The sequence below is a fragment of the Streptomyces sp. NBC_01454 genome, assembly GCF_036227565.1.
In the GTDB taxonomy this organism is placed as follows: Bacteria; Actinomycetota; Actinomycetes; order Streptomycetales; family Streptomycetaceae; genus Streptomyces.
The window spans coordinates 4326168-4383174 of record NZ_CP109460.1 but is presented as its reverse complement, the minus strand read 5'-3'; the positions used below and the strand labels follow the sequence as shown (position 1 = coordinate 4383174).

Genomic DNA, 57007 nt, shown 5'->3' with positions numbered 1-57007 from the left:
TCATAAGGGCGGGTGTGCCGCACCCGGCACCGGGTCCGTCAGCCAGGGATTCAGGGATCCAGGGATTCCGCCGCCGACCGAGGAGCTCCCATGACCGACCGCACCGCACCCACTGCACCCACTGCACCCACCGTGCATGTCGCCGCCTACGACACACTCGCCGACTGGGAGTGCGGCCACGCCCTCGCCCACCTCCGCGACGGTGGCTGCTTCCGCCCCTCGCAGCCGGCGTTCGCCGTGGCCACCGTCGCCCCCGTCACCGGCCGGCCGGTGACGACCATGGGCGGGCAGCGGATCGTCCCCGATCTCGCGCTCGACGCGCTGCACCCCGCCGACAGCGCGCTGCTGATCCTTCCCGGCGCCGCACTCTGGGATTCCGGCACGGAGTTGGCGCCCTTCGCCGACAAGGCGCGGGAGTTCCTCGCCGCCGGGGTGCCGGTCGCCGCGATCTGCGGCGCGACCGCGGGGCTCGCCCAGGCGGGCCTGCTGGACGACCGTGCGCACACCAGCGGGGCCGCCGGGTACCTCGCCGCACAGCCCGGCTACCGGGGTGCCAGCCACTACCGCGAGGCCGACGCGGTGCGCGAGGGCGGACTGATCACCGCGGGCCCCACCGAGCCGGTGGCCTTCGCCCGGGAGATCTTCGCCGCACTCGACGTCATGGAGCCGCCGGCCCTCGACGCCTGGTACCGCCTGTTCGCCCGCTCCGACGCCGCCGCCTTCCCCGTGCTCCAGGCGGCACGGGCGGCCCGCGCCGGCGGCGGTTCCGCATGACCGCGCCCCGGCCCCACGGCTCCCGCCCTCACGCGTCCCCGGGCGCCGGGCCGCAGGCCCCGACGGACCCGGAGCTCGGGGGCTCCGCACTCCTCAGCCGTACCGCCCTCGCCGTCTTCCGCCTCAACGGCCAGCTGCTCTCCGTCGCCGAAGGTCTCGCCCGGCCGTCCGGTCTGACCGCCGCCTGGTGGCAGGTCCTGGGCGCCGTCCTGCCCGAGCCGCTGCCCGTGGCCGGGATCGCCCGCGCGATGGGCATCACCCGGCAGAGCGTGCAGCGCATCGCCGACCTCCTGGTCGACCGCGAGCTGGCGCAGTACCGCCCCAACCCGGCACACCGCCGCGCCAAGCTCCTCGCCCCCACCGCAGCCGGCCGGGCCGCCGTCGCCCGTATCGCCCCCGGCCACGCCGAGTTCGCCGCCCGCCTGTCCGAACGACTCGGCGGCCCGGACGACTTCCGGCAGGTCATGGCGGCCCTGGAGGGACTGTCGACCGCACTGGACGCCCTCGCGGAGGACGGCGAGATCCCCCCGGCCACGCACGGGTGAGACCGCGCCGCGCCGCACCGGCCCGCGCTCGTTCTCTTGCTCTCCCGCTCTCCCGCTCTCCCGTCGTCACGCTCTCCCGGCCGGCTCGTGCTCCCGGACGACGAACAGCCGCGCACCCACTCCAAACGAAGTAGGTACGCGGCTGTGTCTGCCTGCGGTGTTCCGGCCGTGCTACGACAGGAACGAGTTGATCTCGATGGTCTCGTCGCGGCCGGGGCCGACGCCGATCGCGGAGATCCGGGCGCCGGACATCTCCTCCAGCGCCTTGACGTACGCCTGGGCGTTCTTCGGCAGGTCGGAGAAGGACTTCGCCTTGGTGATGTCCTCGGACCAGCCCGGCAGCGTCTCGTAGACCGGCTTCGCGTGGTGGAAGTCGGACTGGCTGTAGGGCAGTTCCTCGACGCGCTTGCCGTCGATCTCGTACGCGACGCAGACCGGGATCTGCTCCCAGCCGGTCAGCACGTCGAGCTTGGTGAGGAAGAAGTCCGTCAGGCCGTTGACGCGGGTCGCGTAGCGGGCGATGACGGCGTCGAACCAGCCGCAGCGGCGGTCGCGGCCGGTGGTGACACCGCGCTCGCCGCCGATGCGGCGCAGCGCCTCGCCGTCCTCGTCGAACAGCTCGGTCGGGAACGGACCGGCGCCGACGCGCGTCGTATAGGCCTTGAGGATGCCGATGACGCGGTTGATCTTCGTGGGGCCGACGCCGGCACCCGTGCAGGCGCCGCCCGCGGTCGGGTTCGAGGACGTGACGAAGGGGTACGTGCCGTGATCGATGTCCAGCAGCGTGCCCTGGCCGCCCTCGAAGAGGACCACCTTGTCGTCGTCCAGCGCCTTGTTGAGGATCAGGGTGGTGTCGGCGACATAGCCCTTGATCTTGTCGGCGTAGCCCAGCAGCTCCTCGACGACCTGGCCGGCCTCGATGGCGCGGCGGTTGTAGAGCTTGGTCAGCAGCTGGTTCTTGACCTCGAGGGCCGCCTCGACCTTCTGGATGAGGATCGACTCGTCGTAGAGGTCCTGCACCCGGATGCCGACGCGGTTGATCTTGTCGGCGTAGGTCGGGCCGATGCCGCGACCGGTGGTGCCGATCTTCCGCTTGCCGAGGAACCGTTCCGTCACCTTGTCGACGGTGATGTTGTACGGCGTGATCAGATGCGCGTTACCGCTGAGCAGCAGCTTGGACGTGTCGACGCCGCGCTCGTTGAGTCCGCTCAGCTCGGAGAGCAGGACCGCCGGGTCGACGACGACACCGTTGCCGATGACCGGGGTACACCCCGGCGAGAGGATTCCGGAAGGGAGCAGGTGCAGTGCGTACTTCTGGTCGCCGACGACGACCGTGTGGCCGGCATTGTTGCCGCCCTGGTAGCGCACCACATAGTCCACGGACCCACCGAGCAGATCGGTGGCCTTTCCCTTGCCCTCATCACCCCACTGAGCACCGAGCAGCACAAGTGCGGGCACAGGCGTACACCCCTTCCGGGCGGGGCATGTCCAACGTGCGTGGATGGCGACAACGTGCGTGTTCACGCGTACGTCATCGCCAGAGCCGTCGAACCGGTGCCCCGGAATAGACGAAGCCCCTGGCGCAATAGCGCAAGGGGCTCTTGCACCGAGATGCTACCTGAGGAAGGACCGAGGTGTCGGCGCAGCCTTCTGGGCACTTTCCCGTGGACTCCGTTCGGGGGTACCCCCTGCTCGTGGTCATCGACCCGGTCGCCCGCAGTACCGACGGCGAGGCCGTGCGGATCGCGAAGGATGTCCTGTGCGCGGGTGCGGGGGCGAAAATCTGCCTCCCGGAGGGCCCGGAGGAATTCGCGCGGATGCTTGCCCGGCGCGGGCAGCGACGGCCGGTGGTGATCGGCGACGACCGGGCGCTGCTGCGCGTGGTGGGCCTGCTGCACAAGGAGCGGGAGCTGGCCGGGGTGCCGCTGTCGATGGTCCCGGTCGGGCCCCCGGCCGCCGTGGCGCTGAGCCGCGCCCTGGGCATCCCCACGGACACGGTGGCCGCCGCCCGGGCCGTCCTGGACGGCGGGGAGCGCCCGATGGACCTGCTCACGGACGACAGCGACGGCATCGTGCTGGGGAGTCTGCGCATCCCGTGCGGCAGCGGGACGGTCCGGCCGGGGCGCGGGGCGTCCGTGCCGCGGCAGTCGTCCCCGGCGGATCCCGTGGCGGCGCGGGGCGGCCCGGTGGGCCCGGTGGAACCGGCCGGCGGGGACCGCCCCTGGTGGAAGCCGTATGCCCGCACCGCCCGTACGGCGCTGTCGCTGCTGGCCGCGCCGGCGGCCGGGCTCCGGCCCTCCCCCCGGTCCGGCGACGACGGCCGCTCGGGCGGGCGGCGGGCACGGGTGCCGGGGCAGCGGCTGCGGATCGAGGCGGACGGGGTGCTGCTGGCGGATCTGGACCGGCCGGTGCGCGGGGTGTCGGTGGTGCCCGGCGGACGGGCCGGGGCGGACGGGGCCGGGCCGGGCGCCGGCGGTGAGCTGGCCGAGGTCGTGGTGCACTGGCCGGGCGGCGCGCGGCCGGTACGCATCCGGGCGCGGGCGGTGACGGTCTCCGGCGCGGACTTCCACTACCGGGCGGACGCCCTGGTCGGCGGCCCGGTCAGGACCCGTACGTGGACCGTGCAGCCGGGGGCCTGGCGGCTCCAGCTGCCGCGGGACTGAGGAAAGCCCCGCACAACGCAGGAAGACGCAGGAGAACGCCGGAAAGCTCAGGGGAACGCAGGAGAACGCAGGGAAACGCAGGAAAAACGGTCCCTCAGCGGCCGGCGTCCTCGAGCTCGGCCCGCATCCGGTCGCGGTGTTCGCGCCAGCGCTGGAGCAGCCCGGTGAGCTCCGTCTGCAGGAACTCGAAGAACACCAGCGTCTCGCCGATCCTGCGGCCCGCCGGCGAGTCCTCGCCGAGGCTCACGACGCCCTCGCGCAGGGTGCCCTCCCAGCGGGTGAGGACGTTGTCGCGGCGGGCCAGCGCCTCGTACCACTGGTCGCTGTGCACGCGGTAGCGGTCGCGGCGGGAGCCCGGCTCACGCTCGCGGCTGACCATGTCGACCTGGGAGAGATAGCGGATCGCGCCGGAGACGGCGGCCGGGCTGACCTGGAGGCGCTCGCCGAGTTCGGCGGAGGTCAGCACACCGGAGTCGGAGGCGAGCAGACAGGCGAAGACCCGGGCGGACATCCGCTGCATCCCGGCGTCGACCAGCTGCGCGGCGAACCGCTCGACGAACTGCGACACCGCCTCGTCGTCGCGCGCGTGCCCGGCGAGGTCCGGACGGGCCTCGGCGGACCGGTCCGCACTCGGTTGCTGCTCGCTCATGTCCGCATCATCTCCCCTGATCAGCGCCGCCCCTCAACTTTATATGCATGGTTTCTTAACTTCACAAATTTGTGAATCTAGCGTATCTTCGAAATCATGACCACGGCAATCTCTCCCGCTCCCGCGATCCGGGTCGACGGCCTGCACAAGTCCTTCGGCCGCACCCACGCGCTGGACGGCCTCGATCTGCGGGTCGGCGCCGGTGAGGTACACGGCTTCCTCGGGCCCAACGGCGCCGGGAAGTCCACGACGATCCGCGTCCTGCTCGGCCTGCTGCGCGCCGACGGCGGCACCGCCCGACTGCTGGGCAGGGACCCCTGGCAGGACGCCGTCGAACTGCACCGCCGCATCGCCTACGTCCCCGGCGACGTCACCCTGTGGCGCAACCTCTCCGGCGGCGAGGTCATCGACCTCTACGGCCGGCTGCGCGGCGGGCTGGACACCGGGCGCCGGGCCGAGCTCCTGGAACGGTTCGAACTCGACCCCACCAAGAAGGGCCGGACGTACTCCAAGGGCAACCGGCAGAAGGTCGCCCTGGTCGCCGCCTTCGCCTCCGCCCCCGAGGTCGAGTTGCTCATCCTCGACGAGCCGACCTCCGGCCTCGACCCGCTGATGGAGGAGGTCTTCCAGAACTGCGTGGCCGAGGAGCGCGACCGCGGGCGCACCGTCCTGCTCTCCAGCCATGTGCTGTCCGAGGTCGAGGCGCTCTGCGACCGCGTCAGCATCATCCGCAACGGGCGCACCGTCGAATCCGGCACGCTGGCGGAGCTGCGGCATCTGGCCCGCACCTCGGTCGCCGCCGAACTCGCCGGCCCACCCAACGGCCTGGCCACCCTCCCCGGCGTCCACGGCCTGGAGCTGCGGGGGGACCGCGTCACGTTCCAGGTCGACACCGACAAGCTCGACGCCGTGCTCCGCTCGCTCGGCGCCTCCGGGGTCCGCAGCCTCACCAGCACCCCGCCCACCCTGGAAGAGCTCTTCCTCCGCCACTACCAGGACGACGCCCGCGGCGAGGCGATCGCGCGATGACCACCGTGGCCGCCCCCCTTTCCGTCCCCACCGCGCACGCACGCCAACTGGCGGGGACCGGGCCCCTGTTGCGGCTGGCGCTGCGCCGCGACCGTGTGCTGGTCCCGGCCTGGGTGCTGGGCCTCGGCGCGGTCGTCGCCGGCACCGGCTCGTCCTTCGAGGCGCTCTACGGCACCGCCGCCCGCCGCGCCGCACTGGCCGTCTCGATGAACGGCAACGGCTCGATGCGCGCGCTGTACGGACCGGTGTTCAGCGACTCCGTCGGCGGGCTCGTCGCCTGGCGGATGGCCGGCTTCGGCGCCGTCCTGGCCGCCGTGATGAGCCTGCTGATCGTGGTCCGGCACACTCGCGAGGAGGAGGAGACGGGCCGTCAGGAGCTGCTCTGTGCCGCCATGGTCGGCCGTCGCGCACCGCTGACCGCGGCCCTGCTGACGGCCCTGATCGCCGACGCCGCGCTCGCCGTGGTGATCGCGGGCTCGCTGGCCGGCTCCGGCCGGCCGGCCGCCGGCTCGCTCGCGCTCGGTTTCGGCATCGGTGCCACCGGCATGCTGTTCGCCGCGCTGGCCGCCATCGCCGCCCAGCTCACCGAGAGCGCACGGCTCGCCAAGGGCCTGACCGGTGCGGTGCTCGGCCTGGCCTTCGCGCTGCGCGCCGCGGGCGACGCCGGCACCGACGGCGCCACCTCCCCGCTCACCTGGATCTCACCGGTCGGCTGGTCGCAGAACCTGCGCGCCTACGCCGGCGAACGCTGGTGGCTGGTCCCGCTGTTCCTGGCGGCGACCGCCCTGGCCGGCTCCGTCGCCTACGCCCTGACCGCCCGCCGCGACCTCGGCATGAGCTTTCTGCCCGCGCGTCCCGGTCCGGCCCTGGCGCCGCGCTCCCTGGGCGGCCCCCTCGGCCTGGCCTGGCGGCTCCAGCGCACCACCCTGGCGGGCTGGACGCTCGGCTTCGTGTGCGCCGGCGGGATCTTCGGCGGTCTCGCCAAGGGCGCCTCGGACCTGGTCGGCGGCAATGAGCGGACCCGCGAGATCTTCGCGCGGATGGGGGGTCAGCAGAGCCTGACCGATGCGTTCCTGGCGACGATGGCCGGCATGCTCGGCATGGTCGCCGCGCTCTTCGCGGTGGGCGCCGTGCTGCGGCTGCACGGCGAGGAGACCGCCGGGCGGGCCGAGCCGGTGCTGGCCGGCGCGGTCGGCCGGCTCCGCTGGGCGGCCGGCCATCTGGCCCTGGCCTTCGGGGGCAGCGCCGTCATCCTGGCCTTCGGCGGTCTGGCCCTGGGCGTCTCCTACGGCGTCTCGGCCGGCGACCCGCTCGGCCGCACGGGCCCGGTCCTGGCCGCCGCCCTCGCCCAGGCCCCGGCCGTCTGGACGCTCACCGGCCTGGCGGTCCTCGTCCTCGGCCTGCTCCCCCGGGCCACCCCGGCCGTCTGGGCCCTGGTCGGCGGCTGTCTGACCCTCGGCTGGGTCGGCCCCTCCCTCGACTTCCCCCGCTGGGCGATGGATCTGTCGCCGTACAGCCACCTCCCCAAGCTGCCCGGCGCGGACGCCACCGCCGCCCCGTTCCTCTGGCTGCTGGCGCTCTCCGCCGTCTTCACCACCGCCGGCCTGGTGGGCCTGCGCCGACGCGACCTCGGCTGACCCCGGGCGGCGGGCCACCCGGCCGCCCCCGCATCCATGCGCCGCCGGAGCCGTCGCGGACTCCGGCGGCGCACTCGCGCGCGGTCCGGGCGGCGCGAGCGTGTCCACAGGGTGTGGATGCCGCGCGCCGTCTCGCCACGGCAGCACATCGGGGATCCGAAGGCCAGTCACCCTGCGCCATTTCACCTGACGGTGCGATAACCCACAGTAACTCTAGAGCGCAGGGTGATCGTCTTGTTACTTTCCGTATGCGTGGTCGTGACCACGGCGCGCGACATCGGAGGGGATCATGCGACGCATCAGCACCAAGATCGGCATGCTCGCGGCAGCGGCGCTGCTGGCCGTCACCGCGGCCGGACCCGCGCGGGGAGAGCAGGCGAGCGACACCGCCCGGCGCACCGGGGCCGACTCCGCGGCCTACTTCGTGATGACCGATGTCACGCGTGCCGAGTTCGTCATCAAGCTCACCGACCCCCGCAAGATCCAGCACGCCCGGGAGCTGCTGAGCGGGGCGACCAGGTCGGAGCCGCATGTCATCGGCCGGATCGAGAAGCGCCCCGCCCCGTACAACGGGCGCTGGAGCTTCCATCTCCGCCCGGAGACGATCGACTTCTTCGACTTCGCCATCGAGGTCTGTGACGCCACCACGCCCTATGTGGAAGACCATCTGGACGAGGCCGGCGGCCCGTTCCTGCCCGGCCTGATCTGGTGCCCCTGGAGCTCGACGCTGGTGCGGGAGGTACCCCAGCTGTAAGGCCCCCGGTCCGGGCCGCCGGCCTGCCCCGCCCACGGCTCCCGGGCGGGGCCCCCGCCGGGGCGGCGGCCCTCATCCTCCCGGAGTCACCAGCCGCGCCTCGTAGGCGAACACCGCCGCCTGGGTGCGGTCCCGCAGCCCCAGCTTCACCAGAATGCGGCTGACATGCGTCTTCACCGTGGACTCGGCGACGACCAGATGCTCGGCGATCTCGCCGTTCGACAGGCCCTGGGCGACCAGCACCAGGACCTCCGTCTCCCGCTCCGTCAGATCGGCGATGCGTTCCTGGGCCGGGGCGCGCGGGGTGCCCAGCCGGGAGAATTCGGAGATCAGCCGCTTGGTGACGGTGGGGGCGAGCAGCGCCTCGCCGGAGGCGACGATCCGTACGCCGTCGGCGAGCTGGCCGGCCGAGGCGTCCTTGAGGAGGAAGCCGCTCGCCCCGGAGCGCAGCGCCTGGTAGACGTATTCGTCCAGATCGAAGGTGGTCAGCACGAGCACCTTGGCGTCCGCGTCGGCGGCCACGATCTCCCGGGTCGCCTCCAGACCGTTCATCTCCGGCATCCGGATGTCCATCAGGACGACGTCGGGCCGCAGCACCCCGACCTTCTGCACCGCCTGGCGGCCGTCGACGGCCTCACCGACGACCTCGATGTCCGGCATCGCGTTGAGCAGGACGGAGAAGCCCTCACGGACCATCACCTGGTCGTCGACGATCAGTACGCGGATCATGCCTTCTTTCCCCCTGTCGCGGCCTCGCCGGCCGCACTCCCCACCGGAATGAACGCCGCGACCTCGAAGCCGCCGTCCTCGGTGTGGTCGGCGGTCATCTCACCGCCCAGCATTTGTACCCGCTCGCGCATGCCCAGCACACCGTGCCCCGCCCCCGGGGACGGCTTGGCCAGGCGGCTGGGCCGGCCGTTGACGATCCGCAGACCGATGCCGCCCAGGACGTAGGAGATCTCCACCCGGGCATCGGCGCCCGGCGAGTGCCGCAGCGCATTGCTCAGCCCCTCCTGCACGATCCGGTACGCGGACAGTTCCACGCCCTGCGGCAGCGGCCGCGGCGCACCGGTGACCACGGCCTCGACACTCAGCCCGGCACCGCGCACGCTGTCCAGCAGCGAGTCGAGGGTGGCGAGCGTGGGCTGCGGGGCCTCCGGGTCGCTCTCGGCGAAGGCATCCGGATCCGCGGAGCGGACCACGCCCAGGATGCGGCGCAGCTCGGTCAGCGCGGCGACGGCGTTCTCCCGGATCGTCGCGAAGGACGTGGCCAGCTCGGGCGGGGTGTTCTCCACCCGGTACGGGGCGGCCTCGGCCTGGATGGCGATCACGGACATGTGGTGGGCGACCACATCGTGCAGCTCCCGGGCGATCAGCGCCCGCTCCTCCAGGAGCGTGCGCCGGGAGCGCTCCTCGGCGGTGACGGTCCGGGTCTCGACGACCTGCCGGCGCTCCTCCCGCCAGGCGCGGACCGCGGCGGCGGAGACCAGCAGCACGCCGGAGAAGACCGCCACCGGCGCCAGATCGCCGGAGTCGCTCCCGCCGAGGAGCACCGAGAACGCCCCCGCGACGCCAAAGGTGACCAGCCACATCTCCAACGCGAACCGCGGACGGGTGCGCAGCACCACCAGGGTCATCACCACCAGGTGAGTGGGGTAGGCGCTGCTCACGATGGGGGTGGTGCCGTACATGGGGGCGAAGGCATGAAGGCCCATGGACAGGAGGAACGCGCACAGCGACAGCCAGAAGGCACCCACCGGGCGGAAGAGGGTGAGCACCGGCGGAATCGCGACCAGCAGGCTGAAGCCGCCGACGAGCACGCCACGCAGCGGGCCCACCGAATAGCTGTCGGTGTAGGTCAGCAGAAAGACACACACCGAGAAGAAGCCCACGGAGAAGTGCGGCAGCCAGCGCATCCAGTGCCGCAGCCGCTCCGGCAGCCACCGGGGTACCTTGCCGTCCTCCAGCGGCGGCATCGGGCGGAAGGCGAAGGCGTCGACGAACAGGTCCTGGCGCAGCCGGTGCAGCCCACCGCGGGCTATCCGGGCTTCCGAGCGCAGGGTGCCCTGCGTCTGGGTCGTGTCATTCACGCTGACAACGGTAAGCAACCGCGCGCCCCCGGGCGTCCTCACCAGTGGGGATCTGTGCGCGTCCGCCTCAGGTACTAGACGGCCGACACACGAGCCCGGTCAGCACGTCACAGCTGGGGCTGCCGGGAGTGACGGGGGCGTAGTGACCGACGCCGGGCAGTTCGCGCAGCACGGTCGTAGCGGGGCTCTGTGCGGCGTAGCGGCGGGAGAGCTCCAGTGGGACGTCCGGGTCGTCGGTGCCGTGCAGGATCGTGACCGGGACGCCGGCGGGCGGCCGCTGTGCCGGGTCGGCCGCGGCGAGCCGTGCCGGGAAACCGGGCCCGTCACCGAGCAGCTCGGCGACCGCGCCGCCGCTCAGCCCCAGCGCGTGGGCGCGGGCGAGGTCGGCGACCGGGGAGACGGCCAGCACCCGGGTCACGGGGGTGCGCGGGCGGGCGGCGGCGAGCAGCGCGAGATGGCCGCCCGCGGAGTGGCCGACCAGGACGAGGGACGGGCCGGGCGACGCCTGCGCCAGGGCCGCGTAAGCCCCGTAGGCCGCGTCGATGCCCGCCGTGACGTCCTCGAACGTCTGCGGCGCCCCGCCGCCCGCACCGACCCGGCGGTACTCCGCGAGCGCGACCGGCAGTCCCCGGCCGGCCAGCTCCGCGGCGAGCGGCGACAGATGGCGGCGGTCGTAGGCCGCGCGCCAGAATCCGCCGTGCAGCAGGACGACCACCGGGCCGCGAGCCGCCGCGGGCACGCCGTCGCCCGCCCGCGGCACATACAGATCGACGAGCTGGTCCGGATGCGGCCCGTAGGCCACCGTCCGGTCCGGCGCCACCGGGGCCAGCCCCAGCAGCGCCGCCTCCTCGTCCGCGACCGTCACCCGCCGTCCCCCGACGACACCTCGGGCAGCGCCCGCAGCACGTCGCCCAGCACCCGGGCCGCCCGCTCCGCGTCCGCGAAGGAGGTGTAGAGCGGGGTGAAGCCGAAGCGCAGCACGTCGGGCGGGCGGAAGTCGCCGACCACCCCGCGCCGGATCAGCTCGTCCATCACCTGGCCGGCCACGGGGGTGTCCCCCTGCCCGAACGACGAGCCGAGCGCGGGCGAGCAGGCCAGCGACACCTGGCTGCCGCGCCGCTCGTGCGCGTACGGCGTCAGGGAGCGGACCCGGTCCGGCGGCGCATAGGCCTGCACGCACTCCAGGAAGAAGTCGGTCAGGGCCAGGCTCTTGGTGCGGACCGCCTCGATGGACACCCCGTCCCAGGCCTCCAGCGCCGCCTCCAGCGCGAGCAGCGAGAGGATGTCGGGGGTGCCGACCCGGCCGCGCGCAATGCCGTCGGCGGGGGTGTGGTCCGGCTCCATCGCGAACGGATCGGTGTGGGAGTTCCAGCCCGGCAGCGGCGATTCGAACCGGTCCTGGAGGCTCTCGCGGATGTAGAGGTAGGCGGGCGAACCCGGCCCGCCGTTGAGGTACTTGTACGTACACCCGACGGCGAGGTCGACGTGGTGCGCGTCGAGGCCGACCGGCAGCGCACCGGCGCTGTGGCACAGGTCCCAGACGGCGAGCGCGCCCGCGGAGTGCAGCGCGTGGGTGATGCCGGGCAGGTCGTTGAGCCGGCCGGTGCGGTAGTCGACGTGGTTGACCAGCGCCAGCGCGGTCCGCTCGGTGACCTCGTCGGCGATCCGCGCGGGCTCGACCGGACGCACCGCGAGACCGGTCATCCGGGCCGCGGACCGGGCGATATAGCCGTCGGTCGGGAAGGTCGTGGCGTCGACGAGGATCTCCGTACAGCCCTTCCCGGCCATCCTGACCCCGCCGACCACGGCCTTGAAGATGTTGACGCTGGTGGAGTCGCCGACCACCACCCGGCCCGGTCCGGCCCCGATCAGCGGCGCGATCTTGTCACCGATCCGCTCCGGCGCGGTCCACCAGCCCGACTCGCTCCACGACCGGATGCGCAGCTCGCCCCACTCGCGGGCGATGACGTCCGCGAGGCGGTCGGGCACCGTGCGGGGCAGCGCCCCGAGGGAGTTGCCGTCGAGGTAGACGGCGGCGCCGCCCGAAGCCTCATCCGGCGCGGCGTCGAGGACGAAGCGGTCGCGGACCGCGGCGAGCGGGTCGGTGGCGTCCAACTCCCCGGCGCGGACGGCGTGTTCACCCTCCGCGGGGGAGCCGGGGCCGGCCGCGGAAGCGGGGAATCCTGGGGTCTCAGACATGACTGCGCGCCGTCCACAGCTCGGGGAAGACATTCTTGCGGGCCCGCTTCTCCAGCCAGGCGACCCCCGCGGAGCCGCCGGTGCCCATCTTGGCGCCCATGGCCCGCCGGGTCGCGACCAGATGATCGTTGCGCCATCGCCAGACCAGCTCGGCGACATCGGTCAGCGCCTCACCCAGCCGGACGAGGTCCGACTCCTGCGAGCCGGCGTAGATCTCGGCCCAGACGGCCTCGACGGCCGGATCCGGTTCGTAGCGCAGCGCCGGGTCCCGCCGCAGCACGGCCTCCGGGATCGCGTAGCCGCGGCGGGCGAGCAGCCGCAGCACCTCGTCCCACAGACTCGGCTCCTGGAGGGCCTTCTCCAGCTCGGCGCGCTCACGGGGCGCGCCGCGGTGCGGCACCAGCATGGAGGCGGACTTCTCGCCGAGCAGGAACTCCATCCGCCGGTACATCGCCGACTGGAACCCGGATCCCTCGCCGAGCGCGCTGCGGTAGGCGTTGAACTGCGCCGGGGTCAGCCGGGCCAGCGGCTTCCAGGCGGCGTTCAGCGCCTCCAGCTCGTAGGCGGAGCGGCGCAGCGCCTCCCGTACCACCGTCAGGTCGTCGCGGCGCAGCGCCTCGGCCGCGGTGCGCCACTCATGGACGATGACCGTGAACCACAGCTCCATGACCTGGGTGGTGACCAGGAAGACCATCTCGCCGGGGTCGTCGGAGAGCGGGTGCTGAAGATGGGTGAGGACGTCCGCCTGGACATAGTCCTCGTACGGGGTCGTGCTGCTGGAGCCGATGCGGAGATCGGGGGCGAACGGCGGGTCGGACTCGGCATCGGCCGGTACGAAACCGGCAGGACCGCCAGGACCGTCGGGACCGCCGGGACCGTCGGGACCGTCGGGACCGTCGGGACCGCCGGGACCGCCGGGACCGCCGGGACCGCCGGGAATGGTCACCGCGCTGTCCGCGGGATCTGTGGGAGACGGCTGCGACATGAGGGACTCCTCAGGTGCGAACTACCGGGTAGCGGTCCGCCCCTTCCTCGTCGGCTCGGGAGCCCCGGTCCCCTCGGGCTCGGGATGGCCCGGCCCACTGAAATCATCGGTGCTGGACAGCGACCGCGCAAGGGCCGGCCGCGATCATGCGGCCGGCCCCCGGTCGTGCCCGATGCCCGTCGGCGGGCCGCCCCCGGAAGGGCGCGGCGGCCGTCAGGTGAGGGTGTCGGCCGCGGTCGGCGAGGACTCCCGCAGGAAGGTCGAGCAGCGCGCGTACTCCTCCTGCTCGCCGATCGACTGGGCGGCGCGGGCGAGGGCGTGCAGCGCCCGCAGGAAGCCGCGGTTGGGCTCGTGCTCGAACGGCACCGGGCCGTGGCCCTTCCAGCCGGCCCGGCGCAGCGCGTCCAGGCCGCGGTGGTAGCCGGTGCGGGCGTAGGCGTACGACTCGACGACCCGGCCCCCCTCGAAGGCGTCGTCCGCCAGCTGCGCCCAGGCCAGGGAGGAGGCCGGGTACTTCGCTGCGACATCGGACGGCGCGGTGCCCGCGGCGAGCATCTCGCGGGGCTCGGGGTCATCGGGCAGATGGGTCGGGGGCGGTCCCCCGAGGAGGTTCTCGTGAATGGCCATGCCTCCCAGTCTGCCTGGTCGCGGGGGCCGGGTGGGACCGGCCGGGACCGCAGGGAAGGCTCCGCGGCGGCCACCGGCCCTCTCACCCGGTCCCCGGCGCCGCGCCGCCGCCCCCCGGTGGCCGCGCCGCCCGGGCCCGTACCTCGCCCGGATCCAGCGGCGGGGCACTCACCCCGCAGTGAAAGGTGCACTCGGGTCGGCACCGCTCCGCGGGAGCCTGCTCGGCGGCCCGCGGCGCCGGGGTGCGCACCGTCAGCCAGGCGATCAGCGCACCGGCCACCAGGATCCCGGCACACAGCGGCATCGCCCGCCGGAAGGCGACCCCGAACTCGTCCGCCGAGCGGTAGGCCTCCGGGCCGATGCCCGCCAGCAGCGGCAGCGCCGCGACCGCCACCAGGCTCGCGGCCCGGGCCGCCGCGTTGTTGATCCCACTGGCCAGGCCCGCCCGGTCCACGTCCACCGACGCCAGCACCGTCGAGGTGAGCGGCGCGACCAGCGTCACCATGCCCGCGCCCAGCACCACCAGCGCCGGCAGCACATCGGTGAGGTACGAGGAGCCCCGGTCCGCCCGCGTCATCAGCAGCATCCCCGCGGCGCACAGCAGCGGGCCGACGGTCAGCGGGATCCGGGGCCCGATGCGCTGGCCCAGCGCCCCGGAGCGGGCGGACAGCAGCAGCATCAGGACGGTGGTGGGCAGCAGCGCGGTGCCGGCCTGGAGCGCCGAATAGCCCACCACGACCTGGAGCTGGAGCACCGCCAGGAAGAAGAAGCCGCCGAACGCGGCGTAGACGCACACGGTCACCACATTGACGGCGGAGAACAGCCGGTTGGTGAAGATGGCCGGCGGCAGCATCGGGTCCGGGCGCCGCCGTTCGACATGGACGAAGACCACCCCGAGCAGCACCCCGAGGACCGCGGGCAGGATCACGCCGGCCGACACGCCCCCGGCCGGCGCCGCGATCAGCGCATAGGTCACCCCGGCCAGCGCCAGCGCCCCGAGCACCGCGCCCGGCACATCGAAACCGCGGCGCTCGCGGGCGTCCCGCTCCCGGGTCTCCGGTACGTGCCGCAGCGCCACCGGGACACACACCGCGGCCAGCGGCACGTTCAGGAAGAACACCCAGCGCCAGCCGGCGCCGTCCACCAGCCAGCCGCCGACGAACGGGCCGACGGCCGCGGCCACCCCGCCGAGCCCGGACCAGGCGCCGACCGCCCGCGCCCGGTCGTCCGGGTGGTAGACGGCCTGGATCAGCGCCAGCGAGCCGGGGGTGAGCAGCGCACCGCCGACGCCCTGCAGCGCCCGGGCCGTGATCAGCACCCCGGCATTCGGCGCGAGCCCGCACAGCAGCGAGGCCGCGGCGAACCACACCACACCGATCACGAACACCCGGCGCCGGCCGAACCGGTCGCCGAGCGCGCCGCCCAGCAGGATCAGCGAGGAGAGGGTGAGCATGTAGGCGGTGATCGTCCACTGGAGCACGGCCAGATCGGCGTTGAGGTCCTCGCCGATCCTTGGCAGGGCGACATTGACGACGGTGCTGTCGAGCATCGCCATCCCGGACCCCAGCACGGCGGTCGCCAGCACCCACCGGCCCCGTGCCGAGGTCAGCCGGACACCGCCGGGGGCCGCGGACTCCTGCCGTTCACTCATACCGCGAGCTTGCCCGGCGGCAGGGCGGTCTGCACGGCGAAGGCCCCGCATCTCACCAGGAGATGCGGGGCCTCGAAACCCGTAAGGGTCGGACCACCCGGACTACTTGATCTTGGTGCCGGCCGAGCGCAGGTGGGTGCAGGCCTCGGTGACACGCTTGGCCATGCCGGCCTCGGCCAGCTTGCCCCAGCTGCGCGGGTCGTAGGTCTTCTTGTTGCCGACCTCGCCGTCGACCTTCAGCACGCCGTCGTAGTTGCGGAACATGTGGTCCGCGACCGGGCGGGTAAAGGCGTACTGGGTGTCGGTGTCCAGGTTCATCTTGACCACGCCGTTCTCCAGCGCGGTGGCGATCTCCTGCTCGGTGGAGCCGGAGCCGCCGTGGAAGACGAAGTCGAACGGGGCCGACATGCCGTACTTGGCGCCCACGCCCTCCTGGAGGTCCTTCAGCAGCTCGGGGCGGAGCACGACGTTGCCCGGCTTGTACACGCCGTGGACGTTGCCGAAGGAGGCGGCGAGCAGGTAGCGGCCCTTCTCGCCCAGGCCCAGCGCCTCGGCGGTGCGCAACGCGTCGTCGACCGTGGTGTAGAGCTCGTCGTTGATCTCGTGGGTGACGCCGTCCTCCTCGCCGCCGGTCGGGGTGATCTCGACCTCAAGAATGATCTTGGCGGCGGCGGCCTTGGCGAGCAGCTCCTGGCCGATGGCCAGGTTGTCGGCCAGGTTCTCGGCCGAGCCGTCCCACATGTGCGACTGGAAGAGCGGGTTCTGGCCCTTGGCCACGCGCTCCGCGGAGATGTCCAGCAGCGGGCGTACGTAGCCGTCGAGCTTGTCCTTGGGGCAGTGGTCGGTGTGCAGCGCGACGGTGACGTCGTACTTCTCGGCCACGATGTGCGCGAACTCGGCGAGCGCGACCGCGCCGGTCACCATGTCCTTCTTGTACTGGCCGCCCAGGAACTCCGCACCACCGGTGGAGATCTGGATGATGCCGTCGCTCTCGGCCTCGGCGAAGCCACGCAGCGCGGCGTGCAGCGTCTGCGTCGACGTGACGTTGATGGCCGGGTAGGCGAACTTTCCTGCCTTCGCCCGGTCCAGCATCTCGTTGTAGACCTCGGGGGTTGCGATGGGCATCTGTCCGCTCCTTGTGTGTGCGGGGTGTGCGTTCTTGGCCCTGACCAGGGGGCGAGGACTTCGCCGAGCACATCTTCCCAGACAAGGCCGATCGGACCGCATTGCCCGCCCGGCCGTCTCGCACAGTGGGCGGCCGGTTTCACGTGAAACCAGCCGCCCCTCGACAAAGCCGCAGCTCAGAGCCGTCGCCCGCGCCGGAGCGGGGGGCTCGGCCGGACCTCAGCCCAGGCCGAGGTCACCGAGCTGGTAGCCGGTGAGGTACGGCAGACCGGCCTCGGCGATGGCCGACGCGGCCCCCCGGTCCACGATCGTCGCCACCGCGACGACCTCGGCGCCCGCCTCCCGCGCCGCCTCGACGGCGGTCAGCGGCGAGCCGCCGGTGGTGGAGGTGTCCTCGACGACCAGGACCCGGCGGCCCGTGATGTCCGGGCCCTCGATACGGCGCTGCATCCCGTGCGCCTTCTGCGCCTTGCGGACGACGAAGGAGTCCAGCCGCCGGCCGCGCGCGGCGGAGGCGTGCAGCATCGACGTCGCGACCGGGTCGGCACCGAGCGTGAGCCCGCCGACCGCGTCGTAGTCCAGCTCGGCGGTCAGGTCCAGCATCAGCTGCCCGACCAGCGGCGCGGCCTCGCCGTCCAGGGTGATCCGGCGCAGGTCGATGTAGTAGTCGGCCTCCTTGCCGGAGGAAAGCGTCACCTTGCCGTGCACCACGGCCTTGTCCTTGATCTGCTGCAGCAGCGCGCCGCGCACGTCGTCACTCATACGCATGAGCTTAGGCGCTGTCCCCGGACAGGCTCCGCCAGCTCCAGGTCATGGAGATCTCCAGCGGATCGATGGGTGTGACCAGGCGCGGCATGGTGTTGAGGCCGTTCGGCGGCCCGGACTGCGGCTCGACACAGACCGCGGCCTCCTGCTCGTCGTAGATCACCACCCACTCGGCGCGGCTGCTGACCGTCAGCTCCAGCCGGCCCGGCCAGGTGAGCGTGGCCTCCACGCCCTGCGGCATACCGAAGCAGTCGTCCCAGGGGCCCGGCACCGGCGGGATCCGCCGGCCGGTCGGGAGATGGTCCTCGCCCCGCTCCTCCTGCCACTCGGGCGCGAAGTCGAGGCGGACGTCCTCGCCGCCCTCCCCCAGGTTCCGCAGGAACCAGGGGTGCCAGCCGGCCTGGGCGGGGAAGGAGTCATCGATCGTCTCGACCCCCAGAGTGACGGTCAGCGAGCCGCCGTCCCCGGCCAGTTCGACGAGCTGGGTGACCCGGCCCGGGTACGGCCAGGGGGCCGCCGGGTCGGTGAGCTCATAGGTGAAGACCGCTTCCGTGGCGCTCGAACGCGCCGTCCGCCAGCGGAGGTTGCGGCCGGTGCCGTGGATGGCGTGCGGCGCGGCATTGAGCGGCATCTGGTGCAGTTCGGCGCCGACGTGCGCCCGCTTGCCCACGGCGACACCGCTGCGGAACTGCCCGTGATCGAGCCTGCCGCACCACGGAACCATCGGGAAGCAGCCGTAATGGTCGCCCTGCCGCAGCAGCTCCGTGCCGCCGACACGGAGGCCGGCGATCCGGCAGCCGTTGTCCGGCCGGACGATCACTTCGGCGTCTCCAGCGGCCAGCCGTACGCCCTCCGGCGCCTCGGTCCGCGCTGCGCTCTGCGTGGTGTTGTCGGTACTCACGCAGGCGACCCTAGCGGGGCCCGGGTACGGCGCGCGGGACCCCGGCCGCCCGGCAACCGGCCGTCGCGGCCCGCGAACGGCGAGGTCAGCGGCGCCGGCGCAGTACCCGGCCGACGACCACGGCGGACGCCAGCACGACCGCGGCGGCGGGCGCCGCCCAGCGCAGCGTCATCGAGGCGGTATGCGGTTCGGGCGCGGGCACCGGCGCATACCGCCCGCGCGGCGGGGCGTGGTCGACCTCCTCCGCGCTGCGCCCGATCATCGTCCGGCGGGCATGAGCGGCCTCGGCGGGGGCGAGCCCGTCCTCGTCATGGCCGTACGCGTGCTCCGGCCGCTCCTCGTGCGCGGCGTGGAAGGCGTCCGCCGCCTCGTCCGCGTCGAGGTCCTCGACGGCATCGAGGTCCTCGGCACCGGCCACCCCGCCGGTGTCCGCCGTCCCGAGGGTGTCCTCCTCGTCGAGCGGGTCCCGTGTCGGCGGCGGTACCTCGGTACCGGACGCCCCGGACTCCGCGCCGCCCCCGGGCTGCCCCGCCGGCCGCTGCCGCAGCTCCTCCGTCAGGTTCGCCGCGAAGCGGTCCAGCAGCCGGCGGCCGGCCACCGCCGCGGCGTGACCGGTGGCCTCGGCGAGCCGGCCGTCGCTGTGCACCGTGCCGGAGCAGACCAGTCGCGTACCGGGGCCGGGCTCGGTGGCCGGGAACAGCCGCAGGGTCAGGGACAGCACCGCCGCCCCGTCGCCGCGCGACTCGGCGCCCTTCGCCTCGAAGGTCACCACGGCGGCCGCACCGTCACCACCAGGGGTGTCGTCCGCGGCGGCGACCGTCAGCGAGCCGCGATAGGTGATGGTGGAGCTTCCGATGCGCAGCCGCAGCCGTCCCTCCGCGCGCCGGGGGGCCGCGTCGGCATCGAGCTGGACTCCTGGGACACAGCGCGCCACCCGCTCGGGCTCGGTGAGCGCCTGCCGCACGGTCCCGACGGGAAACGGAACGTACACCTCATGCTCCATGACATGGGAGCCTACCCAGCACGCCCGGACCCGTGCCCGCCCACGCACGCTTTTCCGCGCACCGGACCGCACCGGACCGCGCCCGCACGCTCCCCCTACGGGCCGCCGACCGCGCCGGCTCCGGTGCCGCCCCGCTCAGCCGCGATAGCGCGGATGTATCAGCGTCGACGCCGGCAGACCCGGGATGCGGTCACGGACCGCCCCCCGCCGGCCGGCCTCCAGTTCCTCCCGGCCGAGGCCCGCCAGCGGGGGCGCGTCGGGCGCCAGACCGAACCGCAGGCGGTGCCGCGAGGCCAGGAGGAAGCCCCAGTACCGCCCCCGCCCGGCCGAGGGCGCGGCGGCGGGCACCTCCGCGTCCACCAGCGGGAGAGGGTGCGACGTGCGGTCCGGGCCTCCGTAGAAGGACGCGAGCCGGCCGGGCACGCGGTACGGCACGGTCGCCAGGCCCACGGAGCGGATGGTCGCCTCCACCGTCCAGTACAGCCGCGCCCGTTCGACCGGCGGCCCGGCGTGCACCACCAGCCGCCCGTCACCGGCCAGCACCCGCGCGGCGAGACCGTAGAACTCCTGTGAGTAGAGCTTGGTGCTCGCGGCGATCCCGGGGTCGGGAAGATCGGAGACGATGACGTCATAGGGGGTCTGCCGCCGGCGTCTCATCCCCTGCTGCCGCAGCCAGTCGAAGGCGTCCTCGGTCACCACCCTCACCCGTGGATCGGCGAGCGAGTGCCGGTTGAGCCGGGACAGGCCCGGGTCGGTCCGCGCCAACCGCAGGACGCCCGGGTCGAGTTCGACGACGGTCACCGAGCGGACCGAGCGATAGCGCAGGATCTCGCGCACCGCGAGCCCGTCGCCGCCGCCGAGGACCAGCACCCGGCGGTGCGGACCGCCCGCCATCGCCGGATGCACCAGCGCTTCGTGGTAACGGAACTCGGTTTCCGCGCTGACCCGCAGCCGGCCGTCCAGATACAGCGCCAGCGGCCCGCCGGAACCTTTCCTCCCCCGCCCCGCACCGGCTCCGTCGCCCGTGCCGCCGGTCATCACCACCTCCTGGATGCCGGTCTGCACCGCGACCCGCGCCGAGGAGCCGTACACCGCCTGCCGGGCGGCCCGTTCGAACGGCGTGGCCAGCACCACGCCCATGGCCAGCAGCGCGAGGACCAGGGCGTTGACGCCGAGCAGCGCCCAGCGGGCGCGGACGGTCAGATCGCGGCGGAAGAGCCACAGCACCAGCACGCCCCCAGCCACCGCGTTGACGCCGCCGGTCAGCAGCGCGCCGGTCAGCTGGCCGAAGCTCGGCAGCAGGAGGAAGGGAAAGGCCAGGCCGCCGACGAGCGCACCGACATAGTCCGCGGCGAAGAGGTCGGCGACCGCACCGCTCGCGTCCTGCCGCCGCACCCGCTGGATCAGCGTCATCAGCAGCGGCACCTCGGCACCGATCAGGATGCCGATGGCCAGGGAGAAGCCGACGAGCGCGGAGCGGGACTGGCCGAACCATGCGAAGCAGGCGTAGAGCGCCATCGCGGAGGCGCCGCCGACCAGCGCGAGGCCCGCCTCGACCGCGCCGAAGCCGACCGCCGCCCGGCAGCGCAGCCGCTTGGCGAGCAGCGCGCCCACCCCCATCGCGAAGACCATGACGGACAGCACGACCGAGGCCTGGGTGACGGAGTCGCCCACCAAATACGTGGCCAGCGCGACGAGTTCGAGTTCATAGACCAGACCGCAGGCGGCGCAGACGAAGACGACGCCGAGGACGAGCAGTCGGCCGAGCCCGGCCGGCACGGGCAGCCGCGCCGGTGTCAGGTCCTCCGGCGGCCCGACGACTCCGGTGGGAGCGGGATCTGACGGGTCGATCATGCGTGAACGTTACGTGACGATTCCGTGGCTCTCCGTCACCCACACGAGTACAGTCTGCGGGCACCGCACGGCAGTTGGGACGGCGCGGGCACACAGGGCGCCGCGGGGGCATTCGCGCTGCACAGACCGCGCGCACCCCGCCCTTCGCGCCCCGCTGGACCTCCACACCCCCGGCGCATCACGCTCGCGCTCCTCGTCCCGCCCACGCCCCCGCATGCTCCCGCCGACCGGACCGGTCACTTTCGCCCGGTTCCCGCTGGACCGCCGCGACCGCCGTCCGTACGCCCACGCGGGTACGGGTGGCCACCAAGCGTCCCTCCTGCGGATACGCGTGCCAGGTCCGCCAGCGCACCTGCCCCTGCTGACACTGCGCCAGCATCGCGGTGAAGGCGTGCGGCGAACCGGGAAACGTCCCGGCCAGGCCGTGCGGATGCTCGGCCACCAGCGCGAGCAATTCCTGCGCCCGCCCGGCGAACGAGCCGCGCGAAAGGGTCTCCACATGGGCGGCGAATTCGTACTCCCACTCCCCCAGCCGCTTCGCCACACCGAGCGGCAGCGGAGTGCTGCTGCCCGGCATACAGGCGACCGTTTCGGAGCACGTACCGCGCTCCTCCTCCAGGAGCACCTGGTGAGAGGCGCCGAGCAGCCTCAACTGCAGCTGTGCGCCATGGAGTTGAAGATCGAGTACGGCGAGCGCCGGCAGGGGTTCCCTGCCCAGCGCCCAGGCCAGGTCGGATGCACGGGTATCGGTGTACGCCGCTGTCAAAGTGGTGAGCATGGGTCGGCTCCGCAAGCACGCAGTGGAATGGTGGGCCGGCCCGCCCGAGAAGGATCAGGAATGTACGACTGCCTGCCGGCTCGTGCCCACGTGGGATCGGAGAACGTGGGGGATTCTCTGATGAAGAGGGAATCATGAAAGCCCGGTCGCCCACAGCGCTTTTACCCATCTCCACCCGGGTTTACATCCGCGCGGGGGCCTTGCAGTTCAGTTGTTCAACAACCAAGCGTACGGCGGGTGTTGGGGTTTCCCCCCGCACCCGCCGTACGCATATGCGATGAGCAATGAGCCCCCCGCATCATGCCGTGAAAAGCGGTCCCCACGAATCAGGAACTGCCGCCTCCGCCACCGCAGCCACCGCCACCACCACAGCCACCGCCCCCGCAGGAGTGGCCGCCGCCGCACCCGTGGTGCCCACCGCCGTGGTGCCCGCCGCCGTGGTGCCCGCCGCCGTGGTGGCCGCCGCCCGAGCTGTCACCGCCGGCCCACCAGCCGCCCGAACTGCCGGAGCTTCCCCCGCGCCCGGTACCGCCCCGCGAGGCCAGGGCCACCAGCCCGATGACCGCCGCGCAGATCACGAGAAACATCACGATCCCCATGTGCCTCACACTCCTTTCGCTCCCCCGAAGCGAGGCATCCGCTCCGTCCGGCGCCCGGTGCGCCGCCCCGGCGCCGTCCCGCGCCGGTGGCCGTCCTCGTCGACGGCCGTCACTGTCCTTCGTGCGGGGCTGATGCCCAGGCCACGCGGTCTCAAAGCACAGTTGAGGAACTCCAGAGGTTCGGCGGAGGATGGCCGGCATGGACCGACCGCTGCTCAACCGCCGCCTCGCCGAATTCGGCACCACGATCTTCGCCGAAATGTCGGCACTTGCCGTACGGACCGGCTCCATCAACCTCGGCCAGGGCTTTCCCGACGCCGACGGTCCCCCGGAGGTCAGGGAGGCCGCGGTGCGCGCCCTGCGCGACGGCCGCGGCAACCAGTACCCGCCCGGCCCCGGCGTCCCGGAGCTGCGCACCGCCGTCGCCGCCCACCAGGAGCGCTTCTACGGGCACCGCGGCCTGTCCTACGACCCCGACACCGAGGTCCTGGTCACCGCGGGCGCCACCGAGGCCATTGCGGCCGCACTGCTGGCGCTGCTGGAGCCGGGCGACGAGGTCATCGCGCTGGAGCCGTACTACGACTCCTACGCCGCGTGCATCGCGATGGCGGGCGCCCGGCGCGTCCCGGTGACCCTGCGCCCGGACCCGGAGGCCGGTGCCTACCGCCTCGACCTCGACGAGCTGCGCGACGCCGTCACCGACCACACCCGCCTCATCCTCCTGAACACCCCGCACAACCCCACCGGCACGGTCCTGTCCGCCGGGGAACTCGCCGAGATCGCCCGCCTCGCCGTCGAGCGCGATCTCCTCGTCGTCACCGACGAGGTCTACGAACACCTGGTGTTCGAGGGCGAGCACGTCCCCCTCGCGTCGTTCCCCGGCATGCGCGAACGCACCGTCACCATCAGCTCGGCCGGCAAGACCTTCTCCTTCACCGGCTGGAAGGTCGGCTGGGTCACCGCGCCCGCCGAGCTGGTCACCGCCGTCCGCGCGGCCAAGCAGTTCCTCACCTACGTCTCCGCCGGCCCCTTCCAGTACGCCGTCGCCGAGGCACTCGCCCTGCCGGACAGCTACTACACCGGCCTGCGCGAGGACCTGCGGACCAAGCGCGACGTCCTGGCACGCGGACTGTCCGACGCCGGCTTCCGCGTCTATGCCCCCTCCGGCACCTACTTCATCACCACCGACATCCGCCCCCTCGGCCACGACGACGGCTTCGCCTTCTGCCGCGCCCTGCCCGAACGCGCCGGCGTCGTCGCCATCCCCAACGCCGTGTTCTACGACCACAAGGACGAGGGTGCGCCCTACGTCCGCTTCGCGTTCTGCAAGGGCGTGGACGTCCTGCGGGAGGCGGCCGGCCGGCTGCAGAAGCTCTGAGCGGGCGAGCCGCTCACATGACGACGCGGGCCCCGGAGCCGAAAGCTCCGGGGCCCGCGCAGCCGCACCTGTGGACGGGGCTCAGGCCTCGTCGTCGCCCGGCTTGTCGTCGGAGTCGCCTTCGATCTCGGCCTCCAGGCCGAGCTGCTCGACGATCCACTTGTCGAATTCGATCGAGGCGCGAACCCAGCTGACCGTGCTCGACACGAAGTGTTCGAGCGAGACACCGGTGCCGATCAGCATCGATGCTTCACCGATCAGACGGACCGTGCCGTCGTCGTGGGTGTGGGTGTAGGCCTTGGGCCACAGCGTCCGGCGGTTCCAGTCGTCGATCGCCTCCAGCAGCTTCGACTTGTCGTCGATGCCGTGGGGACGGTCGTAGAACGTACGGACGGAGAAGATCTGCTGCTCCTCCTCGCCCCGGAACATGAAGTACGTGCGGAACTGCTCCCACGGAGCGGCGAGGTCACCCTCCTCGTCGACGACGTACTTCAGCTCCATCTGGTCGAGGAGCTGCTTGACCAGGTCCTGGTCAGGCACGACGGGACCCTCAGGCCCCGAGGGCTCGGGTTCGGGCTGGCCCCCGAAATTCGGAATCGAGGACGGGTCGATGCTCACCGTGGAATTCCCTTCGTATGGTCCCTGCCATCCTCCCCCACATCCGCCCCGTACTGGCAACCGGGGACGAGGCGGATGCGGGCAAGGTGTCGGTCCGGGCCACGCCCGCGGGTGCCGGCCGGCCGGAGCCGCCCGGCCGGGAAAGCCCCGCGGGGCGGCCCGGCGGCGGACCCCGCCGGTGCGCCCGGCGCCCGGGCCGGGGCGCGGGGGCCGGGCGCCACGGCCGCAGCGCCCCGCTCAGCCGGCGTCCTGTCCCACCGGCTCCACCGACAGCTGGTCGCCGTCCACGTCCACCCGCACGGTGTCCCCGTCGAGCACCTCGCCGGACAGGATGGCGCGGGCGAGCGGGTCGCCGATGGCCGTCTGGACCAGGCGCCGCAGCGGGCGGGCGCCGTAGGACATGTCCGGGGCCGGGGCGTCGACGACCGGCTCCTGGCCGAGCCAGGCGAGCCAGGTCAGGGCGCGGTCGGTGACGTCCAGCGTCAGCCGGCGGTCGCCGAGACGGCGCTGGAGATGGTCCAGCTGGATCCGGGCGATCCGCTGGAGCTGGTCGGTGCCGAGCGGATGGAAGACCACCACGTCGTCGAGGCGGTTGAGGAACTCGGGCCGGAAGGAGACCCGGACCGTCTCCAGCACCTTCTCCTTCTTCTGCTCCTCCTTGAGCAGCGGGTCCATCAGGAAGCCGGAGCCGAGGTTGGAGGTCAGGATGAGGATGGTGTTGCGGAAGTCGACCGTGCGGCCCTGCCCGTCGGTGAGCCGTCCGTCGTCGAGGACCTGCAGCAGGACGTCGAAGACCTCATGGTGGGCCTTCTCCACCTCGTCCAGCAGCACGACGGAGTACGGGCGGCGGCGGACCGCCTCGGTGAGCTGGCCGCCCTCCTCGTAGCCGACATAGCCGGGCGGCGCGCCGACCAGCCGCGCGACGCTGTGCTTCTCGCCGTACTCCGACATGTCGATCCGGACCATCGCCCGCTCGTCGTCGAAGAGGAAGTCCGCGAGGGCCTTGGCCAGCTCGGTCTTGCCGACACCCGTGGGGCCGAGGAAGAGGAAGGAGCCGGTGGGGCGGTCGGGGTCGGCGATGCCGGCGCGGGTGCGGCGGACGGCGTCGGAGACCGACCGGACCGCCTCGGTCTGGCCGATCAGCCGCTTGCCGAGCTCCTCCTCCATCCGCAGGAGCTTCTGCGTCTCGCCCTCCAGCAGCCGGCCGGCCGGGATGCCGGTCCAGGCGCCCACCACATCCGCGATGTCGTCGGGCCCGACCTCCTCCTTGACCATGGACTCCTTGGACGCCTCCTGCTCGGCCTCGGCGGCGGCCGCCTCCTCCAGCTCCTGCTCCAGGCCCGGGATCTCGCCGTAGAGCAGCTTGGAGGCGGTGTCGAAGTCGCCGTCGCGCTGGGCGCGCTCGGCCTGTCCGCGCAGCTCGTCGAGCTTCTCCTTGAGGGCGCCGACGCGGTTGAGGCTCTGCTTCTCCTTCTCCCAGCGGGCGGTCAGACCGCGCAGCTCCTCCTCCTTGTCGGCGAGGTCCTTGCGCAGCTTCTCCAGGCGCTGGACGGAACCGGCGTCGGTCTCGTTCCGCAGCGCCAGCTCCTCCATCTTGAGCCGGTCGACGGCGCGCTGGAGCTCGTCGATCTCCACGGGCGAGGAGTCGATCTCCATCCGGAGCCGGGAGGCGGCCTCGTCGACCAGGTCGATGGCCTTGTCGGGCAGGAACCGGGAGGTGATGTAGCGGTCCGAGAGGGAGGCGGCGGCGACCAGCGCGGAGTCCGCGATCTGCACCTTGTGGTGGGCCTCGTAGCGGCCCTTGAGCCCGCGCAGGATGGCCACCGTGTCCTCGACGGTCGGCTCGGCGACCAGCACCTGCTGGAAGCGCCGCTCCAGCGCCGGGTCCTTCTCGATCCGCTCGCGGTACTCGTCGAGGGTGGTGGCGCCGACCATGCGCAGCTCACCGCGGGCCAGCATCGGCTTGAGCATGTTGCCGGCGTCCATGGACGAGTCGCCGCCGGCGCCCGCGCCGACGACCGTGTGCAGCTCGTCGATGAAGGTGATGATCTGGCCCTCGCTGGACTTGATCTCCGCCAGGACGGTCTTCAGCCGCTCCTCGAACTCACCGCGGTACTTGGCCCCCGCGACCATCGCCCCGAGGTCCAGCGCGACCAGCCGCTTGTTGCGCAGCGACTCGGGCACGTCGCCCTTGACGATCCGCTGCGCCAGCCCCTCGACGACGGCGGTCTTGCCGACACCGGGCTCGCCGATCAGCACCGGGTTGTTCTTCGTACGGCGGGAGAGCACCTGCACCACCCGCCGGATCTCGTGGTCCCGGCCGATGACCGGGTCGAGCTTGCCCTCCCGGGCGGCCAAGGTGAAGTCCGTGCCGAACTTCTCCAGGGCCTTGTACGTGCCCTCCGGGTCGGCGTTGGTCACCCGCTGCCCCCCACGGCTGGCCTCGAAGGCGGCCAGCAGCTTCTTGGCGGAGGCACCCTGCTGGGCCAGCAGCTCGCCGGTCCGCCCGCCCTTGGCGGCGATACCGATCAGGAGGTGCTCGGTGGAGACATAGGCGTCACCGAGCTCCTTGGCGCGCTGGGTGGCGTCCGCGATGGCGGAGAGCAGATCGCGGTCCGGCTGCGGCGGCGCGACCGTCGAGCCCTGCACGCTGGGCAGCGCGGCGAGCTGCCGCTCGGCCCCGTTGCGCAGGGCGGCGGCGTCCGCCTCGACCGCGGACAGCAGATCCATGATGTTCTCGTTGTCCTGCCCGGCCAGCAGCGCGAGCAGGAGATGCGCGGACGTCATGTCCGCATGCCCGGCGGTGACCGCCCGCTCGTTGGCGGCGCTCAGCGCCTCCCGGCTCTTGTTGGTCAGCTCGGCGTCCACGTGCTCGTGATCCTCCTCGACTCGTCCTGAACAGCCACGTTGCCCGGCCTGGCTCCCGGTCCGGCACTTCCTGCTCACACCAGCATGCGATAAGTTGAGTCTAGTGCACTCAAGGCCCGTTTGGGGAGTGCCGGCCCCCGTCCGGCGCGCCCGCTCCCCGTGAGTGAACCGCAGCGCACCCGCCGTCACCGGCGGCCGCGCCCGGGTGGCGCCGGCTTCCGGCCACGCGCGGGAGGTCCCGGGACGGCACCGCCATGATCGTCGAGACGACGCCGGGCGGCCCGCACGACGACCGCGCCGTCGGGCGGGACGGCCGCCCCCGCCGGGCTTCCGCCACCGCCACGGCCGCGAACTACGCTTGCCCCCATGGCCCATGACCTCAGTGCCCTCAGCCCGGAATACCTCGCCTTCTGGGGCGAGTATCTGATGCCGACGCTCACCACCCCCCGCCCGGACGGCACCCCGCACGTCGTCCCCGTGGGCGTGACCTACGACGCCGGGCAGCGGATCGCGCGGATCATCACCCGCAAGGACAGCGCCAAGGTCAAGAACGTCCTCGCCGCCGGCGCCGACGGTGCCACGGTGGCCGTCTGCCAGGTCGACAAAGGGCGCTGGGCGACGCTGGAGGGCCGGGCGCGGGTACGTACGGACGCCGAATCGGTGGCCGACGCGGTACGCCGGTACGCCGAGCGGTACGGGCGGACGCCGGCCCCCAACCCCGACCGCGTCATGATCGAGATCGCGGTGACCCGGGCCATGGGCCGGGCCTGAGCGCCGCATGGCGTCGGCCCCGCGCTTCATGACGACCGCTCCGCACCGTCCCGGCGCCGCCGGGCCACGGCCCCGGGCCGAGCTCTGTCCGCGCTGCGGCGGGCAGCTCGCCGTCAATCAGGACGGCTGGAAGATCTGCCACGCCTGCGGATACGCCTCTCCACCCGGTACAGCCCCTCCACCACGGGCCGCCCACGGGGGTATCGTCGCCCCCACAGTCGCCACGCCCCGGAGGGCACGATGAACTCGGTCCGAGTCACGGCGATCGCCTGCCTGATGCCGCTGTCCGAGCTGGACGAGGATCCGTTTCTGGTCGACGACCGCAGCCAGCACGACATGTGCACCCAGTGGGCGGCGGCCCGTGCGTACCACCTCACCTGCCGCCTCAGCCTGCACCAGCTGCGCGCCGACCACGGCGCGCTGTGGCGGGACGTCGAAGAGGGCCTGGTCGATGTGTTCGTGACGCCCAACCGGCGGGCGCTGGAGAACGCCATCGACGGCGCCGACGAGTTCAGCGCCCGGTGCGCCGCGGCCGGCGTCCGGCTGGAGACCGCGGACCTCGACGAGCCGGTCTACACCCTGGCGATGAAGTCCCACGTACACCGGCGGCTGTCCATGCCGACCGCCGGATACAGCGGCTGCTGAACCGCCCCGACACAGCGAAAAGGGCCGGGTCTCCCCGGCCCTTCGCCGTTTCCCGCGCCGGGCGGCCGCCCGGCCGGCCCGTCACTCGGACCGCTTGGGCCGCCAGACCACCAGCGCACTGGTCTGCTGCACGTCCTGATACGGCACCAGATCGCGCCGGTAGGAGGCGTGCACCGCCGCCTCCCGCTGCCGCATCGTGCTGGCCGCGCCCTCCAGGGCGCCCTGGAGCTCGACGACCCGCTGCTGCAGGGCCGCGACCTGGTTCTCCAGCTCGATGATGCGCTTGATGCCGGCGAGGTTGATGCCCTCGTCCTGGGACAACTGCTGCACCGTACGGAGCAGTTCGATGTCCCGGGCCGAATAGCGGCGGCCCCGCCCGGCCGTGCGGTCGGGCGAGACCAGCCCCAGCCGGTCGTACTGCCGAAGCGTCTGCGGATGCAGGCCGGAGAGCTGGGCCGCGACGGAGATGACGTACACCGGCGACTCTTCGGTCAGTTCATACGGGTTACGACGCTGCCCGCCCCGGCTGTCCATCTCATGCTCCCTTCGCGGCCTGGAACAGCTCCGCCCGTGGGTCCGGACCCACGGTCGCCTCGCGATACGACTCCAGCGACGCCTTGGCCTGGTCGCTGAGGTCACCGGGGACCAGCACCTCGATGGTGACCAGCAGATCACCGCGGGTGCCGTCCTTGCGGGTCGCTCCCTTGCCGCGGGCCCGCATGGTGCGTCCGTTGGGGGTGCCGGCCGGCAGCTTCAGCGTCACCGGCGGGCCGCCCAGCGTCGGCACCTTGATCTCACCGCCGAGCGCGGCCTCCGGGAAGGTGACCGGCACCGTCACGGTGAGGTTGTCGCCCTTGCGGCCGAAGACGGGGTGGCCGTCGACATGCACGACCACGTACAGATCGCCGGCCGGACCGCCCTGCTCGCCCGGGGCGCCCTTGCCGCGCAGCCGGATGCGCTGCCCGTCGGAGACGCCCGCGGGGATACGGACCTGCATCGTGCGGGCACTGGTGGCGCGCCCGCTGCCCTTGCAGACCTCGCAGGCGTCCTGGGCGATCAGGCCCCGGCCCTTGCAGTCGGCGCACGGATCGGTGAGCGAGAAGCCGCCGCCCGCACCCCGGCTGACCTGGCCGGTGCCGACACAGGTCGGGCAGACCCGCGGCGTACCGTTTTTGTCGCCGGTGCCCGAACACGCCTTGCACGGCGCCTGGCTGGACATCCGCAGCGGGACCGTGGCCCCGTCGACCGCCTCGGTGAAGCTGAGCGTCACCTCGGACTCGATGTCCTGGCCGCGGCGCGCATGGGTGCGCGGGCCGGCCCCGCCGCGGTTGAACAGGCCGCCGAAGACATCGCCCAGGCCGCCGCCGAAACCGCCGCCGCCCTGGCCCTGGCTGCCCCCGAAGAGGTCACCCAGGTCGAAGTTGAAGTTGCCGCCGCCCCCGCCGGGTCCCGGCCGGAACCCGCCGTTGCCGAACAGCGCCCGCGCCTCGTCGTACTCCTTGCGGCGCTTGCTGTCGCCCAGGACGTCGTTCGCCTCGGAGATCTCCTTGAAGCGCTCCTCGGCCTTGGCGTCGCCCTTGTTGGCGTCCGGGTGGAACTCGCGGGCGAGCTTGCGGTACGCCTTCTTGATCTCCGCTTCGGTGGCGTCCTTCGGGACGCCGAGGACCTTGTAGTAGTCCTTCTCGACGAAGTCCTTGGTGCTCATCCCCGACGTCCCTCCTCCCGCACGGTCTTCCTGTCTGCGCTCACGTCAGCCCTCGTCCGGGCCACCGTTCTCCTCGTCCGAAGCCTTGGCGCCCTGTACGTCGTCATCGGATCCGGACTTGGTGCCCTGCGCACCCGGCTGCGGCTCGGCGACGGCTACCCGCGCGGGGCGGATCGTTCGTTCACCGATGCGATACCCGGGCTGCAGGATCGCCACGCACGTCGTCTCGGTGACGTCCGGTGCGTACGAGTGCATCAGCGCCTCGTGGATCGTCGGGTCGAAGGGCTCGCCCTCCTTGCCGAACTGCTGCAGCCCCAGCTTGGCGACCGCGGTCTCCAGCGACTCGGCCACCGACTTGAAGCCGCCGACCAGCTCGCCGTGCTCACGCGCACGGCCGACGTCGTCGAGGGTGGGAAGGAGCTCGGACAGGAGGTTCGCCGCGGCGATCTCCTTGACCGTGATCCGGTCCCGTTCCACCCGACGGCGGTAGTTCTGATACTCCGCCTGGAGCCGCTGGAGGTCCGCCGTGCGCTCGTTGAGCGCCGTACGCACCTGGTCCAGCTGCGCCTGGAGCGCTACGTCCGGTACGTCCCCGGCCGGGGCCGAGCCCGCCTTGTCGGCGGACTCGGCCTGCGCCGCGTCTTCGGGAGCGGCGTCGGAAGGGACGTCGGGCTTCTCGTCGAAGCCCGGGGTCTCCTCCGTCACGCGGCACCATCCTTCTTCGGCTTCTCGTCGTCGACGATCTCGGCGTCCACCACGTCGTCGGCGGCGTCGGCCTTGGCCTGCTCGGCGCCGTCCGCGGCGCCCTCGGCACCGGCCGCCTGCGCGCCCTGGGCGTCGGCGTACATGGCCTGGCCCAGCTTCTGCGAGACGGCCGCGACCTTCTCGGTGGCCGTACGGATCTCGGCGGTGTCCTCGCCCTTGAGCTTCTCCTTCAGCTCAGTGACGGCCTCCTCGACCTCGGTCTTGACCTCGCCCGGGACCTTCTCCTCGTTGTCCTTGAGGAACTTCTCGGTCTGGTAGACGAGCTGCTCGGCCTGGTTGCGGGTCTCGGCGGCCTCGCGGCGCTTGGTGTCCTCGTCCGCGTACTGCTCGGCCTCCTGGCGCATCCGGTCGACCTCGTCCTTCGGCAGCGAGGAGCCGCCGGTGACGGTCATCTTCTGCTCCTTGCCCGTGCCCAGGTCCTTCGCGGTCACGTGCATGATGCCGTTGGCGTCGATGTCGAAGGAGACCTCGATCTGCGGGACCCCGCGGGGGGCCGGCGGCAGACCGGTCAGCTCGAACATCCCGAGCTTCTTGTTGTACGCCGCGATCTCGCGCTCGCCCTGGTAGACCTGGATCTGCACGGACGGCTGGTTGTCCTCGGCCGTCGTGAAGATCTCGGACCGCTTGGTCGGGATCGTGGTGTTGCGCTCGATGAGCTTGGTCATGATGCCGCCCTTGGTCTCGATACCGAGGGACAGCGGGGTGACGTCCAGCAGGAGGACGTCCTTGACCTCACCCTTGAGGACACCGGCCTGGAGGGTGGCGCCGATGGCGACGACCTCGTCCGGGTTGACGCCCTTGTTGGCGTCCTTGCCGCCGGTCAGCTCCTTGACGAGCTCGGCGACGGCCGGCATACGGGTCGAGCCGCCGACCAGGACCACGTGGTCGATCTCGGACAGGTTGATACCCGCGTCCTTGATCACGTTGTGGAACGGCGTCTTGCAGCGGTCCAGGAGGTCCGAGGTGAGCTGCTGGAACTGCGAGCGGGTGAGCTTCTCGTCCAGGTGCAGCGGGCCCTCGGCGGACGCGGTGATGTAGGGAAGGTTGATCGTCGTCTCCGTGGAGGACGACAGCTCGATCTTCGCCTTCTCTGCGGCCTCGCGCAGCCGCTGGAGCGCCATCTTGTCCTTGGCCAGGTCGACGCCGTGGCCGTTCTGGAACTGCTTGACCAGGTAGTCGACGACGCGCTGGTCCCAGTCGTCACCACCGAGGTGGTTGTCACCGTTGGTGGCCTTCACCTCGACGACACCGTCGCCGATCTCCAGCAGCGAGACGTCGAAGGTACCGCCACCGAGGTCGAAGACCAGGATGGTCTGGTCGTCCTTCTCCAGGCCGTAGGCCAGGGCCGCGGCGGTAGGCTCGTTGACGATACGCAGGACGTTCAGGCCCGCGATCTCGCCGGCCTCCTTCGTGGCCTGACGCTCGGAGTCGTTGAAGTAGGCCGGAACGGTGATGACCGCGTCGACGACCTTCTCCCCGAGGTACGACTCGGCGTCGCGCTTGAGCTTCTGCAGGATGAAGGCGCTCATCTGCTGCGGGTTGAAGCCCTTGCCGTCGATGTCGATCTTCCAGTCGGTGCCCATGTGGCGCTTGACCGACCGGATGGTCCTGTCGACGTTGGTGACCGCCTGGCGCTTCGCGACCTCGCCGACCAGCACCTCGCCATTCTTGGCGAAGGCGACGACGGACGGCGTGGTCCTGGCGCCCTCGGCGTTGGTGATGACGGTGGGCTCACCGCCTTCGAGAACACTGACGACGGAGTTCGTCGTGCCCAGGTCGATGCCGACCGCACGTGCCATTTCAATTCCTCCAGCTGACTTGAGTGGAACAGGCTCAACAGTGCAGCACGGAAGAAAGCCTGTCAACAGACGTGAGTCGGCAGCGCTCAAGTTTTATATCGCGCTTATCGTCACTACGTCTCCACGGAGACGCCCGCAGGGCCACAGAGGGTTGCCTTCGCGACGCAGATCACCGGCCGGGCGGCTTCATGGGGTCCGGGAGAATGGGTAACCTCAGCGCAGACCCGAAAAGTTACCGCTTAGTAGTTCCGCTCAGTTTTCCGCTCTCGCAGGTTCGAGGAGCCACCCATGCAACTCGCCGCGATCATTGTGTCGCTGGTCCTAATCGCGGTCGGCGTCGCCCTGTTCGGCCGTGCCATCCTGCAGATCTACCGCTTCGTGCGGCTGGGTCAGCCGGTGCCCGCCGGCACCCGGACGGACGATCCGAAGCACCGCACGGTCACGGTGGCCAAGGAGTTCCTCGGCCACACCCGGATGAACCGCTGGGGCGTCGTCGGGGTGGCGCACTGGTTCGTGGCCGTGGGCTTCTTCTCCCTGCTGCTGACGATCGTCAACGCCATCGGCCAGCTCTTCCAGGCCGACTGGCTGATCCCGCTGATCGGCGACTGGCTGCCGTACGAGATCTTCGTCGAGTTCCTCGGCCTGACGACGACGCTGGGCATCGTGACCCTGATCGTCATCCGCCAGCTGAGCAAGCCCGGCAAGGCGGGCCGCAAGTCCCGCTTCGCGGGCTCCAACTTCGGCCAGGCGTACTTCGTCGAGGCCGTCATCCTCATCGTCGGCGTGTGCATCATGACGCTGCGCGCCCTGGAGGGCGTCCAGCACGGTGTGGACCACTACGAGATCGGGTTCTTCGCCTCGTACCCGATGATCGTGGCCTTCAAGGGGCTCAGCCTCACCGCGATCCAGAATCTGACCTACCTCGTCGCGGGGATCAAGATCGCGACGTCCTTCATCTGGATGATCACGGTCGCCCTCAAGACCGACATGGGCGTCGCCTGGCACCGCTTCCTGGCCTTCCCCAACATCTGGTTCAAGCGCGAGGCGTCCGGTGACGTGGCGCTGGGCGCGCTCTTGCCGATGACCAGCGAGGGCAAGGCGATCGACTTCGAGGACCCGGGCGAGGACGACCAGTTCGGCGTCTCGCAGATCGAGCACTTCTCCTGGAAGGGCATCCTCGACTTCTCCACCTGCACCGAGTGCGGCCGCTGCCAGTCGCAGTGCCCGGCCTGGAACACCGGCAAGCCGCTGTCGCCGAAGCTGCTGATCATGGCGCTGCGCGACCACGCGCACGCCAAGGCCCCGTATCTGCTCGCCGGCGGCGGCAAGACCGCGGAAGGCGAAGAGAAGGCGAGCGAGGAGCAGCTCAAGGACGTTCCCGCCGCCGCGCTGGCCGAGGCCGAGCGCCCACTGATCGGCACCCTCGAAGAGAACGGCGTCATCGACCCCGACGTCCTGTGGTCCTGCACCACCTGCGGCGCCTGCGTCGAGCAGTGCCCGGTCGACATCGAGCACATCGACCACATCGTCGATATGCGCCGTTACCAGGTCATGATCGAGTCCAGCTTCCCCAGCGAGGCGGGCACGATGCTGAAGAACCTGGAGAAGAAGGGCAACCCCTGGGGCCTGGCCAAGAAGCAGCGCCTGGCATGGACCAAGGAGGTCGACTTCGAGATCCCCGTCGTCGGCCAGGACGTCGAGGACCTCACCGAGGTCGAGTACCTCTACTGGGTCGGCTGCGCCGGCGCCCTGGAGGACCGCGCGAAGAAGACCACCAAGGCCTTCGCGGAGCTGCTGCACATCGCGGGCGTGAAGTTCGCGATCATGGGCGGCGACGAGAAGTGCACCGGTGACTCGCCGCGCCGTCTGGGCAACGAGTTCCTCTTCCAGCAGCTCGGCGCGGAGAACGTCGCCACGCTGAACGCGGCCTTCGGCGAGGATGACGAGGACGAGTCGACCAAGAAGCCGAAGTCCTCGAAGAAGATCGTCGCGACCTGCCCGCACTGCTTCAACACCATCGCGAACGAGTACCCCCAGCTGGGCGGCGAGTACGAGGTCATCCACCACACCCAGCTGCTCCAGCACCTCATCGACGAGGGCAAGCTGATCCCCGTCACGCCGGTAGAGGGCCTGATCACCTACCACGACCCCTGCTACCTGGGCCGCCACAACAAGGTCTACACGCCGCCGCGCGAGATCATCGCCAAGGTGCCGGGCCTGCGGAACGAGGAGATGCACCGCCACAAGGAGCGCGGCTTCTGCTGTGGCGCGGGCGGTGCCCGGATGTGGATGGAAGAGCGCATCGGCAAGCGCATCAACAACGAGCGCGTCGACGAGGCCCTGTCGCTCAACCCCGACATCGTCTCGACGGCCTGCCCCTTCTGCCTCGTCATGCTGACCGACTCGGTCAACGGCAAGAAGAACGACGGCAAGGCGAAGGAATCCATCCAGGTCGTCGACGTCGCCCAGCTGCTGCTGGACTCCGTCAGGACCCCCGTCGACCCGGCGGGCGACGAGGCGACGGAAGACGCCCCCGAGCCGGAGCCGGTGCAATAGCCGCACGGTGACGCACGTTGTCCGGCGGCCGGTCCCGTAGAGGTACGGGGCCGGCCGCCGGCGTTTTCCACAGGCCCGCGGCCGGCGTTGCGGGACGGCCGCCGCCGGGGAGCATCAGGGGCGGCGAATGGCGCCACGACGCACACGACAACAGCGCGACGAACGGGGTGGGGACGGCATGCGAGGACGGTCCGCCGTGGCAGCGGGGTGCGGGCTCGTGCTCGCCCTTCTCCTCAGCTCCTGCCATCCGTTCGCCCCCTCCGGTGCCGGCCGCCCCGCCGCCCGGCACCGCGCCTCCTCGCTCCCCGCCGCGCGCCCCGTCCCCGCCGGCCACGGCAGCAGGACCGCCCAGGACTTCAACGGGGACGGCCATCGAGACCTCGTCGTCGACAGCCTGCTGGCGCCCGCCGGGGGCCATGACGACGACCCGGGCATCGGCATCGTCTACGGATCGGCGCACGGACTCGCCCCGGCCATCCGGGAGTTGCTCACCCCGGCCCGGAACGCCGCGCCCACCGGCACCACCGTGCCCGCGTCCTTCGAGGCCGAGACCGTCTGCGATCTCGACCGGGACGGCTTCAGCGACCTCGTCGTCACCACCGACCCGCCGTACGACGGCATCGGCCGACCGCCCGTCCCCGTCCAGCTCCTCTTCGGCTCGCCGCGGGGCCTCGGCGCCGGCCGTGCCGTGCGGCTGCGCATCCCCGCCCGGGCCCGCTTCGGCAACGAATGGCCCGACCAGCCCGTCTGCGGCGACTTCGACGGGGACGGCGCCGAGGACCTGGCCGTCACCGCCTCCGGCCCCCGGATCAGCTACCTCCGGGGCCCGTTCACCCGCTCCGGCGCCCCCAGGGCGGCCGGCGCACCGGTCGCCGTTCCGGGCACCGCCCTGGCCGCCGCGGCCCCCCTCTCCTCCGCCGCCGACCTCGATCACGACGGCGCCGACGACCTCCTCGTGCGCGCCGCCGGCCCCGGCCGCCCGGCCCGCAGCCGTCTGGCGCTCGGCGGCCCCCGGGGCCCGGTCCGCGCGGGGCCGGCCGCGTATCCGCCCGGTTACGCCACGGTCTTCGGCCGCTTCTCCGCCGGCGGCCGGGGCCCGACTCCGGTCACCGCCGGCACCGACGGCCTGCTGTCCGTCGCCGGCCGCCCCGGCACGCTCCGCACGGACACGGGCGGCACGCCCACGCTCGCCGCCGCCGAGGTGACCGGCGACGGCTACACCGACCTCGTCATAGGCGGCACCCGCCCGGCCTTCCTCGCCGGCTCCCCGAAGGGGCTGTCCAGCACCGTGCACCGCCTCACGGTGCCCCGCCTCCCCGGGACCGGCCGCCCGCTCTCCACGGTCCTCGCCCTCACCGACTTCGACGGCGACCACCATGCCGACCTCGTACTGCTGACCCGGCGCGGCCACACCCACGACAGGGTGACGGTCCACCCCGGCGGCCCGTCAGGCCTCGCCCCGAAGCCCGCCCTCTCGTTCACCACGGCGGATTTCACGGCTCCCTGACCGGTTCATGACCACCACTCAGGGCCGCGGTGGCCGTGGGCGCACGACCGCCACAGTTCACGGCACATCCGACTCGCCGTCAGCACCCCGCCAAACCGCCCCGTGAACAATGCAGTTGCCCGCCCCCGAGGCGCGACCCGACCATGACGGCATGGACAATGCGGGCTCCCGCGCCGGCACGGGCACAGGCACGGCCACCGGCAGCGACACGGACACCAGCACAGCCAACGACCTCGGCCTCAGCACCGGCACCGGCACCGGCACCGGCACCGGCACGAACGGGACCATGAAAGTGAACACGAGCATGAACATGAGCACCGGCACCCCACCCGCTGCCGCCCCCGCCCCGCCCCTCACCATCCGGCTCGCCCTGCCCGTCGACGCCCCGGCGATAGCCGCCATCCACCTGGCATCGCGGCAGGTCACCATGCCCTATCTGCCGCCCCGGCGCCGTACCCAGGACGAGGTCACCCGCTGGATCCGGGAGATCGTGCTGCCGCAGTGTCACACCGTGGTCGCCGCCCGTGGAGCGGAGATCCTCGGCTATGCCAGCGTCCGGGACGAGCTGCTCGACCAGCTCTATCTGCGCCCTGACGTCCGCCGCGCCGGCATCGGCAGCCTGCTGCTCGCCGCGGCACAGCGCCACCGCCCGGCCGGCCTGTCCCTGCACGTCTTCCAACTCAACGCGGAGGCCCGGGCGTTCTACGCCCACCACGGCTTCCGCGTCGTGGCCACGGACGACGGCAGTGGCAACATGGAGAACCTGCCGCAGCTCACCCTCCGCTGGACGCCCCCTTCCGCCCCCCTCCCCCCTCGGGGAACCCCCTAGAAGACTCATGAAGATCTTGGAGTTCTGGCCCCGCCGCGTGAGCGGCGGGGCCAGACTGCTTGTTGTGGTGATGGGGGAATGGGCCGGGGAGACGGTCGGGCCGGATGTGTGGGAGACCTGCCGGGATTTGATCCCGGCGGGGAGTGTGTTCGCTTTCCTGGCCGAGCATCGCAGCACGCTGTTCGAAGCGGAGATGTTCGCGGACATGTACCCGTCGGCGAACGGGCGGCCGAGTATGCCGCCGCAGATCCTGGCCTCGGCGATCACGCTGCAGGCCCTGCACGGGCTGTCGGACTTCGAGACGGTCCAGGAACTGCGGTGCGACCTGAGGTGGAAGGCAGCCTGCGGACTGGGCCTTCATGACATGGCGTTCGATCCGTCGTTGCTGGCCTACTTCCGCCGCCGGCTGGCCCGTTCCGCCCGGCCGAACCGGGTGTTCGAGGCTGTGCGGGAGGTCGTGAAGGCCACCGGTGTCCTCAAGGGCAAGCACCGCCGGGCGCTGGATTCCACCGTGCTGGATGACGCGGTGGCCACCCAGGACACCGTCACCCAGATCATCGCCGCCATCCGGGCGGTGATCCGGGACGTCCCCGGGGCCGGCGAGGTGGTCGCGGTGCACTGCACCGCGCACGACTACAACGACCCGGGCAAGCCGAGGATCGCCTGGAACGACGAGCAGGCCCGTGCCGACCTGGTCGACGCCCTGGTCGGTGACGCGCTGCGGCTGCTGGGCCACCTGCCCGAGCAGCAGCTCGGCGAGAAGGCCGCGAACGCGGTCGGCATCCTGGCCCTGGTCGCGGGCCAGGACGTGGAGCCCGCCGAGGACTCCGACGGCCGCGACGGGCGCTGGCGCATCACCCAAGGCACCGCACAGAACCGGATGGTCTCCACTGTCGACCCCGAAGCCCGGCACGTGCACAAGACCCGCACCCACCAGCAGGACGGCTTCAAGGCCCACCTCGCCATTGAGCCCGAGACCGGGTTATACACCGCCGTCGCCCTGCGGCCCGGAGCCGGTCCCGAGCACCACGAGGCGATGGTCGGAATCGACCTGCTCACCGACGAGGACGAGCCCGTTGACGCCTTCGGTGACACCGCCTACTCCACAGGTGACGCCCGCCACAGCCTCGAAACCGCCGGTCACCGGCTGTTCCTCAAACCCGCACCGCTGCGGCCCGCCGTCCCTGGCGGCTTCACCCTCGACGACTTCGTCATCGACACCGTCGCCGCCACCGTGACCTGCCCCGCCGGACACACCGTCCCTTTATCCGCTCCCGCCGGGCAGCACCACCAGCGCAAAGCCTCGTTCAAGGACGTGTGCGCCGGATGCCCCCTTCGTGAGCGGTGCACCAAGGCCAAGGCCGGGCGGATCCTGACCATCCGTCCGCACCACGATCTGCTCGCCGCCGCCCGCCAGCAGGCCGCCACCGATCCCGACTGGCAGGCCGACTACCGGCGCTGGAGACCACCGGTCGAACGTGCCGTCGCCTGGCTCGTCCACCACGGCAACCGCAAACTCCGCTACCGCGGCACCATCAAGAACGACACCTGGCTCCACACCCGAGCAGCCGCCCTCAACCTTCGCCGACTGATCAACCTCGGACTCAACCGAACCAACGGAACCTGGCACCTCGCCCCGGCCAGCACATAGCCGGAGGGGCCGCCCGGCCTGCGGCCGAACGACCCCTCAGCAAGATCTTCATGAGTCTTCTAGGGGATGTCACAGGTCAGCAGCAAACCCCGCCCCGATCCCCCTGCTCCGCCACCGGATCCACGCGGACCAGGTACTTTCGAGTACGTGGCTGGATTCAGGATGGGTCGCGGACGGGATGCCCGCCCCGCGCAGAACGGACAGCAAGGGCAGCAGGGGCAGCAGGCCCCGTACGGACAGCAAGGGCCGTATGGGCAGCAGCCTCCACCGCCGCACGGGCAGTGGCAGCAGCCACCGCAGCAGTACGGCGGGCAGCAGCCGCAGCCGCACGGGCAGCACGGCGAGCCCGAGTACTTCGGCGACGGCGGCTACCACCCCCAGCAGTCCTACGCGCCGTACACGAACGACAACAACGCAGGTCACACCCAGCAGTTCAGCGTCGGCGAGGCGCCGGACGCCTACGGTGCACAGCCGGACGGGTACGACAACGGGCCCGACGGCGCGTACGCGGCCGGCGGCACCTACCGCGCGGGCCAGACCACCGCACCGCCGGCCGGCCCGAAGCTGCACTGGAAGCAGCTGCTGTCCGGCATCGTGCTGCGCCCCGACGCCACGTTCTGGCAGATGCGCGACCACGCGGTCTGGGCCCCCGCCCTCCTCGTCACCTTCATCTACGGCCTGCTCGCGGTCTTCGGCTTCGACAAGGCCCGCGCGGATGTGCTGAACGCCACGCTGTCCAACAGCATCCCCTGGGTGCTGATCACCGCGGTGATGTTCATCATCGGCAGTCTGATCCTGGGCACGGTCACCCACACCATGGCCCGCCAGCTCGGCGGCGACGGCGCCTGGCAGCCGACCATCGGCCTGGCCATGCTGATCATGACGATTACGGACGCGCCCCGGCTGCTCTTCGCCATGTTCCTCGGCGGCGACAGCACCCTGGTGCAGGTCCTGGGCTGGCTGACCTGGCTCGCCACCGGCTATCTGCTCACCTCCATGGTGAGCAAGTCGCACGACCTGCCCTGGCCCAAGGCGCTCGGCGCCTCCGCGATCCAGCTGGTCGCCCTGCTCGCCCTGCTGAAGCTCGGCACGCTGTGACGCTCGGCACGCGGTAACGCCCTGCCGGCCACGGGCGAGGGGCCCGCCCCGGAGCACCACGCTCCGGAGCGGGCCCCTCGCCGTACGGGTGGGCGTCCCCCATGGGCAGCCCCCCGTCCTACGCGAACCGCTGCCCGTCCGACCCGTCACACCCCCGCAGCCGCAGCGGTTCCTTCGCCGCGCCCAGCGTCAGGCACAGCGACGGCGCGGCGGCCGGCCGGATCGTGCCACCGGTCCGTACGAACTCCTGGTTGGCCGCGCCCGAGCAGTTCCACAGCACCAGACCGGCCCCGGCCTCGTAGCGGGCACCGGGCACGTCCAGGCACCGGTCCTGGGTCAGCTCCACATGCACCGACCGCCGCTCGGGGTCGTACCACCAGCCCTGGTTGCGCCCGCCGTGGCAGTCCCAGCCGCCGACCGCCGTCCCGTTGGCGCTCGCGCCGCCGGTCGCGTCCACACAGCTGCCCGTGGCGGCGTTCTTCAGCGGCCGGTACGCGTCGTCCCAGGCCCCCGCGTACAGCGTCGGCTGCCCGGTGCTCGCCGCGTCGGCGCAGGACGCCTCCCGCAGCCCCGACGCGTACAGCTGGGTCAGACACGAGGCGAACGCGCCGTGCCCGCGGGCGTTGGGGTGGAAGGACTGCCGCACCGAGTTCGCGTTCGGCGGGAAGGGGTTGGTGAGGTTCACCCACAGCCCGCGGGCCCAGGTGTCCTCCATGCACACCTCGTGCCCGTGGAACAGCCGGGAGGCGTCCAGATAGGTCGCACCCGCCTCCCGCGCGGCCTTCCGCATCCCCTTCTCGAACCCCGGCACCGCGGCATTGCGCCCCCAGCCCGCGTCGGAGGTGTAGCCCGTACAGCCGCCTGGCAGCTTCCCCGGGTAATGCGGGTTGTCCGTCACATCCGGCCCGATCGGACTCGGATACGACATCACCACGAGCCGGTAGTCACCGTCCGCGTACCCCGCGTCCCGCATCACGGTCCGCAGATCACCTACCGTCCGCTCGACCTTCGGCACCAGCGCGTCGACCCGCGCCTGCCAGCCCGGCTGGTACTTCTGCTCGCAGGTGCCCTGCAGCAGGAACCAGCGCTCCACGCAGTCCGTCATCACCGGCCCGAACTGCAGATCGTCGTTGGCGCCGGCCACCAGGAGCACCATCTTCAGCCGGGTGTTCCGGGCCGCGATGGCGAGACTGTCGCTCTGCACCAGCTCATCGGCGTACTGCTTGCTGCCACCGATCACGATGTTGCCGCTGGAGGCACCCGAGCAGGCGGCGTTGTAGGTCACGTCCGCCGCGATCCCGGTCCGGTGGATGGCCGAGTCCGGGGACCGGTGACACCAGTTGTCCGGCCCGTCGGTACCCGGCTCGTACGTCCCGACGCCCTCCCCCGAGATCTCACTGTCCCCCAGCGAGATCAACGAGGTCTTCCGCTCCCCGGCCGACCGCTCGGCCGGATCCCCGTACAGCCTCGTCGCCTCCCGCGCCCGGATCTTCTCCAGCCCGGGCGACAGCGGCTTGACGACCGCGGCCCCGCCCGGCCCGTCCCGCCCCACGGCCCCGGACGCGGCCCCCGCCCCGCCCGCCGCCACGGTGCACACCACCGTCAGCGCCGCCGCCGAGGTCACCACCACCGCCCGCAGCCGCCGCCCCGCACGCCACCCACGTAACGCCCCCCGCCCACGTCTCGCACGCACCATGGACACTCCCCTCCGGTCTGCTGTTACCGCGGGTTGTAGTCGCAGCCGGACCCGCACGGAACACCCGGAACGGGATTGGCCGGATCCGGCGCACAGCAGCGCACCCGACCGCCAACTCCTGTGCGGAGTACGACGATCGGGTGCCGAGGAAGGTGCATGCGCGGCGCGGGCAGCCGCCCGCCCGCCGCGGCTCAGGCGTCGAGTATCTGGCCCTCGCGCCGCACGACCGGCGGCTGGACGCTCCACGGCGAGGACCCAGCCGTGCTCGCGCCCCGGGTGGAGCGCGCCATGCGCGCACCGGATCCCTATGTGCGCCAGCTGGGGTTCGTGGCCGCGGGCGTCATGGCCCGCCTGTACACCACGCTCAGGCCAGGGATTTATGCCGCGATGTGTGCGGAAGGGCTCGGCGGCGTGGCCGACTCCGCCATCAGAGACGCGCTGACGTTCATCCTCTTCCGTGAGTTGCCGTAGTGGATGAGGAGGTTGGACCTGTGGCTGTTGGTACGCAATACACCGTGGAGAAGCGCCTGTTGCGGCTCCAGGAGTTCATCAAGGAGGCGGGGGCGCGATGAAGGGAGCCCTCGGGAGGGCACGAAGGAAAGGCCGCTGACGCGGCTCCGTCACGCCGCCACCGCCGGCATGGTCCTTGGCGAAAACCTGGGCCCCGCCCTGGTCGGCGTCACTTGGCTTGGCGACCGCACCCGCGACGGCCTGACCCCTCTGGCCGTCACCGGCTTCTGGCGGTGACGGGCGCCCTGGCCCTGACCTGCTTCGGGAGGCGCCGGTGGACGGCACGGACACCGGCAACGGGCCGCGTACGGGGGCGGAGGCGGAGGGACGGCGGACCGGGGCGGCGGGGGATCCCTGAGGGGATTTCAGCGGGCGACCTCCACTTCTGGCCGATCCTGACCAAAAGACGCACCGCTGGCCCTACCTAGACCACCTATTTACCCACACCTTGCGCCCCCTTGAATATTGCCTGGTCAGCTGCTGCGAGGTTTCGACATGGGGGAGCAGTATGGCGATCGAACTGCCCGGTCAGGTGGTTTCGTTCCTTCAGTTCATCGGGGTGAACTGGCCGAACATCAATGAGGACAAGGTCCGCGAATTCGGGTCTCACGTACGGGATTTCGCGCAGAAGGTGGATGACACGCACAAGGACTCCACTGCCACGATCAAGCAGCTGGAGGACGTCTACCAGGGCGCGTCGTACGAGGCGTTGCTGGCCAAGTGGGGCCAGATGTCCGACAGCCACATGACGGAGCTGGTCAACGCCTGTCATGTGGTGGCCGACGCACTGGACCTCGCGGCCGACACGATCGTGGCGATGAAGGTGGAGGCGATCGCCGAACTGACCGTGCTGGCCATCACGTTCGTCGCCGACCAGGCCGCCGCCGTCGCCACCCTCGGCCTCGCCGAAGCGGCCGAAGCCCTGGTCGTCGAAGCCGCCGAAAAGCTCATGGACTACCTCGTCCAACAGCTGGAGCAGTACATCATCGGCCAGGTCATCGAAGCGGCGGTCAATCCCCTCGTCGAGACCGTCGGCAAGGCAGTGAGCGGGCTGCTCTTCCAGGCCGCCGAGTCCGCTCTCGGCGTCTCCGCCGGTGGAGGCGGGGGGCGTGCCGGCGAGAGCTTCTCCATTCACCCGGAGGCGCTGCAAGCACGCGCGGAAAAGCTGCACGCACATGCACGGACGGTGGCCGGGCACGCCGCCGAATTCCAGACCAAGGCCGCGGGGGCGAGCTTCGAATGAGCAATCCGATCGTCAAGGCACTGGAGCACGCCGCCGAAAAGCTGGGCAAGACCCTCGGCAAGGACGCGGGCAAGGCCGTCGAGGACCTGTACCACGGCACAGGTCAGCGCATGAAGAAGGTCGCCACCAACCACGCCGAGAACGACGCCAAACAGGCCGCGGAATTCGGCAAACACCTCAAGGACAGCAAGCAGGACATGCCGCACGCGCCCCACGGCACGAGCGGAGGCGGGCACCCGTCCGGTGGTGGGCAATCCGGCGGCCGGTCCGGCGGAGCCCACGAGCAGGCCAAAGCCGACCACGAGAACGCCAATACCCGCCAGGAGAAGGGGATGTGCACCGATGGCACGGACCCTGTCGACCTCGCCACGGGCCGGGTATTCCTGACCCAGACCGACATCTCCCTCCCCGGCGCCCTACCACTGGTCTTCACCCGCAAATACGAGTCCTCGACACGCATCGGACGCCACATCGGGCCGTCGTGGTCCTCCACCATCGACCAGCGCCTGGAGATCGACGCCGACGAGGTCATCTTCGTCACCGAGTCCGGGATGCTGCTGCGCTACCCGATACCCGAGACCGGCGAACGCGTACTGCCCCAGCACGGCCCGCGCTGGCCCCTGATACGCACCGTCCAGGACGACTGGGCCGTCCACGACCCCGAGACCGGCCAGACCCGCTACTTCGCCGATGCCGTGCACACCCCCGGCCTGGCCCTGCCGGACGAGATCTCGGACCGCAATGGACAGCGGATCACCTTCGACTACGCCGACGAGACCGGCATCCCCTACGCGATCCGCCACAGCGCCGGCTACGAACTCAAGCTCACCTGCGACGAGAACGGCCGCCTCACCGCCCTGCACCTGGCCGGTGCCGCCGACGACGGCTCGGACCAGCTGATCCGCTCCTACGGCCACGACGAGGACGGCAATCTCACCACCGCCACCAACTCCACCGGCGCCGTGACCCGGTTCGAGTACGACACCGACCACCGCATGACCGCCTGGGTCGACTCCAACGACTCCCGCTACGAGTACAGCTACGACGAACGCCACCGCTGCACCGCCCAGTCCGGCATCGAGGGGCACCTGGCCAACCGGTTCGCCTACGGCGAGGTCGACCTCGAGACGGGCCACCGCACCACCACACGCACCAACGGCGAAGGCTTCCCCACCCGGTACCTCATCAACGACCGCCTCCAGGTCATCGCGGTTACCGACCCTCTGTACAACACCACCCGCACCACCTACGACGCCCACGACCGCCCGCTGCAGATCACCGATCCTCTCGGCAACGCCACACACCTCACCTACGACGAGGACGGCCACCTCGTCTCCATCATCCGCCCGGACGGCTCCACCAGCACCGCCACCTACACCGACCTCGGCCTCCCAGCCGAGATCACAGGACCCGACGGCCTCACCCTCCGCCAGGAGTACGACACCAAAGGCAACCGGATCGCCGTCACCGACCCCACCGGCCACACCACCCGCTTCACCTATGACGAACGTGGTCATCTCACCTCGGTCAGCGACCCGCTGGGAAGCACTACCCGAATCGAGTGCGACGCGGCAGGGCTCCCCCTCACTGTCACCGACCCTCTCGGTGCCGTCACGACATTCCGCCGGGACACGTTCGGCCGCGCCACGTCCGTCATCGATCCCCTCGGTAACACCACCCATGTCCGGTGGACCCCGGAAGGACAGCTCGCAACCCGCATCAATCCGGACGGCACGCAGGAAGCCTGGTCCTACGACGGCGAGGGCAATTGCACTGCCACCACCGACCCCCTGGGTCAGGTCACCACCTTCGAATACGGCCACTTCGACCAATTGAAAGCGCGCACCGACCCGGACGGGGCACGCCACGAGTTCGTGCTTGACACCGAACTCAAGCTTATGAAGGTCACCAACCCTCAGGGCCTGACCTGGCGCTACGAGTACGATGAGGCCGGGCGCCTGATCTCTGAAACGGACTTCGACGGGCGCACTCAGACCTACACACAGGACGCGACGGGCCGGCTGACCTCCCGCACCACCCCGCTCGGCCACACGATCCGCTTCACCCACGACGCACTGGGCCGCACAACCGCCAAGGACGTCAACGGCGAACTCACCACCTTTACCTACGACGCCGCCGGCCATCTGACCCAGATCACAGGACCGGACAGCGAACTTACCTACACCCGCAACGAGTCCGGCCGAGTCGTTGCCGAGACGGTGAACGGCCACACCACCACCTTCACCTACGACGCCCTTGGCCGCCGAAAATCCCGCACCACCCCAACCGGCGCGGTGAGTGCCTGGACCTACGACGCAGCCGGGCAGCGCACGAGGCTTGACGTCTCCGGCCGCACTTTGGCTTTCGAGCACGATGCTCGCGGCCAGGAACTCTCCCGCACCCTCGGCGATATCACCATCGCCAACCAATTCGACGCCCTCGGCCGCCTCACCGACCAGCACGTCACCTCAGCCGCCAAAACCATCCAGCACCGCGCATACACCTATCGCGCGGACGGCAACCTCACCGGCATCGACGACCACCTCAATGGCCCCCGTCTCTTCGAGCTCGACGCCGTCGGCCGGGTCACCACCGTCTCCGCCCACAATTGGACCGAGAGCTATGCCTACGACTCAGCCGGAAACCAGACCCACGCCACCTGGCCCGACCGTCACCCAGCCCCCGAAGCCCGAGGCGAGCGCGCCTTCACAGGCACCCGCATCAACCGCGCTGGAGCCGTCCGCTACGAATACGATGCAGCCGGGCGCACCACCCTGCGTCAGAAGACCCGCCTCTCCCGCAAGCCCGACACCTGGCACTACACCTGGGACCCCGAAGACCGCCTGATCGCCTGTACCACTCCAGACGGCACAACCTGGCGCTACTGCTACGACCCCCTCGGCCGACGCACCGCCAAACTACGTCTCACCCCGGACTGCCAGAGCATCGCCGAACAGGTGAACTTCACCTGGGACGGCACAACCTTGTGCGAGCAGACGACCCTCGTCTACGGAGACCCCAGGCAAACGACCCTCACCTGGGACCACGAGGGGCTCACCCCCCTGACCCAGCGCGAACGCCGCACCACATCCCACGCCCCGCAACACGAGACCGATCAGCGCTTCTTCGCCATCGTTACCGACCTCGTCGGCACCCCCACCGAACTCCTCGACGAAGCCGGCACCATCGCCGCCCGCACGCGCACCACCCTGTGGGGCACCACTACCTGGAATACGAGCGCCACCGCCCATACTCCCCTTCGCTTCCCCGGTCAATACTTCGACCTCGAAACCGGCCTTCACTACAATTTCCATCGCTACTACGATCCGGAAACTGCTCGATACGCCACCCCCGATCCACTCGGGCTCACCCCTGCACCCAATCCGGCGACTTACGTCCACAACCCGTATATATGGAGCGACCCACTCGGGCTCGCCCCAGAATGCACGGTAACGGTATACCGGAAGCAGGATACTTCGATTCCGGAAACCATGCGTCTCACGGTCAACGAAAACGGGGATGTCTCACTTTCAGGGAGTGGCGCCCTCTACCTCAACATGACTGGCGACATTTCTCACACGGAAGCGTTCAAGGGAAATCAGATCGTCGCATTCGATGTCCCTAGGTCCTTCGTCAACGAAATCGACCGTGACTCCCTACCTCAACGTAAACCCAGCTGGTGGGAAGGTAGTGCCCGAGACTGGAACCGAGCACTCAAGGTTGCGCCCGATCAGTCCGACGGCCCAGGGTTGTTCGGCCTTCCGGATAACACCAAACACGGAAGGAATTACTTCGACGCGCTCAGGAACGCAATAATCCCGGGGTCCGGTAGAGTGATCGATGCCAGTTAACATGAAGAGGAACCCATGAACCGCTACGACCCGACGGATGAACTATCACGTTTGCGAGCGCGCCCGACGCAAGAACCCATCAAGCTGATGGGACTTCTGATCGTGGCCCCTGCATGCAACTCCGCAGAATACACAGCACGCTTGCGAAGCCTTCTTTCCGAAGCCATCGAAATCTCCCGTGAGGCAGATTTCGATGAGGAGGATGTCGCACCTGATTGCCTCCCATCTTGGTTCTTGGCTCTCACCAACGGGCATCCGGAAGGTGTCGATGACGATCCCGTCGGCAGTGAAGGGAAGAGCCGGTATCTCGCAGCTCGGGATAATCGCCCGTGGGAGGCTGTGGAGTGGATCTACACTTTCGACCCAGAACTCCGTTCCTGGTCCTGGTGGGACGCCACCGAAGACGACCACGGAAATGTCAGAATCTGGATCGACACCAAAGGGGAGCCGCGCGTTCCCATGGAAGAGCTATGGTGGGCGGTTTACTTGGCGGGCGCCCGCAATGTCGAGCCCATGTCATTGGAATACGCTGAAGTCTGGCGCCGGCAGGCGAGCCTCCCAGCAGATACCTAAGGGATTGCCCGGAGTGAGAGGAGTGGAGGCTGGCATCCGCGGCAACGGACATGGTGCGGTGAAAGGCAATCGCCCTCTCGCCAAGGCACGCCGGTGAAGGCAGCCTTGACGGCAACGACGGCACACGGGCGCTCACAGCAACGAGCCGGAGACACGCTCGGCGGACCCTGGATGGACGCCGCACGGCCCCGGATCGGAAGGTTGCAGGTTCGAATCCTGCCGAGCGCACAGCACGCCTGGGCCCCAGCGAGGATCACCGGGACCCAGGCGTGTGTGTTGCTAACGTCAGAAGATCACTCCGCACAGGATCCGACCAGCAGCGAAGATCTTCCAGTTCAAACGAGTTCTACAGCGCGTCCTTCGACGGGGTGATCGGTATGCCAGACTTACGACATGGAGGCAACACAGACCAGGGGAAATTGATCCACTCGTCGGGGCGCTTCCACACGTACTCGCACTTCACCAGCGAGTGCGACTTCTCATAGATCACCGCGCTGCGGACCTCCGCCACGGTGCCCTGGCAGAAGTCATGGACGAGCTTGAGCGTCTTGCCGGTGTCCGCGACATCGTCGGCGATCAGCACCTTCTTGTCCGAGAAGTCGATCGCGTTCGGCACCGGCGCGAGCATGACCGGCATCTCCAGGGTGGTCCCCACCCCCGTGTAGAACTCCACATTCACCAGGTGGATGTTCTTGCAGTCCAGCGCGTACGCCAGGTTGCCGGCGACGAAGACGCCGCCGCGGGCGATCGACAGCACGACATCGGGCTCGTACCCGTCGTCGGCGATCGTCTGCGCCAGCTCGCGGATCGCCCCGCCGAACCGCTCGTACGTCAGGTTCTCCCGCACGTCACTCACGTATCTCTCTCAGACCTTCTGTGTCCACGCCCTGCCACGCGCCCGCCCTGTTGAGCGCGCCCCACACCGACGCGGCCGTGTCATACCTGCGAACGGTGAAAGTTCTTGAACGACCGGGACGGCGTCGGACCGCGCTGCCCCTGGTAGCGGGAGCCGTACTTCGCACTGCCGTACGGGTGCTCGGCCGGCGAGGTCAGCCGGAACATGCACAGCTGCCCGATCTTCATGCCCGGCCACAGCTTGATCGGCAGCGTGGCGACATTGCTCAGCTCCAGCGTCACATGACCGCTGAACCCCGGGTCGATGAATCCGGCGGTCGAGTGCGTCAGCAGCCCCAGCCGCCCCAGCGAGCTCTTTCCCTCGAGCCGGGACGCAAGATCATCAGGCAGCGTGACGACCTCGTACGTCGAGGCCAGCACGAACTCGCCCGGGTGCAGGATGAACGCCTCATCGCCCTCGGGCACGACCTCACGGGTCAGGTCGCTCTGCTCGACGGCGGGGTCGATGTGCGGATAGCGGTGATTCTCGAACACCCGGAAATAGCGGTCGAGCCGCACGTCGATGCTGGACGGCTGCACCATCGATACGTCATAGGGGTCGATGCGCACCCGACCAGCGTCGATCTCGGCCCGGATGTCCTTGTCTGAGAGAAGCACGAGGACGAGGATACGCGCCCGCCCGACCCCCCTCACACGACGAGGGCCCGGCCCCCACCAGGGAGACCGGACCCTCAACCACTCCACGTCGCTTCTGCCTGTTACTTCCGCCGGCTTCTTCTGCTCGCCGCTGCCGCTCTACCGATCACTACCGATCGCTACCGGCCACTACCGATGGCTCCCGATCGCTCACTACCGCTTCGCGTACGCGACGGGCACCGAGTGCCGCAGCCGAGCACAGCGCGGGCAGCGCAACAGCCGTCCGGGACCGAGCCGGTCGGTGGTCTGCATCGGGAACGAAGCGGTGCTGAACACGTGGCCCTCGGCACAACGTACGACGGTGCGCTCCATCAAGTCCCTCTCCCAACTGCGTGGACAACAAAAGCCACATTAGGGGATGAACTGGGCGCCCTCGAAGGCGGCACTCCGACGCCCCACCGTACGCCTCAACTCCCGCACCCCGCACCCACATCCCACCCCGGCCGTCACCCGCAACACACCCCCCGGCACCACACCCCGACACCCCACCCGGGCACGCCAAATGCACCGCGAGGCGGCGATGGGGTAGAGTGTGCGGCGATGATCCGCCCTCGATACGAGGCGGGATTACGCGGGTGTAGTTTAATGGTAGAACATGAGCTTCCCAAGCTCAGAGCGCGGGTTCGATTCCCGTCACCCGCTCCATAGTTGAGGCCCAGGTCAGCGACCTGGGCCTTGTTTGTTGTCTAGACCGGGCTAGGCGTCGCGCACCAGATCCGCACCAGAAGGCTCGCCGGAAGGCTTCTGGCGAGCCTTGCTGCGAGCGGCTCGCACGAGATCGTCCAGCCCGCTCGCGACTTCCTGTTGCCTCTCAAGATCCGAGTGCTGGTAGATCAGCGCGGCCTTCTCCGACGACTGGCCGGCGCGGACCATCGTGTCCTTGAGGGTTGCCCCGGATCTGGTCGCCAGGGTGTGACCGGTGTGACGAAGGTCGTAGAAGCGAAAGCCCTCCGGCAGGCCGACGAGCGCACGAGCCTTGCGCCATTTCCGCCCGAAGGAGGACCGCCGAAACGGCTTGCCCTTCTCCCCCACGAACAACAGCCCCTCCGGCTCCTTCTCCGCGTACCAGTCGAGGTGACGTCGGAGGTCGGTCCAGAGAAAGGCCGGCAGGACCACAAGTCGCTTGCCCGCGTCCGACTTGGTGTCTCCAGGCGCACGGCGACCGGTCGTCAGCTCGGGGGCAGCCATGCGGACGCGAATGGTCATCGCGTTCAGGTCCACGTCCTTACGACGCAGCTCAGCCTGTTCTTCCGGTCGCATGGGACCGTACGCGCCGAGGAAGACCATCAGCCGCCAGCGAGGCCCGAGGGCGTTGGCGAGCGCGTCGACCTGGTCGACGGTGGCGATCTGGCGTTCGGCGGACGACTCCTTGCCGGCGCCCCTGATGCGGCAGGGGTTGCGGCGGATCAGCTCGTCGTCGACCGCGGTTTCCATGATGGCCTTGAGCAGGCGGTAGGACTTGGCGATGGTCGTAGCCGCACCCGTAGACGCCAACCGCTCGGTACGCCACGTACGGACGCGTGGGGCCGTGATCTCGTCAAGGTCCAAGCCCTCGAAAGTGGGCAGGATGTGCAGCCGCAGGAGCCGCCGGTACAGCTCGTCAGTGGTGGCGGAGAGGCCCCGCTCGCCCACCCACTGGAGTGCGTACTCCTTGAAGTTCACCGCACCCGCGTCCGGGTCCTGCCAATCCCCACGCGTGAGATCGGCTTCGATCTGTGAGAGCCAGACCTCGGCGTCCTTCTTGGTCTCGAAAGTCTGAGGTGCGCGGAACTCCTGCCCGTCCGGTCCCAGGTAGCTGGCGGTCCAGCGGCCAGACCGGTACTGACGCACCGAGCCGAAGCGCCGGCGGTTGCCTTTCGCGTTCCCCATCAGGCAGCCCTCCCGAGACGTGAACGACGACGGACGGGCTGAACGGTGTGCCCCTCGATATACGCCGCCAGGGCGCTCTCTTTGATGCGTACGTGGCTGCCGACCTTGACGAAGGCGATCCGGCGCTCGGCGATGAGGCGGCGCGGGAAGCGTGCGGTGGTGCCGAGACGTTCGGCGGCTTGGTCGACCGTGAGCAGGGAGTCGGTCACGATCGCTCTCCTTCCTGGGCAAGGGCTTCCCGGGCTGTCTCACGGTTGAGTTGGAGGCCGCGGGCGATGGTGGCGGCGAGGGCTGACTCGCCGGGGGTGTGGCCGTGGCCGACGTACTGCCAGTCGGTCAGGACGAGGACGGTGTCCGGCTCCGGGGGTTCGAGGCCGAGGGCTTGGCGTTCCTGGGCGGCGCGGAAGTCGGCGCGGGCCGCGCGCAGCTCGCCGAGGGTGACCGAGTAGCGGCGGGACTTGGAGGAGAAGTGGCCGCGAAAGCCGAGCATGTGGGCCCAGGCCCAGAGGCGACGTTCCGGGTAGAGCGGGTCCAGGGTTTTGCACGCGGTGATCAGGCGGCGGGTGTGTTCGGGGATCTGGTGGTGGTCCAGCTCGGTGAGTTCGCCGATGCGCCGGTCGAGGGTTCCGGTGGTTTCGGCGGCTTTGGTCGCGTACTTCGCGACGTAGGAGGCCACGGCCTGTTCGGTGATGTCGGGGCCGTCGTCGAAGGCCTTGACCGGCCGTACGTCCAGCTGTGTGCCCCAGCGGAAGGTCCGGGTGGGCTGGTCGCCGGCGGCCGGGGCCGTGACCGTGGTGTAGGGGTGCGCGGCGGCGGCTCGGATCGCGTCGGTCAGGAGGTCGACGTTTGCCCAGGACGGCGGCGGTGTTCCGGGGCCGTCCGGTCCGTCGATGCGGATCACCGCGTGGAAGTGGAGGGCGCCGCGCTTCTGGAACTCGGCGACCTTGCCGTATGAGAGGCGGGCCGATTCTTTGAGGTCGCGTTGGGTGAGGCCGGCGCGGGCGGCCAGTTCGCGGCGGAGTCGGGTGGTGAAGCGTTGCCAGAGGTCGCCTGCGTGGTTGTTGAACAGGACGGCGGCGGCGTAGTCGTACGTCTCGGGGTCCAGGGCGGTGCCAAGCGCCGGATCATCCGTGCGGTGCTGTGTGCCGCAGCGGCAGATGCCTCGGTCGGGCCGGTTGTGCACGGGGCCGAAGGATGGCGCGGTGAGGGTGGCGAAGACGCGGGGGTGGTCCCGGACGGCGGCGGGGATGTCTCGGCGGTCGTCTCCGGCCAGGCCGGCGCGGATGAGGTGGTAGGTGTCCCCGGCGTACGTCCAGGCGCAGGCGGGGCAGCGGGAGGCGCGGCGGTTGCCACAGGCGAGGCGGAGTCGTCCGCTGGGTTCGGACTCGGTCGAGTAGTGGTGCAGGGTCTCGCCCGACGTGCGGTCCTTGGCGAGTGTCCAGCCGGTGAGGTGGATCGGGTCGGAACAGCCGCCGGTGCGGTGGATCTGGTCTGCCCAGCGGTCATAGTCGGGGGCCGAAGCCACCCTCAGCAGGTCGCCGAGGGTGGTCGGGTCGAGGAGCGTGTCAGGCACGGGCGACCTCCCGCGTACGGGACGGGCGGGCGGCGGTGCGGTCCGTCATGATGGGGCTTCCTTCCGGATCTGTGGTTCGGACGGAGCACGGCTCCCGGGCGGCGGAGACTTGGCGGTTGAGGCCGCCCGGGGGCCGGTCAGCGGTGCGTGCGCTCGGAGGCGAGCAGCGAGCGGAGGACGACCGCGCAGACGGCGACGGACACCCCGCTGATGGCGACCGCCAGGAGCATCGAGACCAGGACGGCGCCGACGACCAGGACCACGGCCGTGCCGCCGCCGACGAGGGCGAGCGCGGTGCCGGGCGTGACGTGAACCGCGGGGCGGGTCGAGGACTGGGCGACCGGGCCCGGCGGTGGGGTGCGCCGCACGGTGGCGGTCGGTTCGACGACGGACGGGATGACGAGTCCGGTGGGTGTCGGGTTGGTCGGGACCTTGGGGTGGAACATGACGGATCTCCCTTCCGTGGGCGTTACTTGACGGCCGTGTCGATGGCGGAGGACAGGAAGCTGTCGGCGAGGAGGTAGCCGCCGAGGAGGAACACGGCCACAAGCCACCAGGGCGGGCGGATGAGCTTGATACCGAGGTAGCCGACGGCGATCAAAGCGAGCCAGAGCGGGACGTCCATGGGGTCTCCTCAGTCGTTCAGCGGACGGTGCAGCGGTGGGCGCGGGCAGCGAGCTGGGCGGCCGAGCGGCTGGAGAAGTCGGCGGACCATCCGCAGCGGTCGGCGGTGCAGACGGCGGCGTGCTTGGTGCGGCCGTGGCGGTCGCGGTAGGTGCCGATCTGTACGGGGCCGATCCGCATGACGGAGTGGAAGTGGTCGCGGGCGGGCATGTCAGTTGCTCTCCTTTCGGGTGGTCGTCGGGTCGGGGTAGGCGGCGCGGATACCGGCCGCGGTGGCCGGGTCGGCGGTGCGCTGGACGGCTTCCTCGGCGAGCAGGTGGGCGAGGTAGGGCCGGTCGGCGGCGGTCATCTCGCGGGCGCTGTCGAGGTAGTCCGCGGCGGTCAGGTCGGCCGGGTCACGGGTCACGGAGTTCCCTTCCTGGTCAGGTGAGTTGGGCGGCGATGGAGTCGGCGAGCTGGGGCGGGACGCCGAGGCGGGCCCGCAGGGTGTCGGCGTCGATCCGTTCTCCGGTCCGGGCGCGGTGCTCGTCGGCGACCTTGCGGGCGTGGGCGACGAGCGCGGCCGGGACGGGCGCAGGTGCTGGTGCAGGTCGAGGCGGTTCGGTGGGTGGCTCAGTCGCAGGAAGGTCGGCGCCTTCCCACTCGGGCGGACTGGCCGGAGGCTCAGCGGCCGCGACCGACGCCGGGGCGGGGGTCGGTGCCAGACTTGTGTCGGCCGGCGACGTGGGATCGGCGGCTTCGGCCGTGCTCCGGGTGTGGGCCAGCAGGGTTCCGCCGAGGAAGGCGAGTGCCGGCCACCCGGCGATGCCGAAACGGAGCCAGGCGGGTGGGTGCCGGAGGTCGAGGAATCCGGCGGTTGCGACGTTGGCGCCGAGCGAGGCCACCAGGGCGATCAGGAACCAGCACCAGGCGAGCCGGGACGGGCCGTCGTTGCGGAGTCGTCGCCAGGCCGCGACCAGCAGCAGGTCGACGCTGATCGGGTAGGCCCACGCCTTCCAGCCGTCCTGTCCGGCAGCGGCGGCCAGGTCGTGGAGGTGGGCGAAGGAGAGCGCTCCGGCGATGACGGCTTGTACGAGAACGGGGTCCGGGCGGATGCGTCCCATGACGGTTCTCCTTCCGGGATCTGGCATGGAGGGGGTAGGGAACTGGCGCGTCGAGGGGGCGCCGACCTTTGAGCGGGAGGGTCAGGCAGTCGCGGAGGACGCCTTGGCGAGCCGCACGGCAGTCGAGGCCGGCGGGGCGACGGCGGGCCGGAAGGGCGCGAGCGCGGGCGGGTCCGGCGTGCGGTCGGCGTACTTGTTGCAGAGGTTCACTGCTTCGCGCAGTGAGGTGTGCGGGGCGCGGATGCGTGACCAGCCACCGGTCGAGTCACCGGCGACCGCGATGCCGGGGGCGTTTGCGGGTATCTGGATGGCGGCCAGTGCGGCGTCCGGGGAGATGTCGCCGAAGGCCATGTTGGCGCTGGTCTCGTCGTTGACGCGGTGCACCGTACGGCCGGTGAGCTGGGCTCGGAGCATGGTGATGCCCTTGCCGAGTTCGGAGCCGAAGCGCTGGCCGCAGATCTCCAGGTAGATGCCTGCGGCGCGGCCGAGCTGGGCCAGGCGGACGAGGGCGGTGATGATCCGGTCCCGGCGCTTCTCCTCGTCCTTGCTGGCGAAGAGGGCGAGTTCGGACACCTCGTCCACCAGGACCACGACGGGCGTGGGACGCAGGTCCTCGGCCAGGTCCCAGATGTCGGCGGCGATCTCCGCGTCGGGGACGTTCACGCTGATGCGCTGTTCCTCGCGGACGAGTTGGTAGACGTACTCCATGTGCGAGACCAGGGCTTCGAGCAGATCGAGTGCGGTGTCCTGGTTGTCGGCGAGGGCGGAGAAGCGGCGAGCCAGCGGGAACAGCTCGACGCCCTGCTTGCAGTCGATGCCGACGAGCGCGACGTCCTGGGCGGCGAGGCCGGCCACGAGGTTGCGTTGGTAGACGGACTTGCCCGACTCGGTGGCCCCGATCGTGAGCCCGTGCGGGACGATCCGGTAATCGCGGTAGTGGACCGCCCCGTCCTCGCGCAGTGCGACGGGCACACGCATCGGAGTGCGGTCGATCTTGGTGGGCATCTGTACGCGCTTGAGCACGTCGTAGCCGGTCATTCGCAGTTCGACGACCCCGGAGCGGATCTCCCGGGCGGTGATGCCGTACATCCCGAAGGAGTGCCGGAGCCGATCGGTGGCGGCGGAGACATCGAATGCGTCCTGGCCGGGCCGGAGTTTGAGCCGCAGGACGAGCCCGGTACGGGTCGGCCGGAGACGGAGAATGCGTGGGGCGCGCGGCTCTGGGGCCGGGCGGTCGGTCATGCGGGCGAGTGCGAGCCGCCAGCGCGAGGGCGGGACGGTCAGGCCGCAGGCGTCCATGACCGAGGCGTACCGGGCTAACACCCGCAGCGCGGCGAGGACGACCCCGAAGGTCATCCAGTACCAGGCGGGGCGCCGCCACCGCAGCACGAGAGCGGTGGCGACGACCAGCAGCAGTACGACCGAGAGGCGGGCCATGATCAGGCCGCCTCAGCCTGTGAGCCGCCGGCGGCGAGCGAGGTGACCGCCACGGCGCGGAAGGCGATTCCGTGCCGCTTCTGTCCGTTGAACTCGTTCTCCCAGGGACGGGCGATCAGGCCGGTCAGCGCCACCGGCGTGCCCATGGCCAGCTCATCG

At 70.9% G+C, this 57007-nt stretch carries 53 protein-coding genes and 1 tRNA gene (1 of these 54 running past the window's edge); 19 read left to right on the top strand and 35 right to left on the bottom strand.

Features of this window, described 5'->3' with window-relative positions; all coding sequences use genetic code 11:
• Positions 1 to 90: 90 nt before the first annotated feature.
• Together OIU81_RS19395 and OIU81_RS19390 are read left to right on the top strand one after the other, a co-directional pair.
• Positions 91 to 774 carry a DJ-1/PfpI family protein gene (locus tag OIU81_RS19395; RefSeq protein ID WP_329149597.1) on the top strand — a complete coding sequence of 228 codons (684 nt, stop codon included), beginning with the start codon at positions 91 to 93 and terminating at the stop codon, positions 772 to 774.
• The gene (locus tag OIU81_RS19390; RefSeq protein WP_329149595.1) at positions 771 to 1319 is read left to right on the top strand and encodes a MarR family winged helix-turn-helix transcriptional regulator; all 549 of its coding nucleotides are present in this window, start codon (positions 771 to 773) and stop codon (positions 1317 to 1319) included. Before OIU81_RS19395 ends, OIU81_RS19390 begins: the two co-directional genes overlap by 4 nt.
• A 171-nt stretch (positions 1320 to 1490) precedes the next feature.
• Here the strand turns inward: OIU81_RS19390 and OIU81_RS19385 are convergent, their stop codons facing one another.
• Positions 1491 to 2777 carry an adenylosuccinate synthase gene (locus OIU81_RS19385; RefSeq protein ID WP_329149594.1) on the bottom strand — a complete coding sequence of 429 codons (1287 nt, stop codon included), beginning with the start codon at positions 2775 to 2777 and terminating at the stop codon, positions 1491 to 1493.
• A gap of 236 nt (positions 2778 to 3013) precedes the next feature.
• Between OIU81_RS19385 and OIU81_RS19380 the strand changes: the two genes are divergently transcribed.
• Positions 3014 to 3982: a hypothetical protein gene (locus tag OIU81_RS19380; RefSeq protein ID WP_329149592.1), complete on the top strand. Its 969-nt coding sequence runs from the start codon at positions 3014 to 3016 to the stop codon at positions 3980 to 3982.
• Positions 3983 to 4076: 94 nt separating this feature from the next.
• Here OIU81_RS19380 and OIU81_RS19375 read toward each other — a convergent pair whose 3' ends face one another.
• Positions 4077 to 4631 (bottom strand): GbsR/MarR family transcriptional regulator, encoded by a 555-nt coding sequence (locus tag OIU81_RS19375; protein ID WP_329149589.1) that lies wholly within the window; start codon positions 4629 to 4631, stop codon positions 4077 to 4079.
• 96 nt (positions 4632 to 4727) lie between these two features.
• Between OIU81_RS19375 and OIU81_RS19370 the strand changes: the two genes are divergently transcribed.
• From OIU81_RS19370 to OIU81_RS19360, 3 genes are all read left to right on the top strand, one after another.
• Positions 4728 to 5660: an ABC transporter ATP-binding protein gene (locus OIU81_RS19370; protein ID WP_329149587.1), complete on the top strand. Its 933-nt coding sequence runs from the start codon at positions 4728 to 4730 to the stop codon at positions 5658 to 5660.
• Positions 5657 to 7297, top strand: coding sequence for an ABC transporter permease (locus tag OIU81_RS19365; protein ID WP_329149585.1), 1641 nt, complete (start codon positions 5657 to 5659; stop codon positions 7295 to 7297). The genes OIU81_RS19370 and OIU81_RS19365 overlap by 4 nt, the downstream gene beginning before the upstream one ends.
• A gap of 289 nt (positions 7298 to 7586) precedes the next feature.
• Complete coding sequence (locus tag OIU81_RS19360) at positions 7587 to 8051, top strand: BP74-related protein (RefSeq protein ID WP_329149584.1); 465 nt, start codon at positions 7587 to 7589, stop codon at positions 8049 to 8051.
• A gap of 72 nt (positions 8052 to 8123) precedes the next feature.
• Here OIU81_RS19360 and OIU81_RS19355 read toward each other — a convergent pair whose 3' ends face one another.
• The 14 genes from OIU81_RS19355 to OIU81_RS19290 form a co-directional block, all read right to left on the bottom strand.
• Positions 8124 to 8780: a response regulator gene (locus OIU81_RS19355; protein ID WP_129282801.1), complete on the bottom strand. Its 657-nt coding sequence runs from the start codon at positions 8778 to 8780 to the stop codon at positions 8124 to 8126.
• Positions 8777 to 10141, bottom strand: a complete 1365-nt coding sequence (locus tag OIU81_RS19350) for a sensor histidine kinase (RefSeq protein WP_329149581.1) — start codon at positions 10139 to 10141, stop codon at positions 8777 to 8779. The genes OIU81_RS19355 and OIU81_RS19350 overlap by 4 nt, the downstream gene beginning before the upstream one ends.
• Positions 10142 to 10208: 67 nt before the next feature.
• The gene (locus OIU81_RS19345) at positions 10209 to 11006 is read right to left on the bottom strand and encodes an alpha/beta hydrolase family protein (RefSeq protein ID WP_329149579.1); all 798 of its coding nucleotides are present in this window, start codon (positions 11004 to 11006) and stop codon (positions 10209 to 10211) included.
• On the bottom strand, positions 11003 to 12340 hold the full coding sequence (gene kynU / locus OIU81_RS19340; protein WP_329149577.1) for a kynureninase: 1338 nt from the start codon (positions 12338 to 12340) through the stop codon (positions 11003 to 11005). Before kynU ends, OIU81_RS19345 begins: the two co-directional genes overlap by 4 nt.
• Entirely contained in the window at positions 12333 to 13325 is a 993-nt protein-coding gene (locus OIU81_RS19335) for a tryptophan 2,3-dioxygenase family protein (protein WP_329149575.1), read from the bottom strand. Before OIU81_RS19335 ends, kynU begins: the two co-directional genes overlap by 8 nt.
• Positions 13326 to 13538: 213 nt before the next feature.
• Complete coding sequence (locus OIU81_RS19330; RefSeq protein WP_329149573.1) at positions 13539 to 13952, bottom strand: DUF3151 domain-containing protein; 414 nt, start codon at positions 13950 to 13952, stop codon at positions 13539 to 13541.
• 82 nt (positions 13953 to 14034) lie between these two features.
• Positions 14035 to 15603, bottom strand: coding sequence for an MFS transporter (locus OIU81_RS19325; RefSeq protein ID WP_329149572.1), 1569 nt, complete (start codon positions 15601 to 15603; stop codon positions 14035 to 14037).
• Positions 15604 to 15705: 102 nt separating this feature from the next.
• Positions 15706 to 16728 (bottom strand): class II fructose-bisphosphate aldolase, encoded by a 1023-nt coding sequence (gene fbaA / locus OIU81_RS19320; protein WP_329149571.1) that lies wholly within the window; start codon positions 16726 to 16728, stop codon positions 15706 to 15708.
• Between the two features lie 219 nt (positions 16729 to 16947).
• On the bottom strand, positions 16948 to 17490 hold the full coding sequence (gene pyrE, locus OIU81_RS19315) for an orotate phosphoribosyltransferase (RefSeq protein WP_006604647.1): 543 nt from the start codon (positions 17488 to 17490) through the stop codon (positions 16948 to 16950).
• A 10-nt stretch (positions 17491 to 17500) separates the two neighbouring features.
• Positions 17501 to 18394: an aldose epimerase family protein gene (locus OIU81_RS19310; protein ID WP_329149568.1), complete on the bottom strand. Its 894-nt coding sequence runs from the start codon at positions 18392 to 18394 to the stop codon at positions 17501 to 17503.
• Between the two features lie 85 nt (positions 18395 to 18479).
• Positions 18480 to 19397 (bottom strand): SRPBCC domain-containing protein, encoded by a 918-nt coding sequence (locus OIU81_RS19305; RefSeq protein WP_329149566.1) that lies wholly within the window; start codon positions 19395 to 19397, stop codon positions 18480 to 18482.
• 135 nt (positions 19398 to 19532) lie between these two features.
• Entirely contained in the window at positions 19533 to 21251 is a 1719-nt protein-coding gene (locus OIU81_RS19300) for a polyamine aminopropyltransferase (RefSeq protein WP_329149564.1), read from the bottom strand.
• A 178-nt stretch (positions 21252 to 21429) separates the two neighbouring features.
• The gene (locus OIU81_RS19295) at positions 21430 to 22029 is read right to left on the bottom strand and encodes a DUF2617 family protein (RefSeq protein WP_329149562.1); all 600 of its coding nucleotides are present in this window, start codon (positions 22027 to 22029) and stop codon (positions 21430 to 21432) included.
• 326 nt (positions 22030 to 22355) lie between these two features.
• Positions 22356 to 22628: a hypothetical protein gene (locus OIU81_RS19290; RefSeq protein WP_329149560.1), complete on the bottom strand. Its 273-nt coding sequence runs from the start codon at positions 22626 to 22628 to the stop codon at positions 22356 to 22358.
• A 199-nt stretch (positions 22629 to 22827) separates the two neighbouring features.
• Here OIU81_RS19290 and OIU81_RS19285 point away from each other — a divergent pair, with 199 nt between their 5' ends.
• Positions 22828 to 24006 (top strand): pyridoxal phosphate-dependent aminotransferase, encoded by a 1179-nt coding sequence (locus tag OIU81_RS19285; protein WP_329149558.1) that lies wholly within the window; start codon positions 22828 to 22830, stop codon positions 24004 to 24006.
• Between the two features lie 81 nt (positions 24007 to 24087).
• Here OIU81_RS19285 and OIU81_RS19280 read toward each other — a convergent pair whose 3' ends face one another.
• Entirely contained in the window at positions 24088 to 24624 is a 537-nt protein-coding gene (locus tag OIU81_RS19280; protein WP_329149556.1) for a YbjN domain-containing protein, read from the bottom strand.
• A gap of 237 nt (positions 24625 to 24861) precedes the next feature.
• Positions 24862 to 27492: an ATP-dependent chaperone ClpB gene (gene clpB, locus OIU81_RS19275; protein ID WP_329149554.1), complete on the bottom strand. Its 2631-nt coding sequence runs from the start codon at positions 27490 to 27492 to the stop codon at positions 24862 to 24864.
• A 366-nt stretch (positions 27493 to 27858) separates the two neighbouring features.
• Between clpB and OIU81_RS19270 the strand changes: the two genes are divergently transcribed.
• A complete protein-coding gene (locus tag OIU81_RS19270; protein WP_329149552.1) occupies positions 27859 to 28263 on the top strand; it encodes a pyridoxamine 5'-phosphate oxidase family protein in 405 nt (134 codons plus the stop codon).
• A 240-nt stretch (positions 28264 to 28503) separates the two neighbouring features.
• A complete protein-coding gene (locus tag OIU81_RS19265; protein ID WP_329149550.1) occupies positions 28504 to 28908 on the top strand; it encodes a hypothetical protein in 405 nt (134 codons plus the stop codon).
• Positions 28909 to 28989: 81 nt separating this feature from the next.
• On the opposite strand, the gene OIU81_RS19260 is transcribed toward OIU81_RS19265, so the two are convergent.
• The 4 genes from OIU81_RS19260 to dnaK are packed head-to-tail and all read right to left on the bottom strand — an operon-like array spanning position 28990 to position 33177.
• On the bottom strand, positions 28990 to 29442 hold the full coding sequence (locus OIU81_RS19260; RefSeq protein ID WP_329149548.1) for a heat shock protein transcriptional repressor HspR: 453 nt from the start codon (positions 29440 to 29442) through the stop codon (positions 28990 to 28992).
• A gap of 1 nt (position 29443) precedes the next feature.
• Entirely contained in the window at positions 29444 to 30613 is a 1170-nt protein-coding gene (dnaJ, locus tag OIU81_RS19255) for a molecular chaperone DnaJ (protein ID WP_329149546.1), read from the bottom strand.
• 45 nt (positions 30614 to 30658) lie between these two features.
• On the bottom strand, positions 30659 to 31318 hold the full coding sequence (gene grpE / locus OIU81_RS19250; RefSeq protein WP_329149545.1) for a nucleotide exchange factor GrpE: 660 nt from the start codon (positions 31316 to 31318) through the stop codon (positions 30659 to 30661).
• Positions 31315 to 33177 carry a molecular chaperone DnaK gene (gene dnaK, locus OIU81_RS19245; RefSeq protein ID WP_329149543.1) on the bottom strand — a complete coding sequence of 621 codons (1863 nt, stop codon included), beginning with the start codon at positions 33175 to 33177 and terminating at the stop codon, positions 31315 to 31317. The genes grpE and dnaK overlap by 4 nt, the downstream gene beginning before the upstream one ends.
• A gap of 288 nt (positions 33178 to 33465) precedes the next feature.
• On the opposite strand from dnaK, the gene OIU81_RS19240 reads away from it, so the two are divergent.
• From OIU81_RS19240 to OIU81_RS19220, 5 genes are all read left to right on the top strand, one after another.
• The gene (locus OIU81_RS19240; protein ID WP_329149542.1) at positions 33466 to 35733 is read left to right on the top strand and encodes a (Fe-S)-binding protein; all 2268 of its coding nucleotides are present in this window, start codon (positions 33466 to 33468) and stop codon (positions 35731 to 35733) included.
• A 178-nt stretch (positions 35734 to 35911) separates the two neighbouring features.
• Positions 35912 to 37240 (top strand): FG-GAP repeat domain-containing protein, encoded by a 1329-nt coding sequence (locus OIU81_RS19235; protein ID WP_443074888.1) that lies wholly within the window; start codon positions 35912 to 35914, stop codon positions 37238 to 37240.
• Between the two features lie 151 nt (positions 37241 to 37391).
• Positions 37392 to 38069, top strand: a complete 678-nt coding sequence (locus OIU81_RS19230) for a GNAT family N-acetyltransferase (RefSeq protein ID WP_329149538.1) — start codon at positions 37392 to 37394, stop codon at positions 38067 to 38069.
• Positions 38070 to 38139: 70 nt separating this feature from the next.
• Positions 38140 to 39720, top strand: a complete 1581-nt coding sequence (locus OIU81_RS19225) for an IS1182 family transposase (RefSeq protein ID WP_329154803.1) — start codon at positions 38140 to 38142, stop codon at positions 39718 to 39720.
• A 162-nt stretch (positions 39721 to 39882) separates the two neighbouring features.
• The gene (locus OIU81_RS19220) at positions 39883 to 40818 is read left to right on the top strand and encodes a Yip1 family protein (protein ID WP_329155227.1); all 936 of its coding nucleotides are present in this window, start codon (positions 39883 to 39885) and stop codon (positions 40816 to 40818) included.
• Between the two features lie 118 nt (positions 40819 to 40936).
• Here OIU81_RS19220 and OIU81_RS19215 read toward each other — a convergent pair whose 3' ends face one another.
• Positions 40937 to 42514: a ricin-type beta-trefoil lectin domain protein gene (locus OIU81_RS19215; protein ID WP_443074011.1), complete on the bottom strand. Its 1578-nt coding sequence runs from the start codon at positions 42512 to 42514 to the stop codon at positions 40937 to 40939.
• Between the two features lie 156 nt (positions 42515 to 42670).
• Here OIU81_RS19215 and OIU81_RS19210 point away from each other — a divergent pair, with 156 nt between their 5' ends.
• The 4 genes from OIU81_RS19210 to OIU81_RS19190 all read left to right on the top strand — a co-directional run bounded on the left by OIU81_RS19210 (position 42671) and on the right by OIU81_RS19190 (position 48691).
• A complete protein-coding gene (locus OIU81_RS19210) occupies positions 42671 to 42985 on the top strand; it encodes a hypothetical protein (protein WP_329149536.1) in 315 nt (104 codons plus the stop codon).
• Positions 42986 to 43532: 547 nt separating this feature from the next.
• Positions 43533 to 44267, top strand: a complete 735-nt coding sequence (locus OIU81_RS19200; protein ID WP_329149533.1) for a WXG100-like domain-containing protein — start codon at positions 43533 to 43535, stop codon at positions 44265 to 44267.
• The gene (locus tag OIU81_RS19195) at positions 44264 to 48118 is read left to right on the top strand and encodes a DUF6531 domain-containing protein (RefSeq protein ID WP_329149531.1); all 3855 of its coding nucleotides are present in this window, start codon (positions 44264 to 44266) and stop codon (positions 48116 to 48118) included. Before OIU81_RS19200 ends, OIU81_RS19195 begins: the two co-directional genes overlap by 4 nt.
• A gap of 15 nt (positions 48119 to 48133) precedes the next feature.
• Positions 48134 to 48691, top strand: a complete 558-nt coding sequence (locus OIU81_RS19190; protein ID WP_329149529.1) for a hypothetical protein — start codon at positions 48134 to 48136, stop codon at positions 48689 to 48691.
• 346 nt (positions 48692 to 49037) lie between these two features.
• Here OIU81_RS19190 and OIU81_RS19185 read toward each other — a convergent pair whose 3' ends face one another.
• Positions 49038 to 49547: a phosphoribosyltransferase gene (locus OIU81_RS19185; RefSeq protein WP_329331150.1), complete on the bottom strand. Its 510-nt coding sequence runs from the start codon at positions 49545 to 49547 to the stop codon at positions 49038 to 49040.
• A gap of 80 nt (positions 49548 to 49627) precedes the next feature.
• Positions 49628 to 50203, bottom strand: a complete 576-nt coding sequence (gene dcd, locus OIU81_RS19180; protein WP_329331149.1) for a dCTP deaminase — start codon at positions 50201 to 50203, stop codon at positions 49628 to 49630.
• 610 nt (positions 50204 to 50813) lie between these two features.
• On the opposite strand from dcd, the gene OIU81_RS19175 reads away from it, so the two are divergent.
• Positions 50814 to 50887 (top strand) — tRNA-Gly (locus OIU81_RS19175).
• 51 nt (positions 50888 to 50938) lie between these two features.
• Here the strand turns inward: OIU81_RS19175 and OIU81_RS19170 are convergent.
• The 10 genes from OIU81_RS19170 to OIU81_RS19125 all read right to left on the bottom strand — a co-directional run.
• Positions 50939 to 52111 carry a tyrosine-type recombinase/integrase gene (locus OIU81_RS19170; RefSeq protein ID WP_329149523.1) on the bottom strand — a complete coding sequence of 391 codons (1173 nt, stop codon included), beginning with the start codon at positions 52109 to 52111 and terminating at the stop codon, positions 50939 to 50941.
• On the bottom strand, positions 52111 to 52320 hold the full coding sequence (locus OIU81_RS19165) for an excisionase family DNA-binding protein (RefSeq protein ID WP_329149521.1): 210 nt from the start codon (positions 52318 to 52320) through the stop codon (positions 52111 to 52113). Before OIU81_RS19165 ends, OIU81_RS19170 begins: the two co-directional genes overlap by 1 nt.
• The gene (repSA, locus tag OIU81_RS19160) at positions 52317 to 53684 is read right to left on the bottom strand and encodes a replication initiator protein RepSA (RefSeq protein ID WP_329149519.1); all 1368 of its coding nucleotides are present in this window, start codon (positions 53682 to 53684) and stop codon (positions 52317 to 52319) included. Before repSA ends, OIU81_RS19165 begins: the two co-directional genes overlap by 4 nt.
• A 137-nt stretch (positions 53685 to 53821) precedes the next feature.
• Positions 53822 to 54130 (bottom strand): SpdD-like protein, encoded by a 309-nt coding sequence (locus OIU81_RS19155; protein WP_329149517.1) that lies wholly within the window; start codon positions 54128 to 54130, stop codon positions 53822 to 53824.
• A 23-nt stretch (positions 54131 to 54153) separates the two neighbouring features.
• A complete protein-coding gene (locus tag OIU81_RS19150) occupies positions 54154 to 54309 on the bottom strand; it encodes a hypothetical protein (RefSeq protein ID WP_329149515.1) in 156 nt (51 codons plus the stop codon).
• Positions 54310 to 54326: 17 nt separating this feature from the next.
• Positions 54327 to 54518 (bottom strand): mobile element transfer protein, encoded by a 192-nt coding sequence (locus OIU81_RS19145; protein WP_329149513.1) that lies wholly within the window; start codon positions 54516 to 54518, stop codon positions 54327 to 54329.
• Between the two features lies 1 nt (position 54519).
• A complete protein-coding gene (locus OIU81_RS19140; protein WP_329149511.1) occupies positions 54520 to 54714 on the bottom strand; it encodes a hypothetical protein in 195 nt (64 codons plus the stop codon).
• 16 nt (positions 54715 to 54730) lie between these two features.
• Entirely contained in the window at positions 54731 to 55411 is a 681-nt protein-coding gene (locus OIU81_RS19135) for a DUF2637 domain-containing protein (RefSeq protein ID WP_329149509.1), read from the bottom strand.
• A gap of 81 nt (positions 55412 to 55492) precedes the next feature.
• Complete coding sequence (locus tag OIU81_RS19130) at positions 55493 to 56848, bottom strand: FtsK/SpoIIIE domain-containing protein (RefSeq protein ID WP_329149507.1); 1356 nt, start codon at positions 56846 to 56848, stop codon at positions 55493 to 55495.
• Positions 56849 to 56850: 2 nt separating this feature from the next.
• Positions 56851 to 57007: the end of an SCO3933 family regulatory protein gene (locus OIU81_RS19125; RefSeq protein WP_329149505.1), read on the bottom strand. 200 nt of this gene lie beyond the right edge of the window; the window shows 157 of its 357 coding nt (coding positions 201-357); its start codon lies beyond the right edge, outside the window — the gene reads right to left on this strand; it ends in the stop codon at positions 56851 to 56853.

Coding starts and splice junctions, on each gene's coding strand:
- OIU81_RS19395 (WP_329149597.1), top strand. CDS start 91: ATGACCGACCGCACCGCACCCACTGCACCCACTGCACCCACCGTGCAT.
- OIU81_RS19390 (WP_329149595.1), top strand. CDS start 771: ATGACCGCGCCCCGGCCCCACGGCTCCCGCCCTCACGCGTCCCCGGGC.
- OIU81_RS19375 (WP_329149589.1), bottom strand. CDS start 4,631: ATGAGCGAGCAGCAACCGAGTGCGGACCGGTCCGCCGAGGCCCGTCCG.
- OIU81_RS19370 (WP_329149587.1), top strand. CDS start 4,728: ATGACCACGGCAATCTCTCCCGCTCCCGCGATCCGGGTCGACGGCCTG.
- OIU81_RS19365 (WP_329149585.1), top strand. CDS start 5,657: ATGACCACCGTGGCCGCCCCCCTTTCCGTCCCCACCGCGCACGCACGC.
- OIU81_RS19360 (WP_329149584.1), top strand. CDS start 7,587: ATGCGACGCATCAGCACCAAGATCGGCATGCTCGCGGCAGCGGCGCTG.
- OIU81_RS19355 (WP_129282801.1), bottom strand. CDS start 8,780: ATGATCCGCGTACTGATCGTCGACGACCAGGTGATGGTCCGTGAGGGC.
- kynU (WP_329149577.1), bottom strand. CDS start 12,340: ATGTCTGAGACCCCAGGATTCCCCGCTTCCGCGGCCGGCCCCGGCTCC.
- OIU81_RS19335 (WP_329149575.1), bottom strand. CDS start 13,325: ATGTCGCAGCCGTCTCCCACAGATCCCGCGGACAGCGCGGTGACCATT.
- OIU81_RS19330 (WP_329149573.1), bottom strand. CDS start 13,952: ATGGCCATTCACGAGAACCTCCTCGGGGGACCGCCCCCGACCCATCTG.
- OIU81_RS19325 (WP_329149572.1), bottom strand. CDS start 15,603: ATGAGTGAACGGCAGGAGTCCGCGGCCCCCGGCGGTGTCCGGCTGACC.
- fbaA (WP_329149571.1), bottom strand. CDS start 16,728: ATGCCCATCGCAACCCCCGAGGTCTACAACGAGATGCTGGACCGGGCG.
- pyrE (WP_006604647.1), bottom strand. CDS start 17,490: ATGAGTGACGACGTGCGCGGCGCGCTGCTGCAGCAGATCAAGGACAAG.
- OIU81_RS19305 (WP_329149566.1), bottom strand. CDS start 19,397: ATGGAGCATGAGGTGTACGTTCCGTTTCCCGTCGGGACCGTGCGGCAG.
- OIU81_RS19300 (WP_329149564.1), bottom strand. CDS start 21,251: ATGATCGACCCGTCAGATCCCGCTCCCACCGGAGTCGTCGGGCCGCCG.
- OIU81_RS19295 (WP_329149562.1), bottom strand. CDS start 22,029: ATGCTCACCACTTTGACAGCGGCGTACACCGATACCCGTGCATCCGAC.
- OIU81_RS19290 (WP_329149560.1), bottom strand. CDS start 22,628: ATGGGGATCGTGATGTTTCTCGTGATCTGCGCGGCGGTCATCGGGCTG.
- OIU81_RS19285 (WP_329149558.1), top strand. CDS start 22,828: ATGGACCGACCGCTGCTCAACCGCCGCCTCGCCGAATTCGGCACCACG.
- OIU81_RS19270 (WP_329149552.1), top strand. CDS start 27,859: ATGGCCCATGACCTCAGTGCCCTCAGCCCGGAATACCTCGCCTTCTGG.
- OIU81_RS19265 (WP_329149550.1), top strand. CDS start 28,504: ATGAACTCGGTCCGAGTCACGGCGATCGCCTGCCTGATGCCGCTGTCC.
- OIU81_RS19260 (WP_329149548.1), bottom strand. CDS start 29,442: ATGGACAGCCGGGGCGGGCAGCGTCGTAACCCGTATGAACTGACCGAA.
- dnaJ (WP_329149546.1), bottom strand. CDS start 30,613: ATGAGCACCAAGGACTTCGTCGAGAAGGACTACTACAAGGTCCTCGGC.
- dnaK (WP_329149543.1), bottom strand. CDS start 33,177: ATGGCACGTGCGGTCGGCATCGACCTGGGCACGACGAACTCCGTCGTC.
- OIU81_RS19240 (WP_329149542.1), top strand. CDS start 33,466: ATGCAACTCGCCGCGATCATTGTGTCGCTGGTCCTAATCGCGGTCGGC.
- OIU81_RS19235 (WP_443074888.1), top strand. CDS start 35,912: ATGCGAGGACGGTCCGCCGTGGCAGCGGGGTGCGGGCTCGTGCTCGCC.
- OIU81_RS19230 (WP_329149538.1), top strand. CDS start 37,392: ATGGACAATGCGGGCTCCCGCGCCGGCACGGGCACAGGCACGGCCACC.
- OIU81_RS19225 (WP_329154803.1), top strand. CDS start 38,140: ATGGGGGAATGGGCCGGGGAGACGGTCGGGCCGGATGTGTGGGAGACC.
- OIU81_RS19220 (WP_329155227.1), top strand. CDS start 39,883: ATGGGTCGCGGACGGGATGCCCGCCCCGCGCAGAACGGACAGCAAGGG.
- OIU81_RS19215 (WP_443074011.1), bottom strand. CDS start 42,514: ATGGTGCGTGCGAGACGTGGGCGGGGGGCGTTACGTGGGTGGCGTGCG.
- OIU81_RS19210 (WP_329149536.1), top strand. CDS start 42,671: ATGCGCGGCGCGGGCAGCCGCCCGCCCGCCGCGGCTCAGGCGTCGAGT.
- OIU81_RS19200 (WP_329149533.1), top strand. CDS start 43,533: ATGGCGATCGAACTGCCCGGTCAGGTGGTTTCGTTCCTTCAGTTCATC.
- OIU81_RS19195 (WP_329149531.1), top strand. CDS start 44,264: ATGAGCAATCCGATCGTCAAGGCACTGGAGCACGCCGCCGAAAAGCTG.
- OIU81_RS19190 (WP_329149529.1), top strand. CDS start 48,134: ATGAACCGCTACGACCCGACGGATGAACTATCACGTTTGCGAGCGCGC.
- OIU81_RS19170 (WP_329149523.1), bottom strand. CDS start 52,111: ATGGGGAACGCGAAAGGCAACCGCCGGCGCTTCGGCTCGGTGCGTCAG.
- OIU81_RS19155 (WP_329149517.1), bottom strand. CDS start 54,130: ATGTTCCACCCCAAGGTCCCGACCAACCCGACACCCACCGGACTCGTC.
- OIU81_RS19150 (WP_329149515.1), bottom strand. CDS start 54,309: ATGGACGTCCCGCTCTGGCTCGCTTTGATCGCCGTCGGCTACCTCGGT.
- OIU81_RS19145 (WP_329149513.1), bottom strand. CDS start 54,518: ATGCCCGCCCGCGACCACTTCCACTCCGTCATGCGGATCGGCCCCGTA.
- OIU81_RS19135 (WP_329149509.1), bottom strand. CDS start 55,411: ATGGGACGCATCCGCCCGGACCCCGTTCTCGTACAAGCCGTCATCGCC.
- OIU81_RS19130 (WP_329149507.1), bottom strand. CDS start 56,848: ATGGCCCGCCTCTCGGTCGTACTGCTGCTGGTCGTCGCCACCGCTCTC.